General features: G+C 67.9%; 56 protein-coding genes and 1 pseudogene (2 of these 57 only partly in view). 18 read left to right on the plus strand and 39 right to left on the minus strand.

The genetic code is table 11. From position 1 onward, the window contains the following. Both C5E41_RS01715 and C5E41_RS01720 read left to right on the plus strand, forming a co-directional pair. A protein-coding gene (locus C5E41_RS01715; RefSeq protein WP_104374041.1) for a Rieske 2Fe-2S domain-containing protein crosses the window boundary here: on the plus strand, window positions 1–780 show its 3' portion. Its footprint begins 441 nt before the window's first position; 780 of the gene's 1221 nt are visible here — the last part of the coding sequence; its start codon lies off the left edge, out of view; the stop codon is at window positions 778–780. Continuing rightward, the gene (locus C5E41_RS01720; protein ID WP_104374042.1) at window positions 780–1097 is read left to right on the plus strand and encodes a hypothetical protein; all 318 of its coding nucleotides are present in this window, start codon (window positions 780–782) and stop codon (window positions 1095–1097) included. Before C5E41_RS01715 ends, C5E41_RS01720 begins: the two co-directional genes overlap by 1 nt. Window positions 1098–1237: 140 nt before the next feature. Here C5E41_RS01720 and C5E41_RS01725 read toward each other — a convergent pair whose 3' ends face one another. The 6 genes from C5E41_RS01725 to C5E41_RS01750 all read right to left on the minus strand — a co-directional run bounded on the left by C5E41_RS01725 (window position 1238) and on the right by C5E41_RS01750 (window position 6333). Beyond that, window positions 1238–1645, minus strand: a complete 408-nt coding sequence (locus C5E41_RS01725) for a cupin domain-containing protein (RefSeq protein WP_104374201.1) — start codon at window positions 1643–1645, stop codon at window positions 1238–1240. Between the two features lie 146 nt (window positions 1646–1791). Then, a complete protein-coding gene (locus tag C5E41_RS01730) occupies window positions 1792–2394 on the minus strand; it encodes a TetR/AcrR family transcriptional regulator (RefSeq protein ID WP_104374202.1) in 603 nt (200 codons plus the stop codon). Window positions 2395–2788: 394 nt separating this feature from the next. Further along, window positions 2789–3274 carry a hypothetical protein gene (locus C5E41_RS01735; RefSeq protein WP_104379620.1) on the minus strand — a complete coding sequence of 162 codons (486 nt, stop codon included), beginning with the start codon at window positions 3272–3274 and terminating at the stop codon, window positions 2789–2791. Between the two features lie 273 nt (window positions 3275–3547). After that, a complete protein-coding gene (gene dmpG / locus C5E41_RS01740) occupies window positions 3548–4597 on the minus strand; it encodes a 4-hydroxy-2-oxovalerate aldolase (RefSeq protein ID WP_104374044.1) in 1050 nt (349 codons plus the stop codon). Between the two features lie 13 nt (window positions 4598–4610). Further along, window positions 4611–5537 carry an acetaldehyde dehydrogenase (acetylating) gene (locus C5E41_RS01745; RefSeq protein ID WP_104374045.1) on the minus strand — a complete coding sequence of 309 codons (927 nt, stop codon included), beginning with the start codon at window positions 5535–5537 and terminating at the stop codon, window positions 4611–4613. 10 nt (window positions 5538–5547) lie between these two features. Beyond that, window positions 5548–6333 (minus strand): 2-keto-4-pentenoate hydratase, encoded by a 786-nt coding sequence (locus tag C5E41_RS01750; RefSeq protein ID WP_104374046.1) that lies wholly within the window; start codon window positions 6331–6333, stop codon window positions 5548–5550. A 152-nt stretch (window positions 6334–6485) separates the two neighbouring features. On the opposite strand from C5E41_RS01750, the gene kstD reads away from it, so the two are divergent. Together kstD and C5E41_RS01760 are read left to right on the plus strand one after the other, a co-directional pair. After that, window positions 6486–8189, plus strand: a complete 1704-nt coding sequence (kstD, locus tag C5E41_RS01755; RefSeq protein WP_104374203.1) for a 3-oxosteroid 1-dehydrogenase — start codon at window positions 6486–6488, stop codon at window positions 8187–8189. Window positions 8190–8318: 129 nt separating this feature from the next. After that, complete coding sequence (locus tag C5E41_RS01760) at window positions 8319–9182, plus strand: MaoC/PaaZ C-terminal domain-containing protein (RefSeq protein ID WP_104374047.1); 864 nt, start codon at window positions 8319–8321, stop codon at window positions 9180–9182. Between the two features lie 271 nt (window positions 9183–9453). Here the strand turns inward: C5E41_RS01760 and C5E41_RS01765 are convergent, their stop codons facing one another. From C5E41_RS01765 to C5E41_RS01820, 11 genes are all read right to left on the minus strand, one after another. After that, window positions 9454–9903, minus strand: a complete 450-nt coding sequence (locus tag C5E41_RS01765; protein ID WP_104374048.1) for a hypothetical protein — start codon at window positions 9901–9903, stop codon at window positions 9454–9456. Next, entirely contained in the window at window positions 9900–11174 is a 1275-nt protein-coding gene (locus tag C5E41_RS01770; protein ID WP_104374049.1) for a DUF58 domain-containing protein, read from the minus strand. Before C5E41_RS01770 ends, C5E41_RS01765 begins: the two co-directional genes overlap by 4 nt. Further along, on the minus strand, window positions 11171–12133 hold the full coding sequence (locus tag C5E41_RS01775; protein WP_104374050.1) for an AAA family ATPase: 963 nt from the start codon (window positions 12131–12133) through the stop codon (window positions 11171–11173). The genes C5E41_RS01770 and C5E41_RS01775 overlap by 4 nt, the downstream gene beginning before the upstream one ends. Before the next feature lie 49 nt (window positions 12134–12182). Then, window positions 12183–12677, minus strand: a complete 495-nt coding sequence (locus tag C5E41_RS01780; RefSeq protein WP_104374204.1) for a hypothetical protein — start codon at window positions 12675–12677, stop codon at window positions 12183–12185. A gap of 5 nt (window positions 12678–12682) precedes the next feature. Further along, entirely contained in the window at window positions 12683–13621 is a 939-nt protein-coding gene (locus C5E41_RS01785; RefSeq protein WP_258080660.1) for a DUF4129 domain-containing protein, read from the minus strand. Between the two features lie 474 nt (window positions 13622–14095). Next, on the minus strand, window positions 14096–15271 hold the full coding sequence (locus tag C5E41_RS01795) for a lipid-transfer protein (protein ID WP_104374051.1): 1176 nt from the start codon (window positions 15269–15271) through the stop codon (window positions 14096–14098). After that, window positions 15268–15687, minus strand: a complete 420-nt coding sequence (locus C5E41_RS01800; protein ID WP_104374052.1) for a MaoC family dehydratase — start codon at window positions 15685–15687, stop codon at window positions 15268–15270. Before C5E41_RS01800 ends, C5E41_RS01795 begins: the two co-directional genes overlap by 4 nt. Then, window positions 15684–16643 carry a bifunctional MaoC family dehydratase N-terminal/OB-fold nucleic acid binding domain-containing protein gene (locus C5E41_RS01805; protein WP_439956334.1) on the minus strand — a complete coding sequence of 320 codons (960 nt, stop codon included), beginning with the start codon at window positions 16641–16643 and terminating at the stop codon, window positions 15684–15686. The genes C5E41_RS01800 and C5E41_RS01805 overlap by 4 nt, the downstream gene beginning before the upstream one ends. Before the next feature lie 10 nt (window positions 16644–16653). Then, a complete protein-coding gene (locus tag C5E41_RS01810) occupies window positions 16654–17823 on the minus strand; it encodes an acyl-CoA dehydrogenase family protein (RefSeq protein ID WP_104374053.1) in 1170 nt (389 codons plus the stop codon). Next, window positions 17808–18887 (minus strand): acyl-CoA dehydrogenase family protein, encoded by a 1080-nt coding sequence (locus tag C5E41_RS01815; protein WP_104374054.1) that lies wholly within the window; start codon window positions 18885–18887, stop codon window positions 17808–17810. The genes C5E41_RS01810 and C5E41_RS01815 overlap by 16 nt, the downstream gene beginning before the upstream one ends. Before the next feature lie 53 nt (window positions 18888–18940). Further along, window positions 18941–21133: an acyl-CoA dehydrogenase gene (locus tag C5E41_RS01820; protein ID WP_104374055.1), complete on the minus strand. Its 2193-nt coding sequence runs from the start codon at window positions 21131–21133 to the stop codon at window positions 18941–18943. Window positions 21134–21283: 150 nt separating this feature from the next. Here C5E41_RS01820 and kstR point away from each other — a divergent pair, with 150 nt between their 5' ends. The 5 genes from kstR (at window position 21284) to C5E41_RS01845 (ending at window position 27650) form a co-directional block, all read left to right on the plus strand. Then, on the plus strand, window positions 21284–21940 hold the full coding sequence (gene kstR, locus C5E41_RS01825; protein ID WP_104374056.1) for a cholesterol catabolism transcriptional regulator KstR: 657 nt from the start codon (window positions 21284–21286) through the stop codon (window positions 21938–21940). A 168-nt stretch (window positions 21941–22108) separates the two neighbouring features. After that, on the plus strand, window positions 22109–24682 hold the full coding sequence (gene otsB, locus C5E41_RS01830; protein ID WP_104374057.1) for a trehalose-phosphatase: 2574 nt from the start codon (window positions 22109–22111) through the stop codon (window positions 24680–24682). Between the two features lie 136 nt (window positions 24683–24818). Then, window positions 24819–25748, plus strand: a complete 930-nt coding sequence (locus C5E41_RS01835; RefSeq protein WP_104374058.1) for a metal ABC transporter solute-binding protein, Zn/Mn family — start codon at window positions 24819–24821, stop codon at window positions 25746–25748. 43 nt (window positions 25749–25791) lie between these two features. Further along, window positions 25792–26664 (plus strand): metal ABC transporter ATP-binding protein, encoded by an 873-nt coding sequence (locus tag C5E41_RS01840; protein WP_104374207.1) that lies wholly within the window; start codon window positions 25792–25794, stop codon window positions 26662–26664. Beyond that, window positions 26661–27650, plus strand: a complete 990-nt coding sequence (locus tag C5E41_RS01845) for a metal ABC transporter permease (RefSeq protein WP_104374059.1) — start codon at window positions 26661–26663, stop codon at window positions 27648–27650. Before C5E41_RS01840 ends, C5E41_RS01845 begins: the two co-directional genes overlap by 4 nt. A 94-nt stretch (window positions 27651–27744) precedes the next feature. Here the strand turns inward: C5E41_RS01845 and C5E41_RS01850 are convergent, their stop codons facing one another. Next, on the minus strand, window positions 27745–28665 hold the full coding sequence (locus tag C5E41_RS01850; protein WP_439956529.1) for an A/G-specific adenine glycosylase: 921 nt from the start codon (window positions 28663–28665) through the stop codon (window positions 27745–27747). A 98-nt stretch (window positions 28666–28763) separates the two neighbouring features. On the opposite strand from C5E41_RS01850, the gene C5E41_RS01855 reads away from it, so the two are divergent. Continuing rightward, window positions 28764–29387 (plus strand): carbonic anhydrase, encoded by a 624-nt coding sequence (locus C5E41_RS01855; protein ID WP_104374209.1) that lies wholly within the window; start codon window positions 28764–28766, stop codon window positions 29385–29387. A gap of 148 nt (window positions 29388–29535) precedes the next feature. After that, window positions 29536–30189, plus strand: coding sequence for a DUF4232 domain-containing protein (locus C5E41_RS01860; RefSeq protein WP_104374060.1), 654 nt, complete (start codon window positions 29536–29538; stop codon window positions 30187–30189). 84 nt (window positions 30190–30273) lie between these two features. Here C5E41_RS01860 and disA read toward each other — a convergent pair whose 3' ends face one another. The 3 genes from disA to C5E41_RS01875 are packed head-to-tail and all read right to left on the minus strand — an operon-like array spanning window position 30274 to window position 33654. After that, window positions 30274–31473, minus strand: a complete 1200-nt coding sequence (gene disA / locus C5E41_RS01865; RefSeq protein ID WP_104374061.1) for a DNA integrity scanning diadenylate cyclase DisA — start codon at window positions 31471–31473, stop codon at window positions 30274–30276. After that, a complete protein-coding gene (gene radA / locus C5E41_RS01870; RefSeq protein ID WP_104374062.1) occupies window positions 31470–32873 on the minus strand; it encodes a DNA repair protein RadA in 1404 nt (467 codons plus the stop codon). Before radA ends, disA begins: the two co-directional genes overlap by 4 nt. A 52-nt stretch (window positions 32874–32925) precedes the next feature. Then, window positions 32926–33654 (minus strand): hypothetical protein, encoded by a 729-nt coding sequence (locus C5E41_RS01875; RefSeq protein WP_258080662.1) that lies wholly within the window; start codon window positions 33652–33654, stop codon window positions 32926–32928. Window positions 33655–33925: 271 nt separating this feature from the next. Between C5E41_RS01875 and carD the strand changes: the two genes are divergently transcribed. The 6 genes from carD (at window position 33926) to C5E41_RS01905 (ending at window position 38737) form a co-directional block, all read left to right on the plus strand. After that, entirely contained in the window at window positions 33926–34414 is a 489-nt protein-coding gene (gene carD / locus C5E41_RS01880; RefSeq protein WP_019931623.1) for an RNA polymerase-binding transcription factor CarD, read from the plus strand. Window positions 34415–34424: 10 nt separating this feature from the next. Next, on the plus strand, window positions 34425–35216 hold the full coding sequence (ispD, locus tag C5E41_RS01885; protein WP_104374063.1) for a 2-C-methyl-D-erythritol 4-phosphate cytidylyltransferase: 792 nt from the start codon (window positions 34425–34427) through the stop codon (window positions 35214–35216). A 14-nt stretch (window positions 35217–35230) separates the two neighbouring features. Beyond that, window positions 35231–35713, plus strand: a complete 483-nt coding sequence (gene ispF, locus C5E41_RS01890) for a 2-C-methyl-D-erythritol 2,4-cyclodiphosphate synthase (RefSeq protein WP_104374211.1) — start codon at window positions 35231–35233, stop codon at window positions 35711–35713. A gap of 236 nt (window positions 35714–35949) precedes the next feature. Beyond that, complete coding sequence (cysS, locus tag C5E41_RS01895) at window positions 35950–37335, plus strand: cysteine--tRNA ligase (RefSeq protein WP_104374064.1); 1386 nt, start codon at window positions 35950–35952, stop codon at window positions 37333–37335. Between the two features lie 61 nt (window positions 37336–37396). Continuing rightward, complete coding sequence (gene rlmB / locus C5E41_RS01900) at window positions 37397–38365, plus strand: 23S rRNA (guanosine(2251)-2'-O)-methyltransferase RlmB (protein WP_104374065.1); 969 nt, start codon at window positions 37397–37399, stop codon at window positions 38363–38365. Between the two features lie 75 nt (window positions 38366–38440). Then, window positions 38441–38737 carry a DUF4190 domain-containing protein gene (locus C5E41_RS01905; RefSeq protein ID WP_104374066.1) on the plus strand — a complete coding sequence of 99 codons (297 nt, stop codon included), beginning with the start codon at window positions 38441–38443 and terminating at the stop codon, window positions 38735–38737. 76 nt (window positions 38738–38813) lie between these two features. Here C5E41_RS01905 and C5E41_RS01910 read toward each other — a convergent pair whose 3' ends face one another. The 3 genes from C5E41_RS01910 to C5E41_RS01920 all read right to left on the minus strand — a co-directional run bounded on the left by C5E41_RS01910 (window position 38814) and on the right by C5E41_RS01920 (window position 41778). Further along, entirely contained in the window at window positions 38814–39644 is an 831-nt protein-coding gene (locus tag C5E41_RS01910; RefSeq protein ID WP_104374067.1) for an enoyl-CoA hydratase/isomerase family protein, read from the minus strand. 81 nt (window positions 39645–39725) lie between these two features. Next, a complete protein-coding gene (locus tag C5E41_RS01915; RefSeq protein WP_104374068.1) occupies window positions 39726–40898 on the minus strand; it encodes an acyl-CoA dehydrogenase family protein in 1173 nt (390 codons plus the stop codon). A 136-nt stretch (window positions 40899–41034) separates the two neighbouring features. After that, the gene (locus tag C5E41_RS01920; RefSeq protein WP_104374069.1) at window positions 41035–41778 is read right to left on the minus strand and encodes an alpha/beta fold hydrolase; all 744 of its coding nucleotides are present in this window, start codon (window positions 41776–41778) and stop codon (window positions 41035–41037) included. A gap of 44 nt (window positions 41779–41822) precedes the next feature. On the opposite strand from C5E41_RS01920, the gene mhuD reads away from it, so the two are divergent. Beyond that, a complete protein-coding gene (gene mhuD, locus C5E41_RS01925; protein WP_104374070.1) occupies window positions 41823–42137 on the plus strand; it encodes a mycobilin-forming heme oxygenase MhuD in 315 nt (104 codons plus the stop codon). Between the two features lie 65 nt (window positions 42138–42202). Here mhuD and C5E41_RS01930 read toward each other — a convergent pair whose 3' ends face one another. From C5E41_RS01930 to C5E41_RS02000, 15 genes and pseudogenes are all read right to left on the minus strand, one after another. Then, the gene (locus C5E41_RS01930; protein WP_104374071.1) at window positions 42203–42646 is read right to left on the minus strand and encodes an OsmC family peroxiredoxin; all 444 of its coding nucleotides are present in this window, start codon (window positions 42644–42646) and stop codon (window positions 42203–42205) included. Window positions 42647–42967: 321 nt separating this feature from the next. Further along, window positions 42968–43750, minus strand: a complete 783-nt coding sequence (locus C5E41_RS01935) for a phytanoyl-CoA dioxygenase family protein (RefSeq protein WP_104374072.1) — start codon at window positions 43748–43750, stop codon at window positions 42968–42970. 141 nt (window positions 43751–43891) lie between these two features. Next, window positions 43892–46441 (minus strand): ATP-dependent Clp protease ATP-binding subunit, encoded by a 2550-nt coding sequence (locus C5E41_RS01940; RefSeq protein ID WP_104374073.1) that lies wholly within the window; start codon window positions 46439–46441, stop codon window positions 43892–43894. Window positions 46442–46769: 328 nt separating this feature from the next. After that, window positions 46770–47035 (minus strand): annotated as a pseudogene (locus tag C5E41_RS34715) (lipase); the annotation flags it as partial. Between the two features lie 306 nt (window positions 47036–47341). Further along, a complete protein-coding gene (locus C5E41_RS01950) occupies window positions 47342–47965 on the minus strand; it encodes an FHA domain-containing protein (protein ID WP_104374074.1) in 624 nt (207 codons plus the stop codon). Between the two features lie 276 nt (window positions 47966–48241). Next, complete coding sequence (locus tag C5E41_RS01955; RefSeq protein ID WP_104374075.1) at window positions 48242–48607, minus strand: histone-like nucleoid-structuring protein Lsr2; 366 nt, start codon at window positions 48605–48607, stop codon at window positions 48242–48244. 114 nt (window positions 48608–48721) lie between these two features. Further along, window positions 48722–50188 (minus strand): lysine--tRNA ligase, encoded by a 1467-nt coding sequence (gene lysS / locus C5E41_RS01960; protein ID WP_104374076.1) that lies wholly within the window; start codon window positions 50186–50188, stop codon window positions 48722–48724. Window positions 50189–50353: 165 nt separating this feature from the next. After that, complete coding sequence (locus C5E41_RS01965) at window positions 50354–50791, minus strand: rhodanese-like domain-containing protein (protein ID WP_104374077.1); 438 nt, start codon at window positions 50789–50791, stop codon at window positions 50354–50356. Further along, the gene (locus C5E41_RS01970) at window positions 50788–51447 is read right to left on the minus strand and encodes a cysteine dioxygenase (protein WP_104374078.1); all 660 of its coding nucleotides are present in this window, start codon (window positions 51445–51447) and stop codon (window positions 50788–50790) included. The genes C5E41_RS01965 and C5E41_RS01970 overlap by 4 nt, the downstream gene beginning before the upstream one ends. 175 nt (window positions 51448–51622) lie before the next feature. Then, entirely contained in the window at window positions 51623–52417 is a 795-nt protein-coding gene (locus tag C5E41_RS01975; protein ID WP_104374079.1) for a type III pantothenate kinase, read from the minus strand. Window positions 52418–52438: 21 nt separating this feature from the next. Beyond that, complete coding sequence (gene panD, locus C5E41_RS01980; protein ID WP_104374080.1) at window positions 52439–52858, minus strand: aspartate 1-decarboxylase; 420 nt, start codon at window positions 52856–52858, stop codon at window positions 52439–52441. A gap of 14 nt (window positions 52859–52872) precedes the next feature. After that, the gene (panC, locus tag C5E41_RS01985) at window positions 52873–53826 is read right to left on the minus strand and encodes a pantoate--beta-alanine ligase (RefSeq protein WP_104374081.1); all 954 of its coding nucleotides are present in this window, start codon (window positions 53824–53826) and stop codon (window positions 52873–52875) included. Next, complete coding sequence (locus C5E41_RS01990) at window positions 53826–54809, minus strand: DUF2520 domain-containing protein (protein WP_181063048.1); 984 nt, start codon at window positions 54807–54809, stop codon at window positions 53826–53828. The genes panC and C5E41_RS01990 overlap by 1 nt, the downstream gene beginning before the upstream one ends. 188 nt (window positions 54810–54997) lie before the next feature. Next, a complete protein-coding gene (locus C5E41_RS01995; RefSeq protein ID WP_104379613.1) occupies window positions 54998–56164 on the minus strand; it encodes a DUF6779 domain-containing protein in 1167 nt (388 codons plus the stop codon). Between the two features lie 70 nt (window positions 56165–56234). Further along, window positions 56235–56438 carry the 3' end of a DUF3180 domain-containing protein gene (locus tag C5E41_RS02000; RefSeq protein WP_104374213.1) on the minus strand. Its footprint extends 267 nt past the window's final position, so the window shows 204 of its 471 coding nt (coding positions 268–471); its start codon lies off the right edge, out of view — the gene reads right to left on this strand; the stop codon is at window positions 56235–56237.

Genomic DNA, 56438 nt, shown 5'->3' on the forward strand with positions numbered 1-56438 from the left:
GAGGGGCCCTACACCGATGCCGACGGCAACCCGGTCGAGGAGCGCAACAGCGACTGGACTCCGTTCACCTGGAACACGATGCTGATCGAGGGCGCCAACTGCCGCGAGATCGTGGACAACGTGGTGGACATGGCCCACTTCTTCTACATCCACTTCGCCTTCCCGACGTACTTCAAGAATGTCTTCGAAGGCCACGTGGCCACGCAGTTCCTCGAGACGAAGGGCCGTCCGGACATCGGCATGGCCGCCAAATACGGCGGGGAGACGCTGCTGAAGTCGGAGGCGTCGTACTTCGGCCCGTCCTACATGATCAATCCGCTGACCAACATCTACGGCGGCTACCAGATCAAGGTGCAGCTGATCAACTGCCACTACCCGGTCACGCAGGATTCGTTCGTGCTGCAGTACGGCCTCTCGGTCGAGAAGCCCAAGGGCATCGACGAGGAGACCGCCGAGAAGCTGGCCAAGTCCATGACCGACTTCTTCGGTGATGGCTTCCTGCAGGACGTGGAGATCTGGAAGCACAAGTCCAAGATCGACAACCCGCTGCTCTGCGAGGAGGACGGCCCGGTCTACCAGCTGCGCCGCTGGTATGAGCAGTTCTACGTCGACGTCGCGGATATCGATCCGAAGATGGTGCAGCGCTTCGAATTCGAGGTCGACACCACCAAGGCCAACGAGCACTGGGAGGCCGAGGTCGCCGAGAATCTGCGGCGTAAGAAGGAAGAAGAAGAGACGGCTCAGCAGGATCCGGCCGTCAAGCAGGAGGCGGGTGCCTGATGGTCTCCTGGGCAAAAGCACCCGATTTCGCGGACCGCCCGGATCGCCGGGAGCAGGTGCGTGCCCAGACGGTCGTCGACAGGCAGCGCTATCTCGAAGACGGCCTGACGCCGGTGGCCTGCCGGGCATGCGGAGTGGAAGTCCTGGTCCGCAAGTCCTCGTCGCATCAGCGCTCGGTGCAGTGGACGGTCAGCCCGGCCGAACACTGCCCGATCTTCGCGAAGCTGGCCGGGCCGGGGCGGCCGGATCCGTGCCCGGACCTGGAGAAGTCGATCCAGTATGCGATCGATGAGGGCATCCTGGCGATCGACGAGTAGGCGCGCGCTGCTCGGGCCCCGCACACCGTATTCGACGGGGATTCGGGGGGGCGGGCCCGAACTATTCGTGCAAAGCTGCGCGCGAAAGTCGGAAATCACGCCGAATCGCGGAGGTTCGCACGAAGAGTTCGTCCGGCTGGTCAGTCCAGGCGGAAGTCCGCGAAATCGAACCCGGGCGCGACCACGCAGCTCACCAGCACGTATTCGTCACCGGCCGGGCGTGCGGCCTGGCTGACGCCGCCGGGCACCACGGCCTGAAGGAGCTGGCCTCGCTCGACGGCCGGGCCGAGGATCACTTCGTCGCCGCCGATGTTGAGCAGCAATGGACCACCGCGCTGCCACAACCAGATCTCGTCCGAGCGCACCGTATGCGGTGCGGAACGTTCGTGCGGCAGCAGCAGGAAATGGATGGCGGTGGCGGATGCGCGTGGGCCGTCGTAGCCGTCCGGCTCGAATTCGACCGGGCTGCGGTAGGTTTCGCGGAACCAGCCGCCTTCGGGATGCGGTTGCAGATCCAGCGCCTCGGCAAGTTCGGGTCGTTCGGACATCGTCGCCTCCTGCACAGTCGTCGTCCCCCGGATTCTGCGCGGCTACGGCCGACGCCGCGAACTCGGCGGCGTGGTCCCAGCTCGCTCCCGCGGGTCGGCGGCCGAGATATCCGTGCTCGGAAACATGTCGATGGCCCGGCGGGTCATCACGCGTCCCGCGCGACGCTGTAGGCCATCGCGACGTGGGTGAACAGGGTGGTGCGCTGTTCCCGGGCCGCGGGGTCGTCCGGTTCGAGCAGGCACTGCTGCGAGGTGCCGTCGTGGACCGCGACCACCGCGCGCCCCAGCCCGTCGCGGTCGGTGACGGCGCGCCCGGCGCGGTTCAGCAGCCCCTCCAGGACCGGTAGCAGGGCCGCCACGATCGCGTTCTCCCGCGCGACCATCACCCGCCGCAGCGGCGGGTTGCGCAGGGCGTGGGCGGTGAATTCGGCGGTGATGCGAAACCACTTGTCGTCCAGCGGAACCGCCCGCAGCAGCTGTTCCACGCCGGCGCGCAGATCGTGCACGTCGGCGCCGGTCCCCGACTCCAGCACTGCCGTCAACTCGCGCAGCATCTCGGCCGATCGCAACTCCCACATCGCCAGGAACAGTTCTTCCAGCGAGCTGAAGTTCGAGTAGAACGCGCCCCGAGTGAATCCGGCGCGCTCACAGATCTGCTCGACCGTGCAGCGCCCGAAGCCCTCGTCGGCGAAGGCGTCGAAGGCGGCGTCCAGCAATCGCTGCCGAGTCTCGGCCCGCCGCTTGGTCATTCGCGGCTCGCGCGGGGCGGTGCCGCTCGGAGCAACGAGATCGCCCACGGGTGCGGGCTCGCCCCGCACCGGCGTCCCTGATTCGGCCGTCGAGCCGGCGCGACGTTGGGGTGTCCGGTCGCGCCCGGCGTCGGACGAACTCCGGGCACCGAGGGACGTCACGAACACTTCCTCTCCATGGACACTTGAATACACGAGTGTATCAACCGGCATTTCCGCATCGTGATCGAAAGAACCGCACCGGGCGACCCTACGGCCACGGGCCTCGGCCGAGTGCAGCTTGTTCGCGACGCGGAGTGCGCACCTACGCGCTCGGCGTCGGTGCGCGCCAAGATAGGAGCGGGCCGCGAACGTGCGAGCGTTCTCGGCCCGCTGCGCCCAATCGGAGCTGCCGTCAGCTTAGATTGGTTCCCGACCAGCCGAAGTTGAAGGTGTGTCCCTTCGAGCTGCACTGCAACCCACCGCGTCCACCGGCGGTACAGGTGGCGCCGCCGTAGTTGATGACGCCGCCGTAGTCGTAGCCGTCGGACGCGGGCCCGGAGTCGATGGAACGGCTGCCCGCCCGACCGAGCGGGCCGGTCAGCCCGAAAGTCGGATGCGCCGGCAGGAACGGCAGATCGATGGCCACGTTGTTGATGGGAATCCCGAACAGAGTGGCGATTCCGGGGCTGATGTCACAGCCCACGTCACCGTTGGGGTGCATCGAGCAATTGGCGTACGCGGTACTGAAATACACCGTGTCGCCCACCAGATAATCCGCCGGATTCTGCACGGTGGGCCCGTTCGCGGCGACGAACGGCTCCGCACCTGCCACCGCTCCACCGGCCATCGAAATCGCGACGGCGGCAACGGATCCACCGATCAACGCCCGCATGTTCACAGCAACTCCTCTATATGTCCGAACGATTACCCGAGAACAGAATTGCTTGCCGCGCAATGGTACAGCGCGTCCCAGACCCATAATTCGGATCGGCTCGGCACTCACGCGCGTTACCGCACACCCATTTCTCCGAGTAACCGAGCGGCCTATCGGCATCGCGCCCGAAAACAGCGGAGACCATCACAGCCGTAGTCGTTCGGCTGGGCGGGCACACCGGAACACGACAACGGGCCGCGAACGATTCACGTTCGCGGCCCGTCGATCTCGATACGCTCAGGCGGAAGCGGTCTGTTCGCGCTGCAGCTCCAGCGCGATGTCGATCAGCTGGTCCTCCTGGCCGCCGACCAGCTTGCGCTTACCGGCGCGCACCAGCATTTCGGCCGCCGAGACGCCGTAACGCTCGGCCTGGCGCTCGGCGTGCTTGAGGAAGCTCGAGTACACCCCGGCGTAGCCCATCATCAGGGCCTGGCGGTCCAGCAGGCATTCCTGCGGCATGGCCGGGCGTACGACATCCTCGGCGGCGTCGGCGATGGCGAAGAAGTCGATGCCGGTCTTGATGCCGATCTTGTCGGCGACGCCGACGAACGCCTCGACCGGGGTGTTGCCCGCACCGGCGCCGAAACGCCGTGCGCTGCCGTCGATCTGCTTGGCGCCTGCCTTGACCGCGTAGATCGAGTTGGCGACGGCGAGGTCGAGGTTCTCGTGACCGTGAAAGCCGACCTGGGCGTCGTCGCCGAGTTCGGCGGCGACCGCGGCGATGCGATCGGACACCTGATCCAGCACCAGCGCACCGGCGGAGTCCACGACGTAGACGCACTGGCATCCCGCGTCGGCCATGATGCGCGCCTGCTCGGCCAGCACCTCCGGCGGCTGCGAATGCGACATCATCAGGAAACCGACGGTCTCCATGCCGAGGTCGCGGGCGTAGCCGAAGTGCTGGATCGAGACGTCGGCCTCGGTACAGTGGGTGGCGATGCGGACGATGGACGCGCCGTTGTCCTGGGAGATCTTGATGTCCTCCTTGACCCCCACCCCGGGCAGCATGAGGACCGCGATCTTGGCCTGCTTCGCGGTCTGCGCCGCGATCGTAATCAGTTCCTGCTCAGGGGTTTTGGAGAACCCGTAGTTGAACGAGGAACCGCCCAGGCCGTCACCGTGGGTCACCTCGATGACCGGCACGCCGGCGGCGTCGACGGCCGCGACGATATCGCGCACCTCGGTGGCGGTGAACTGGTGACGCTTGTGATGGGAACCGTCGCGCAGCGAGGTGTCGGTGACGCGGACGTCGAGTTCCTGGGAGAACGGCTGCAATACGTAGTTCATGATCTGGTCCCTCCTAGACCCGAGCCGTGAGGATCTGTTCGGCCATGACCTCGCCCACCCGGGTGGCGGCGGCGGTCATGATGTCGAGGTTGCCGGCGTAGGGCGGCAGGAAGTCGCCCGCGCCCTCGACCTCCACGAACACCGAAACCTTCGCCATCCCACCGGAAACCACGCTCGGCTCGTCGAACTGCGGCTCGTTGAGCAGGCGGTAGCCGGGCACGTACTGCTGGATGTCGGCGACCATCTTGTGAATGGAGCCGGTGATCGCGGCGGTGTCGGCGCCCTCGGGAATCGCGCAGAAGATGGTGTCGCGCATGATCATCGGCGGTTCGGCCGGGTTCAAGATGATGATCGCCTTGCCGCGCTTCGCCCCGCCGATGGTCTCCACACCCTTGCTGGTGGTCTTGGTGAACTCGTCGATGTTCGCGCGAGTACCGGGTCCGGCGGACACCGACGACACCGAGGCGACGATTTCGGCGTAGGGCACCTCGACCACGCGCGAGACGGCCGCGACGATCGGAATCGTCGCCTGCCCACCGCAGGTGATCATATTGACGTTCGGGGTGTCGATATTCGCGCCCAGGTTCACCGGCGGCACCACCGCCGGGCCGACCGCCGCGGGGGTCAGATCCACCGCGCGGATACCGGCCGCCTCGTACTTCGGCGCGTATTCGCGGTGCACGTAGGCCGAGGTCGCCTCGAACAGCATGTCCGGCTTCTGCGGCAGCGCGAGCAGCCAGTCGGCGCCCTCGTGCGAGGTCTCCAGACCCAGCCCGCGAGCACGCTTGAGGCCCTCGCTGTCGGGATCGATACCGATCATCCAGCGCGGCTCGATCCGCTCCGACCGCAGCAGCTTGTACAGCAGATCGGTGCTGATGTTGCCGGAGCCGACGATCGCGGCTGTAACTTTTTCACCTGCGACCTTGCCGTAATCAGTCACTTGATCTCCCTCAGCCGAATGTCAAACGGACGGAACCGAGTCCAGCGAACTCGGCATGGAAGTCGTCGCCCGGACGGGCGTCGATGGCGCGGGTGCACGAACCCGGCAACACGACGTCGCCGGCCTTCAACCGCACCCCGAACGAGGCGACCTTGCGAGCCAGCCAGGCCACCGCGATGGTCGGATCGTCGAGCACCGCGTCGCTGCGGCCCTGGGCGACGACCTCGCCGTTGCGGGTCAGAGTCGCGTCGATCGCCTTGACGTCCAGCGCATCCGGGGCCACCCGCTCCGGCCCGAGCACCCAGCCGGCCGAGGACGCGTTGTCGGCGATGGTGTCGCACAGCGCGATGTTCCAGTTCTTGATGCGGGTGTCGATGAGCTCGATGGCCGGGGCGTAGGCCACCGTCGCGGCCAGCACGTCGGCCTCGGTGCACTCCTCGCCGGGTAGATCCGCGCCCAGCACGAAGCCGACCTCGACCTCCACGCGCGGGAACAGGTACTTCGAGGTGTCGACCGGAACGTCTTCGAACACCTGCATATCGGCGAGCAGATGGCCGTAGTCGGGTTCGTCGACGCCCATCATCTCCTGCATGGCCTTCGAGGAGAGCCCGACCTTGTGCCCGGCCACCTTCGCGCCGTCGGCCAGCCGCTGCCGGATGTTGATGAGCTGAATCTCGTAGGCGTCGACCACATCGATCGCCGCATACCGCGTGACCAGCGGATCGATCGGCACCCGGTCTCGTTCGGCGACCGCGAGCTCCGCGGCCAGTTCATTCCGTACCGCGTCGGACAGCACGCTTGTTCCTTCCATTGGGGCGCTCGGTCTGGTGACCAGCCGGTGAGCGGGATACAAACTGAAACGAGTTTTCCTGCATTTTCTCGTGTCAGCGGTCCCATCTGCCAGACCAATATAGACCGAACCTGGTCCGATTCTATAACGTGTTCTACATGACTGATCGGGAATACGACGTCGTGGTGGTCGGCAGCGGCGCCGCCGGGATGACCGCCGCCCTCGCCGCCGCGCACCACGGCCTGCGTGCGGTGCTCATCGAGAAGGCCGCACACTACGGCGGTTCGACCGCGCGTAGTGGTGGCGGTGTGTGGATCCCGGGCAACAAGGCGCTCAGGGCGTCCGGCCGGCCCGATGACCGGGAGGAGGCCCGCCGCTACCTGCACAGCATCATCGGTGACGTGGTGCCGAAGGAGAAGATCGACACCTACATCGATCGCGGCGCGGAGGCCTTCGACTTCGTTCTCGACCACAGCCCGCTCGAGATGACCTGGGTCCCCGGCTACTCCGACTACCACCCCGAGGCCCCGGGTGGCCTGGGCTCGGGCCGCTCCTGCGAGCCGAAGCCGTTCGACCTGAAGGTGCTCGGCGCAGAGGCGGCCACCCTGGAACCGCCGTATGCGAAGGCCCCGCTGAACGTCGTGGTCATGCAGACCGACTTCGTGCGGTTGAACCTGATCCGGCGCCACCCGAAGGGCATGATGCGGGCCATGCGCGTCGGCGCCCGCACCTACCTGGCGAAATTCACCGGCAAGCACATCGTCGGCATGGGCCAGGCGATCATCGCCGCTATGCGCAAGGGCCTCATGGACGCGAATGTCCCGGTGCTGCTCGACACTCCGCTGACCAAGCTGATCACCGACGGCGACCGGGTCGTCGGCGTCGAGGCGACCGTCGACGGCGAGCCGACGATCTTCACGGCCCGCTACGGTGTGGTGCTGGGCACCGGCGGCTTCGAGCACAACGCCGAGATGCGCGAGCGGTACCAGCGCAAGCCCATCACCACCGAGTGGACCACCGGCGCGGCGGCCAACACCGGTGACGGCATCCGGGCCGGTATGGAGGTCGGCGGCGACGTCGGGTTCATGGCGGACGCGTGGTGGGGGCCGACCATCTTCAAGGGCGGCAAGCCGTGGTTCGCGCTGGCCGAGCGCAATCTGCCCGGCGCGATCATGGTGAACGCCGACGGAAAGCGATTCGGTAATGAGTCCGCTCCTTACGTCGAGGCCGTGCACACCATGTACGGCGGTAAATGGGGTCAGGGTGACGGTCCGGGCGAGAACATCCCGGCCTGGCTGGTGTTCGACCAGCGCTACCGCAACCGCTACATCTTCGCCGGGCTGCAGCCGGGCCAGCGCTTTCCGTCCCGCTGGATGGAAAACGACAACATCGTCACGGCCGACACCCTCGAGGAGCTGGCCCAGCGTCTCGGCGTGCCTTCCGACAATCTCGCCGCCACCGTCGCCCGGTTCAACGCCTTCGCGGAAAAGGGCGTGGACGAGGACTTCGGCCGCGGCAGGAGTCACTACGACCGCTACTACGGCGACCCGACGGTGAAGCCGAACCCGTGCCTGGCGGCCCTCGTGCAGGGCCCGTTCTACGCCGCCAAGATCGTGCCCGGTGACCTGGGCACCAAGGGCGGCCTGGTCACCGACACCGCGGCGCGGGTGCTGCGGGCGGACGGCAGCGTGATCGAGGGCCTCTACGCCGCCGGCAACTCCTCGACCCCGGTCATGGGCCACACCTACGCCGGTCCCGGCGCGACCATCGGGCCCGCGCTGACCTTCGGTTATCTGGCGGTCATGGATATCGTCGAGAAGGCGCGCGAGGAGAAGGCCCCCACCGGCGCGGCGAGCACGTAGAACCGAACCGTTCAGTGGGACAGCCCCTACCGTGCGCCCGGCCGGACCGAGACGAATGGAGCCGGGCGCACCGAGGACGCCCTCGGTCGCCGCGGGTGCGATCGCGACGTGGCGGAATAAGGAAACATCATGCCGATTGACTTGAAAACCGCTCTGGGAGCGAAACTTCCGGCTCAGGAGTTCTCCTGGACGCCGTCGGATGTGCAGCTGTACCATCTCGGCCTGAGCGCCGGTACCCGCTGGACCGATCCAGGTGAACTGCGATACCTGGACGATCGGGAGCCGCAGGTGCTGCCGACCTTCGCGACCGTCGCACCGACGATGCGGGTCACCGAACCACCGAAGGTGAGCTATCCCGGTGTGGAGATCGACCTGGCCAAGGTCGTGCACGGCAGCCAGGAAATCGTTGTGCACCGGCCGATTCCGGCCGAGGGCAAGGCGAGCAGCACCGGGCGGATCACCGAGGTATGGGACAAGGGTTCGGCCGCGGTGATCGCGCACGAGACCGTGATCACCGGATCCGACGGGCAGCCGCTGTGGACGGCACGTTCCTCGATCTTCGCCAGGGGCGAGGGCGGTTTCGGTGGCGAGCGCGGCCCGAGCACCAAGGCCGAACTGCCCGATCGGGCCCCGGATTTCGAGGTCCTCACCCCGACGCTCCCGCAGCAGGCGCTGCTGTACCGCATGTGCGGTGACCGCAACCCGCTGCATTCGGATCCCGAATTCGCCCGCGCCGCGGGCTTTCCCAACCCGATCCTGCACGGCCTGTGCACCTACGGCCTGGTGTGCAAGACCGCGACCGACACCGTGCTGGACTCGGACGCGGGCCGGGTCACCGGTTTCCGGGCGCGTTTCGCGGGAGTGCTGTACCCGGGTGAGACGATCCGGTCGCGGATCTGGTGCGAGGGTGACGAACTCGTCATCGGCGCCACCGTGGCCGAACGCGAGGACGCCTCGGTGCTGAGCGATGTGCGGTTGAGTTTTACCGCCTGATCCGGGCTGCCCGCCACCGAACGAGAAACCGCCCGACGGGCAGGTGCCGGTCGGGCGGTTTCGTCTATCCCGGTTCGCTGATGTTCCGGGCGGTGCCTGTCGGCGTCAGTCCGGGAAGCCGGTGGCGAACAGGCCGGCGATCGCGACGGAACAGATGACGGCGATGATCGGGATAATCCACATGCCATCAGACTACAAGGTGTAGTAGGAAACCACGACATCGCGTAGTAGGGCAAACACCCTGGTTGTGGGGTATATCACGCGCGACCGACTACGTCGGTTCCGCCGTATCCGAGGCGTCCTCGCGCACGATCAGGCCCTGCACGATCGCCGCGTACAACACGATGACCAGCACCGGGGCCAGGAGCGGCAGCCAGGCCAGTCGACCTGGAATCAGCGTCGCCAGCACCGCCGCCGCCGCGAATCCGAGCGCCCCGATCACCGACGGCAATGTGGTGGGAACCACACCGGCGGGCGCATGCAGCGTGGCGGTGTTGAGCAGATAGGTCGTCGCCACCAGACCGGTGCCGGCGGCCGCCAGCGCACCGCTGTCGGCCCACGCCAAGGCGCCGAGGGCGATCAGCACCGCCACCACCGCGACTACGCGGAACCGCCAGCCGACGACCACGGCGACGAATACCGGAATCGCGGCCCAGGGCAGCACGATGCCCACCGCGGTGGTCAGCAGCAGTCCGGACAGCACGGCCAGAAATCTCGTCATCGTCGCACCCGCGCCATTCGCCGATGTTCGGGCAGCAGGCGCATCGCCTGGTCGAGGCGAGCACCGTCGGGCCAGGGCACGATATCCACACCGACTGTGCCCATGTCGCGGTACATCGCGGTGCGCTCCAACTGCCACATCCTGGCCAGCGTCGGATCCAGGCCGTCCTTGAACGGCGTACCGCGCAGCACGTCGACGACCACCACGGGATGTCCGCGTTTGCGCAGATCGATCAGGGCCAAGGCGAATTCGGTGTCGAGCAGGGTCGAGAACGCGACCACGATCGCTCCGATCGGCACGGCCGAATGCGGCGCCAGCGTGCCCACATTGGGAATGTGCTCGTCGCCCACGCCGAGCACTGTGTCGACGATGCGATAGAACTGGCGGCGCCCGATATCGGGTCGCAGCCAGCGTGGCGCTCGGCCCAGGCACACCACGGCGGTGCGGTCGCCCGCCTGCAGTGCGGTCTGCGCGACCTGCGCCGCGCCACGCACCGTCAGCTCCATCGAATCCGAGGCCGGGCCCGGCGCCTGCAACGAGGTATCCACCAGCACAACGACATCCGCGGCGCGATTGGTGAGCCGCTGGGTGACGTACAATCGGCCGCGACGCGCGCTCACCGGCCAGTTGACGATGCGCAATTCGTCACCGGGAGCGTAAGCGCGAATATCGGCGTATTCCACGCCCGGACCGTGCCGGCGGGTCAGATGGGTACCAATCCGTTCCGGAAGTTCGGTGCGCGGCAGGCGCATTCGCTGTGGGTCCGCGATCGGATACACGTAGACCTCGCCGGCCGCGACACTCGCCGCGGCCTGGGCCAGACCGGCCGGGCTCAATGCCGTCAGCCGCACCGTCACCGGATAGCGGCCCCAGCGCTGCGTGGACAGCGCCAACCGCAGGCCCGCCGGAGCCGGTCCGGAATCGGACGACTCCTCCACGCGCACCTCGAGTCCGTTCGCCTCCTCGGGGCGGCAGCGCAGCAGCGCATGTCCCTGTTCGACGAAGGCGGCGACGGCGAGTTCGACCTCCTCGGATTCGAAGCAGCGCAGCACTCCCCCGCCGTCGACCTGAATCCTGGTGCGCGACAACTGAATCGGCGCGGTCGCCAATACACCCAGCATCGGCGCCGCGAAAACCGCCAGCTGCCATCGCTCCAGCATGATCGCCGGCACCAGCGCGACCGCGGCGGCGACCGCCAGCATGTACACCAGTGGTGCGGGCCGCCAGCGCAGATCGACCTCGCTCGCCGAGGTGGTGTCGCGATGTCTCATGTCACCGTCGCGCGCGGTACGGGCAGGCGGCGCAGCAATTCGGAGATGACGTCCTCACCGCGGATCCGGCGCACCCACATCTCCGGGCGCAGTGTGATCCGGTGCGCCATCGCCGGAACCGCGAGCGCCTTCACATCCTCGGGAATCACGTAGTCGCGACCCAGCAGCAGCGCTCGGGCCCGCGCCATCTGCACCAAGTCCAGTTCGGCGCGGGGGCTCGCGCCGACCTCGACCTGCGGATGACCGCGGGTGGCGGCGGCCAGGGCGACCACATACGTCACCACATCGGGGTGGACGGTGACGAATTCGACCGCCTGGCGCATCTCGACCAGACCGTGCGCGTCCACCACCTGCCCCACCTGCGGGGTGACCGCGCCGCGTTCGAGCCGGCGGCGGATCATCTGGGTCTCGTCCTTCTCCGACAGATATCCCAGCCGTAACTGCATGGCGAATCGGTCCAGCTGGGCTTCCGGTAACGGATACGTGCCCTCGTACTCGATCGGATTGTCGGTGGCCAGCACGATGAAAGGCTGTGGCAGCGGGAAGGTTTCGCCGTCGATGCTGACCTGCCCCTCGGCCATCGCCTCGAGCAGCGCGGCCTGTGTCTTGGGCGGCGTGCGGTTGATCTCGTCGGCGAGCAGCATATTCGTGAATACGGGCCCGCGCCGGAAATTGAATCGGCCCGAGGCCATGTCGTAGATCGTCGAGCCGATCAGATCCGCGGGCAGCAGGTCCGGGGTGAACTGCACGCGCGTGAAGTCCAAACCCAGTGCGGCCGCGAAGGATCGGGCGATGAGCGTCTTGCCCAGGCCCGGTAGATCCTCGATCAGGATGTGGCCGCCCGACAGCACCGCGACCATGATCAGCTGCAGCTCATCGCGCTTGCCGACCACGACGCGGGCGATCTCCCGCAGCACCGCATCGGTGCGTTCGATGGTCACATCCAAAGGTGTCGTCATATCCGATCTCGCACTAGTTCCAACCCATTTCACATGTTCCGCAAGTGGCTCACATGCTCTGCAAGCGACGTAGAATCTCGTCCAGCGCGGCCCGGCCCGGCGCGCGCGAGGTCTGATCACGCGGCGACGAATTGGCCGGATCCACCCAGCGCCACAGTTCCGGACCGAACCGCAGCCGTCCGGCGGCCTCGGTGGCCTTGCGGTTCTTCGCGATCCGATGCCCGCTGGACAGTTCGAACTCCTTGGCCAGCAGCGGGCGCAGATAGCGATCCCAATCGGCCCGCGTGCCGTCGGCACGGGTCGCGAGCATCTGCGCACGCGCGTGCCAGCGGGTCAGCATTTCGGCCGGGCCGTTCTCGAAGTCGTGGTCGTCGAGGTCCGCGCGATCTTGCGCACGCGAACGCTCGACCAGTGACCACAGCAGTAGCGCCAGGGCGCCGAGCACCGGCACCCCGGCCAGGATCGGCAACATCTCGCGCTGGTTGCTCAGGCCGACCAGCTCGATCAGCGCGATCATGACCACCGCGCCGACCACGATCGTCATGCGGGTCACAGCCGCGCCCCCTGCAGATCCGCCAGCACGATGCGCAGCAGTTGTTCGGCGCGCATGCGCTGCCATTCCAGAATCGAATGCGGACTGAACCGGGCCTCCTCGAACAGCGTCACGAGTTCGCGGGCCGAGGCGTCGTGCAGGACACCGCGATCGAAGGCGCGGGCCAGCACCTCCGAGGGGGTATCGGAAATCAGTGGCGCCACCTCACGGGCCTGCGCCAGACCGCTTTCCATCGCGACGTAGCAGGCGATGATCGCGGCGCGCGCGTCCTTACCCGACGCCATCATCGCGGCCAGGCCCATCTCGGCGACTTGCGCCAGCGAAACCTGCGCCTCGGCGGCTACGGGTGGGGGCAACACCGCCGGCACGCCCCGGCGATCCCGGGCGCCGAAGGCGACGACGCCGAGACCGAGGATCGCGACCGCCACCAGCACCGCGGCGCATGCGCCCACGAACAGCAGGGCGTGACCGCTCAACTCCGGGGTGCCGGAGAACGGCTGGGTGGTCGGCGGCGCGGTGGTTTCGGGCCGCTGTGCGGTGGGGGGCGGATTCGATCGCGGCGCGGTGGCTTCCTCGCGCCCGCCGGCGAGCAAATACACCGCCCAGACGGTCACGGTGAGCACGGCCGCGATCGCGGTGCCGATGAGGACCACCATCCCGAACCGGCTCAACCGGAACGGCTGCCGCTTGCGATCACGGTCGACCTCGGCCATCGCCAGCGGCAGGTGGTGCTGGCTGGTCAGTACCCCGGCCAGCAGGATCACCACCGACACCAGCGACAGCACCGGCATGAGCGCCACCGTCACCGCCGAGGGCGGGGACGGTGCATGCGGACCGCCGGTGCCCGGCAGGTATCCGCGCAGCGCGAAGACGACGCACGCCATCAATGCGATCAGCCCGATCGCACGTGGTATCGCCGTTCTCACCCCGGCCACGGGCCTCTCCCAGAAAACATCCGAACTGCACAAACAGGCACATCGTTACATGCCGAACGGTCCGTGAGGAGGGAAATCGTGACACCGGACGGTGACCGATCCGGTCCACGCCCCTAGCCGCCAGTTGACAGCCGAGGAAACTGTGACCGGGCACAGCATTCGGGGCCTGTGGTGGCATGGGCGTCCACATGCAACCGCGTCACGTCGCTGCGGATTCACCACGGCTCGGTCGGTGGGTGTCTTGGTCTTCGACCGATTCGCCGGTGCGCGAACGGCATCGGCCGCCGGAACTCGGGAGAGCGCCGAACAGTTGGCCCGGCCGTTACGTGCACAACTGCGCGCCGCGATCGAATAGGGGACGGCACGCCCCCTCGGCGCTGCCGACCCCGATACCAGCAGCGGGCGCGGGGCGAATAACCACGAAGAGCCCCGCCGAGGTTTGCCCGAGCAGTTCGTGCCCGACCGCTGCCTGGGTCAGGCCGCGGTCAGCACCAACCCGGAGGTCGGCACGCCGGTGCCGGCGGTGACGACGATGTTCTCCAGACCCTCGACCTGATTCACCGAGGTGCCACGAATCTGGCGCACTCCCTCGGCTATGCCGTTCATGCCGTGGATGTAGGCCTCGCCCAGCTGGCCGCCGTGAGTGTTGAGCGGGAGCCGGCCGCCGATTTCGATCGCGCCGCCGGCCACGAAATCCTTCGCCTCGCCGCGACCGCAGAACCCCAGCTCCTCGAGCTGCATCAGCACGAACGGGGTGAAGTGGTCGTAGAGAATGGCGGCCTGCATATCGTCGGGACGCAATTCGCTCTGCGCCCACAGTTGGTCGCCCACCAGTCCCATTTCCGGCAGGCCGGTCAGAGCATCGCGGTAGTAGCTGGTCATCACGTACTGGTCCGCACCGGAACCCTGGGCCGCACCGGCGATCAGCGCGGGCCTGTTCGGCAGGTCCCGGGCGCGCTCGGCACTGGTGACCACGATGGCCACACCGCCGTCGGTCTCCTGACAGCAATCCAGCAGATGCAACGGTTCGGCGATCCAGCGCGAGGCCTGGTGGTCGTCCAGCGTGATCGGCTTGCCGTAGAAATGGGCCGCCGGATTCACCGCCGCGTGCTTGCGGTCGGCGACCGCCACCCGGCCGAAATCCGCACTGCTCGCGCCGTATACGTGCATATAGCGCCGGGCCACCATGGCGACCTGCGCGGCCGGAGTACCCAGGCCGTGCGGGTAGGAGAACGCGTTGTCCACACCCGACGAGCTGGGATTGCCGGTCGCCAAATGAGTCGCGAACTGCCCGAACCGATTTCCGGACCGCTCGTTGAACGCGCGGTAGGCCACCACGACATCCGCGACTCCCGTGGCGACCGCCATGGCGGCCTGCTGCACGGTCGCCGCCGCCGCGCCGCCGCCGAACGGGATGTTGCTGAAGAACTTCAGGCTCGGGATACCCGTGGCCCGCGCGACGGCGGCCTGGGTGTTGGTATCCATGGTGAAGGTCGTCAAACCGTCCACATCGGCGGGCGTCAGCCCGGCGTCGGCGAGCGCGGCGGTGACGGCCTCGGCCGCCAGGCGCAGCTCGCTGCGCCCGGAGTCCTTGGAAAAATCGGTGGCGCCGATGCCGACGATGGCGGCGCGGCGGCTCAGACCCGTCACTGGCGTGCCTCCTGCAGGGAGATAACGGCTTTCGCCGTGATGTGGTCGCCGAGGCTGTCCTTGCCGACCACGTCGATGGTGATGTCCGCGCCGTCCACGGCCGCCACGGTTCCGCTGAGCGTCAGGGTGTCGCCCGCGTACAACGGCACCCCCAGGCGCAGGGCGATGGATTTCACCACGGCCCCCGGCCCCGCCCAATCGGTGACGAAGCGCTGCACCAGACCGGTATCGGTCAGGATGTTGACGAAGATGTCCTTGGACCCGCGCTGGACCGCCTTGTCGCGGTCGTGGTGCACATCCTGGAAATCGCGGGTGGCGAGAGCGGTCGAGATCACGAACGTCGGGTCGGCGTGAATCACCAACTCGGGCAAGGGTGTTCCGACCTGTACGGCGGCCGGCTGAATCGTGGAGGTCATCGCACGGCCTTCCAGTAGGGCACGGTGTTGTCGTCGTCGAGCTGCTGGAAGCCCACTTCGACGGGCAGGCCCACCTCGACCTGGGCGGGGTCGACGCCGCGCAGCTCACCGAGCATGCGCACGCCCTCCTCGAGTTCGACCAGGGCGACGACATACGGCACCTGACGGCCGGGCACCTTCGGCGCGTGGTGCACCACGAAGCTGAATACGGTGCCTCGTCCGGAAGCCACCACATAGTCGGACTGCTCCGTGTGGTCCTTCCACAGCGCCGGAACCGGCGGATGCCGCAGCGACCCGTCCGGCCGCCGCTGAATCCGCAGCTCGCCGAGTTTCGTTCCGGCCCAGAAGAATTCGGTGTCCTTCGACACCGTGGGCCGGACGCGTTTCGCCAGATCCTCCGCCGACACCTCCCCGGGTTCGGCGGCGGGCGTGGCGGTGCCGGGTGCGAACTTGAGCATCCGGAACACCATCTCGGTGACGGGTTCGTCGTCGACGTACCAGGTCAACAGGTAGGTCGCGAACCAGCCCTCCCCGAGGCCGGTCCGCTTGGGCCCCACCAGTTCTCGCAGCCTGGTCCGCGCCACCGGACGCTCGCCGGGTCGCAGGTAGCGGTGGTAGGTCTGCTCGCAGTTGGTCGCCACCACCGAGGTGTAACCGGCGGCGTCGAGCAGATCGTTGACCGCGTTCATCGGATCGTCGGCGGGCCGCGAGCCGTGCAGGCCGGGCATGGTCCACACCTGCGCCATGGCCGGCGGTGCGACGATGCCGGGATGTCCGGCGGCACGGGCGGCCTCGTCGTCGACGTAGATCGGGTTGGCGTCGCCCAGCGCCTCGACCCAGTTGTTGATCATCGGCTGGTTCACCGGGTCGCGACCGAGGCGCGGGGCGGACTCGCCCAACTGCTGGATCTTTTCGCCGGCGGCGAGGATCTCTTCCGCCGTCATGGTTTCCGGCATGCGAAAACTCCTATCTCGGTACGCGGGGCAGGCGCAGGCCCATCTGCGCGATCAATTCGCGCATGACCTCGTTGACGCCGCCACCGAAGGTCACGACCAGGTTCTGCTTGGTGCGTTTGTCCAGCCAGGTCAGCAGTTCCGCGGTGGCCGGATCGGCCGGATCGCCGAAGCGCCCCACGATCTCCTCCGCCAGCCGGCCCGCCTCCTGCAGTGCTTCGGTCGAGAACACCTTGGTCGCCGAGGCGTCGGCGATCACATCGCGCTGATCGGCGTCGGGGCGCTCCATATTCGAGGCCACCTGCCAGTTCAGCAGCTCGTTGACCCGCACCATGGCATGCAGGCGCCCCAGTGCGCGCCGCACTTCGGCCTCCTCCAGCACGCCGTGGCGCCGCGACCAGTCCCGCACCCGCTCGTAGAGCTGCTCGATCTTGCCGGACGGGCCCAGGCTGACCCGCTCGTGATTGAGCTGGGTGGTGATGAGCTTCCAGCCGCCGTTCTCCTCCCCGACCAGCATCTGCGCCGGAACGCGGACATTGTCGAAGTAGGTGGCGTTGGTGTGATGCGCGCCGTCGGCGGTGATGATCGGCGTCCACGAGTAGCCGGGGTCGGCGGTGTCCATGATCAGGATCGAGATACCCCTGTGCCGGGACTCGACCGAACCCGTGCGCACCGCGAGCCAGATGAAATCCGCCTCGTGCGCGCCGGTGGTGAACACCTTCTGCCCGTTGACGATCCAATCGCCGTTGGCGTCGCGCACCGCCGAGGTCCGCAGTGCGGCCAGGTCGGTACCGGCGTCCGGCTCGGAATATCCGATGGCGAAATGGATGTCGCCGGTGAGGATTCCGGGCAGGAACTGGCGCTTCTGCTCGTCGGTGCCGAACGACTGCAGCGCCGGGCCGACGGTCAGCAGCGTCACCAGCGGCACCGGCACGTCGGCACGGACCGCCTCGTTGTAGAAGATCTGCTGTTCCAGCGGGCCGAAGCCCTGGCCGCCGTACTCCTTCGGCCAGCCTACGCCCAGCCAGCCGTCGCGGCCCATCCGTTTGACCACCGCGCGGTAGGCGTCGCCGTGGCGGTTGACCGCCATCGCGGCCTCCTCCTCGGGAGTGACGAGATCGGCGAAGTAGGCACGCAATTCGTCGCGCAGCTTGTGCTGTTCAGCGGTCAGATCGATGTACATCTGGCTCCCAACCGGTCCAGCCGGAACGACGCACCGCCGAGCCAGCGGGCGATGTCCTTGGCTTGTGAGTAGTAGCGGTGCAGCGGGTGAGTCACATCGACGCCGATGCCGCCGTGCAGGTGATGGCACCGCTGCATGGCGGCCGGCAGCTCGGAGGCCACACAGAACGCCAGCACGTCGAGATCGTCGTCGACTCTTTCCAGGTGCTTGTCACCGCTGTAGTTCTCGCCGCCGAAGGTTTGCGCCAGCGACCAGTTCGCGGATGTCGCGGCCACCTGGAGGGTGCGCGAGACCACGTAGATGTCGGCGATTTCCTGTGCGACGGCCTGGAATTCGGCCAGCGGGCGGCCGAACTGCTGCCGGGTGCGCAGATGTTCCGAGGTCAGCGCCAGCACACCTTTGAGCAGACCGTCGGCCACGGCGCCCAGAGTGGCCAGCGCGATGCGATGCAGATCCTCGAGCGGGATGTCCAGCAGCTGCGCGGGCGCAATCACCGTGCCGTCGAAGTGCACCGAAAACTCCGGCGCACCGGTGGAACTCGGGCTCTCGGTGCGGGTGATGCGCTCGGCGCCGCCGTCGACGACCGCGATACCGCGATCGGTCGGCACCAGAATCCACTGCGCCTGTTCGGCGTACGGCACCGCGACCTTGCGGCCGGTGATCCGCACGGAATCACCGTCGGCCACCGCCGTCGTCCGCGGCTCGGCGACGAACGGGGCGCCCGGTTCGTGCAGTGCCGCGGTCAGGATCGCTCCCCGGGCGACGGCCGGAAAGATCTTGGCCGCCAAGTCGTCTCCGATGTGGCCGACCAGCGGCAATACGCCGAACCCGAGGGTCGACAGCGCCGGCACCGCCACCGCGTCGGTCGCGAGTTCGGTCAGCAGGGTCGAGACCTCGAGCAGTCCCATCCCGTCGCCGCCGTGCTGTTCCGGCAGCGGCAGCGCCAGCAGTCCGCTGCCGACCAGCGCCGGCCACAACGCGAGATCACGCGCGCTGTCGTGTTCGAGCAGGCTCACGACGACTTCAGCGACCGCGTCCTGACTCTCGTCTCTGGTGAAGTCCAATTCTTTTGCTCCCTGTCGGATGTGGGCTGCTCTGTGGCCCCGGCCCTGCGGTATCAGCCCTTCGATTCGCGCGGCAGCCCGAGAATCCGCTCACCGGCGACGGTCAGCAGGATCTGTTCGGTCCCGCCGGCGATCGACAGACAGCGAGTGAGCAGGAATTCCTTCACCACGTGGGTATCCAGCGCACCGGCCGTGCCGGACAGTTCGACCGCGAATTCGGCCACCGCCTGCCGGTGCCGGACGCCGACCAGTTTGCGGACGCTGCTCTCCGCCGCAGGATCCCCGCCGGACAGCAATTTCGCCGCCGCACGCGCCTCCAGCAACGTGCCGGCCACCGAATCGGCGATCAGGGCGCCGAGGCGATCGGCGACCACCTCCGCACCCGGGCCTGCGGTGGGAGCTGCGGCGATCAGGGCCTCGAGCTCCTCGCCGATTCCCTTGCCGCCCATGGCCACTCGCTCCGCCGAGAGCGTGGAACGGGCGATCCGCCAGCCGTTGCCGAGCTCTCCCACCAGGCAGTCGTCGGGGACGAACACGTCGTCGAGGAAGACCTCGTTGAAGCGCGCCTCCCCGGTGATCTCGACCAGCGGCCGGATCTCGAGCCCCGGACTCTTCATGTCGACCAGGAAATAGCTGATGCCCTTGTGCTTCGGTGCGGCGGAATCGGTGCGCGCCAGGCAAATTCCCCACGTGGCACGGTCGGCGAGCGAGGTCCAGACCTTCTGGCCGCGCAGCTTCCAGCCGCCCTCGATCCGCTCGGCGACGGTGCGCAGCGCCGCGAGATCGGAGCCGGCGCCCGGCTCCGAGAACAGCTGGCACCAGATGACGTCACCGGTCAGCGTGGGCAGCGCGTAGCGCTCGATCTGCTCGGGCGTACCCCACTGCAGCAGGGTCGGAATCGCCCAGTTGGCGATCGCCAGATCCGGCAGCTCGATTCCGGCCTTGCGGATCTGATCCTCGATGAGACCGCGCTGAATCGGGTCGGCGTCGCGACCGTAGGGAGCCGGCCAGTGGCAGGCCAGGAGTCCGGCCTCGGCCAACGCGGTGCGCTGCCCACCGGCAGGCAGCGCGGCGATACGGGCCAGGTCGGCGGCCAGCACGGTCCCGTCGGCGGGTTCCAGACCCGCTGCCTCCCACGCCGATCCGCCTTCGGCGTCACCGAGGTCGACCGACACGTTGCGCCGCACTCCGGCATGCGTCAGTTTCGCCACCTCCGCCCGCCACTGTGCCGAACCGCCCAGCAACGCCCGCAGCGCGGTCGCGCGCCGCAGGTACAGGTGCGCGTCGTGCTCCCAGGTAAAGCCGATACCGCCCAGCACCTGGATGCAGTCCTTGGCGTTCTCCACGGCGGCATCCAGCGCGATCGCCATCGCGACGGCGGCGGCCAGTCGCAGTTCGCGACCACCCGAATCGCCCGCATCAGCCGCTGCCGCGGCGGTCGCCAGATCAGCCGCTGCCGCGGCGTCCGCCGCCACGGCGCGGGTCTGTTCGGTGCGGCACAGCATCCAGGCGCAGATGTGTTTGATCGCCTGGAATTCGCCGATCTTGCGGCCGAACTGCTCCCGGACCTTGGCGTAGTCGACCGCCGTCTCCAGACACCAGCCCGCGATCCCCGCGGCCTCGGCCGCGATCAGCGCGGCCACGAGATCGCTCACCCCATAGCGCGGTTCGAAGATGTGGCCGGCGGGCACCGCAACACCCGCGCAAGCCACGCGGGCCAGCGGAGTGCTGGGGTCCAGGGGCTCGAGCACTTCGACCGTCACGCCCGGCGTGCCCGCCGGCAGCAGGCACCACAGCTCGCGGTCGCCGGAGCGTACCGGCAGCAACAGCGCGGTCTGCTCGTCGGCGCCGAGCACGGTCTCCCAGGTGCCGGTCACTTCCAGGGCGTCGGTCGCGTTGTGCGACAGCACAACCGGCTCGCTCAGGGCGATACCGCAGGGCGTATCCTCGTCGAGGGTGTCGCCGGCAACGAGGCCGGCCAGCGCGGTAGCCGTCACCGGTCCGCCCACGAGATCATGCGCCGCCTGCTCGATCAGCACGGCCAGATCGCTCACGCAGCCGCCAGCGCCGCCGGCCTCCTCGGGAACCGCGACGCGGAAGACGCCGAGGCCCACCAGGCCTGGCCAGAATTCACGCCAGTACCCGGGCGCTCCACTGCGCATTGTTGCAATCGGGTGCACCGCTGCGGCCCATCCGCGCATCGACTCCTGGACGGCTTTATGCTCGTCAGTGGTGGCGATGGTCACACTCCATACCGCCTTTCCGGCGTGACTCCCACACCTAGAACATGTTCTAATGTGACGGTCGGGCGTAAGTCAAGGGGCGTCCGTCGCCGCCGCTGAACTACGCTCGTCGACCATCGGAACCGACGTGCGTGCAGGAAAGGACTTTCACGAATGGCCAGTCCCTCCCGAGAGCAGGCAGCCGACTCGGGTGCGCGCAACGGTGCCCGCAACCGCGCGACGGTCAGCACCCTCAGCGAGGACGAGCTGAGCTCGGCGGCCCAGCGCGAACGACGCAAGCGGATCCTCGACGCCACCCTCGCGCTCGCCTCCAAGGGCGGTTACGACGCGGTGCAGATGCGCGCGGTCGCCGAACGCGCCGATGTCGCGGTCGGCACGCTGTATCGGTACTTCCCCTCGAAGGTGCATCTGCTGGTCTCGGCCCTGGCGCGGGAATTCGAGCAGTTCGACAGCAAACGCAAGCCGCTGGCCGGGCAGACCCCGCAGGAGCGCATGCACGTGTTGCTGACCCAGGTCACCCGCGCCATGCAGCGCGATCCGCTGCTCACCGAGGCCATGACGCGAGCGTTCATGTTCGCCGACGCCTCCGCGGCCGCCGAGGTCGACCGGGTCGGCAAGGTGATGGACCGCTTTTTCGCGCGTGCCGTCAACGAGAGCGAACCCACCGAGCGCGATCTGGCCATCGCCCGCGTGATCAGCGACGTGTGGTTGTCGAATCTGGTGGCGTGGCTTACCCGGCGCGCCTCGGCGACCGATGTGGCTGAGCGCCTCGACCTGACCGTCGACCTGTTGCTGGGCGAAAAGTCCTGAGCGCGCGGCAGGGAGCGGATTGCCGGACAATGTAGGTCCGGACGTTCGAAACCTGCCTGGCGAGCTCGTGTAAACAGCACGCATCACTGCGCCAACACGCGAGCAAACCCGACCCAGTAAAGTTTCTCGCGCCCGTGAAAAATCTCCTCCGATCACTAGGTTGGATGCGTGAGCGCACAGGATCTGCCACACGAACTTCGCCGTGCCTTGTCGGCCGTAGCCCGCGTGCCGCGGCTACTGGTCGCTTCGGACTACGACGGGACAATCGCGCCCATAGTCTCCGATCCGGCAAAGGCCTATCCCCATCGGGAATCGGTCAGCGCATTGCGTGCGCTCGCCGGCCTGACGACCACTACCGCGGCCGTCATCTCCGGCCGCGCGCTGCGAGATCTCGCGGCGCTTTCCCGGCTTCCCGTCGAGGTGCAGTTGATCGGAAGCCACGGCTCGGAATTCGATGTCGGCTTCGTGCACGCCATCGACAACGACGCCAAACAGTTGCTGACCGAGGTGCGCCATGCCCTGGCCGCCATCGCCGACGACAACCCCGGCGTGACCGTCGAAGCCAAGCCCGCCAGCATCGCGCTGCATGTGCGCAACGCCACCCCCGAGGTGGGCCGGCGCGCGTTGCAGCAGGCCCGGCAGGGCCCGGCGAGCTGGGTCGGCATCCAGGTCACCGAGGGCAAGGCGGTCATCGAACTGGCCGTCATCCAGACCGACAAGGGCGCGGCGCTCGACATCATCCGCCATCAGGAGGGCGCCTCGGCCGCGGTCTTCTTCGGTGACGACGTCACCGACGAGAAGGCCTTCGCCCGGCTGTCGGGTCCGGATATCGGCATCAAGGTGGGCGACGGCGAAAGCCTCGCCGAGTACCGGGTGCCCAGTACCGAGGAGGTCGCCAAGGCCTTGGCGTTCCTGCTCGAGGAGCGCCGCACCTGGCTGGCGGGTGCGTCGGCGCCGCGCATCGAGCGGCTGACCATGCTGGCCTCGCCACGCTCCAAGGCGCTGCTCACCCCTGATGGGACCGTCAGCTGGTTCTGCCATCCCGAACCGGATTCGGCGGCGGTCTTCGCCCATCTGCTGGGTGGCCCGGCGGCCGGGCATTTCACCATCGCCCCCGAGCGCCAGAGCCTGCCGCTGTCCCAGCGCTACGTCGACGGCACCATGACCGTGGAAACCCGTTGGTCCAGTCTGAAGATCGTCGACTACCTGCCGCACGACGTCGCGCTGGAACGCACCGATCTGACCCGCGTGATCACCGGTGACGCGCGTGCGGTGGTCACGTTCGCGCCTCGCCCGGAGTTCGGGCAGGTACCGGTGACGCTGGTCCGCGAACCCGCCGGCCTGCGCGTGCACGGCACCAACGATCCGATCGTGCTGCGCTCCCCCGGCGTGCAGTGGGAGATCTTCGAAGAGGGCATCCACCACGTCGCCCGCGCGGTGGTCGACCCCTCGCAGGGCCCGATCGTGCTCGAAATGCGCTGCGGCACCGCCGATCTCGCCCCGGCGATGGTCAGCGAGGCCGACCGGCGCAACGAAGCCGAGCGGTATTGGCGCGACTGGGCCGCCGATCTGAACCTGCCGCCGCTGAAGCCCGATCTGATGAAGCGTTCGGCGCTCACCCTGCGCGGGCTGGTGCACGCACCGTCGGGGTCGATTCTGGCCGCGGCCACCACCTCGCTGCCCGAGGACATCGGCGGCGTCCGCAACTGGGACTACCGCTACTGCTGGCTGCGCGACGCCTCGCTCACCGCGCACGCCCTGGTCACCCTGGGCTCGCTGGCGGAGGCCGAGGATTTCCTGGCCTGGACGCACCGCGTGCTCGAGACCCTGGCCGGCCCGGAACGCCTGCACCCGCTGTACACGCTCTACGGCGAGACGCTGCCCCCGGAGGCCGTGCTGGACCAGCTGCCCGGCTATGCGGGCTCGCGGCCGGTGCGCGTGGGCAACGCGGCGAATATGCAGGTCCAACTGGATGTGTTCGGCCCGATCGTGGATCTGATCGCGGCGCTGGCCGAGGCGCGTGAGGGCAAGGGCATTCTCGATCCGGCCAAGGCACTGCCCGACCGCGACTGGGAACTGGTCGAGGCCATGGTCCAGGCCGTTCAGCGACGCTGGCGCGAACCGGACCACGGCATCTGGGAGATCCGTGGCAACCCGCGTCACCACGTGTATTCGAAGGTGATGGGCTGGCTGACGGTCGACCGGGCGCTGAAGCTGGCCGAGCGGTTCGACCGTGCCATCGACCCGGTGTGGGTCGAACTGCGCGAGACCATCGCCGACGAGGTCAAGGCCAAGGGCTGGAACGAGCAGGTGCAGTCCTACACGGCGGCCTACGACGGCACCGATCTGGACGCCGCGACCCTGCACATCGGTCTCAGCGGTCTGATCGAGCCCTCGGATCCGCGCTTCGCGGCCACGGTCGTCGCCACCGAGGCCGAATTGCGCAGCGGATCGACGGTGTACCGCTATCACCACGATGATGGCCTGCCCGGCGGCGAGGGTGGCTTCCACCTGTGTGCCGCCTGGCTGGTGGAGGCGTATCTGCTGATCGGCAAGCGCGAGGACGCCGAGGCGTTGTTCGCGCAGCTGGTGGATGTCGCCGGCCCGACCGGACTGCTCAGCGAGGAGTACGACCCGGTCGCCGAACGCTCCCTGGGCAACCACCCGCAGGCCTACAGCCATCTGGGTCTGCTGCGCTGCGCCCAGCTGCTGAGCCAGCCGGTAGCGGCCATGGTGCAGTAGCCACCGGTCGCCGGATTTCCGTTCCAGGGCCCGCGGTCGCTCGGATCGAGCGGTCGCGGGCCTTGTTCGTGGTGCGGTTCACATCCCGGTCGGTCCGATCGATGGGGTCCGAGCCCGCCACATACGCTACATTTAAATGGAAATCGTTTCCGTTAAGAGCTCGTGTGCAGGAGTCCCCCGCGTGATCAGAAGTTTCGCCGCTCGAATCGCTGTCGTCACGCTGGGGATCACCACCGCGGTCACACTGGCCGCCTGCTCGGGCTCGTCCTCGGATTCCGGGAAGCCGAAAATCGTCGCCTCCACCGATGTCTGGGGCAGCGTCGCGGCGGCGGTCGGGGGTCCCGACGTCGAGGTGAAGTCGATCATCGACAGCCCGGCCGTGGACCCGCATTCCTACGAAACCAGCCCGACCGACGCCGCCGCGATCCGCGATGCCGCGCTGGTGCTCTACAACGGCGGCCACTACGACGAGTTCGCCGAGAAGGCGGCCGCGGGGCGCGGCAAGCCCAGCATCGCCGCCTTCGACCTGCGCTCGACGCCGAACGACGAGAACGAGCACGTCTGGTACGACATGAAGACCGTCGACGCCGTGGCCGCGCGGATCGCCGACGAACTCGGCCGCATCGACCCCGAGCACAAGCAGGCCTTCACCGATCGCGCCGCCGGATTCCGCGCCCAGCTGGCGAACATCTCCGCGATCACCGCGAAAGCCGCCGCCGCCCACCCGAAGACGCCCGTGCTGCAGACCGAACCGCTAGCGCACTATCTGCTGCTGGCCGCCGACACCGACGACCGCACCCCGCACGCCTTCGAGGAGGCGATCGAACAGGGCACCGATCCGTCGCCGGCGGATCTGGCGACCGTGCGAGACCTGGTGACCGGCAAGCACGTTCGTGCACTGGTCTACAACATCCAGACCGAGGACAAGACCACGAAGGATGTCGCCACGACGGCGAAATCCGCGGGTGTGCCGATCGTCGAGGTCACCGAGACCCTGCCGGCGAACACCGATTTCGTGAAGTGGCAGACCGACAACGCGACGGCGCTGGCCGCCGCGCTCGGCTGAGGAGGCAGTGGTGGCGGGACGCACCCGAACCGAAGCGCCGGAATTGCCCGACAGCGGAGCCGACACTCCGAGGGTTCCCGCGACCACATCAGCGGCGGGCACGGCGACACCCGCCGTATCCCTGCGCGGCGCGAGCCTGGCGTTCGGACCGCGCACGCTCTGGCGGGGCCTCGATCTCGACGTCGCGCCCGGCGAATTCGTCGCGGTGCTGGGACCCAACGGATCCGGTAAGACCTCGCTGCTGCGGATGCTGCTGGGGCAGCTCGCGCCGAGCGCGGGGACGGTCGAGGTGAGCGGGGCGCCCGCGCGGCTGGGTAATCCGCGGATCGGCTATGTGCCACAACAGAAGACGATCGATGCCGGTGTGCAACTGCGCGGGACCGATCTGGTCGGACTGGGCGTGGACGGGCATCGCTGGGGCCTGGGCTGGCGCGGGCGGGGCGAGCGCCGGCGCCGGGTCACCGACGCGATCGCACAGGTCGGTGCGGAGCATTTCGCGAACGCACCGCTGGAATCGCTGTCGGGCGGGGAACAGCAGCGGCTGCGGGTGGCGCAGGCGCTCGCCGGTGATCCGCGCGTGCTGCTGTGCGACGAACCGCTACTGAGCCTGGATCTGGCCAATCAGCGGCTGGTGTCCGAACTCATCGATCGCCGCCGCCGTACCCACGACACCGCGGTCCTGTTTGTGACACACGAGATCAATCCGATTCTGCCGCTGGTGGACCGGGTGCTGTATCTCGTGGAGGGCAGATTCCGGATCGGCGCACCCGACGAGGTGATGACCTCGAAGGTGCTCTCGGAGCTCTACGGCACCGAGGTCGACGTGCTGCGCGTCCGCGGCCGGCTGGTGGTCGTCGGCACCGGTGACGAGATCGATGCACTGGGCACCCACCACACGGAGGGAGCCGGCGAATGAACGAGAAACTCTCCGACGTCCTCACCAAGATGCTGGATCTGCACACCACCGCCGACCTGCTGTCCTACGACTTCGTGCAGCAGGCGGTGCTCGCGGCCGCCCTGCTGGGACTGCTCGCCGGGGTGATCGGCCCGCTCATCGTGAACCGGCAGATGTCGTTCGCCGTGCACGGCACCAGCGAACTCTCGCTGACCGGTGCGGCGGCGGCGCTGCTGATCGGTATCGGCGTGGGAGCCGGAGCGATCGCCGGTTCGGTGATCGCGGCCGTCATGTTCGGACTGCTGGGTTCCAAGGCGCGCGAACGTGATTCGGTGATCGCGGTGGTGATGTCGTTCGGGCTCGGCCTGTCGGTGCTGTTCCTCTGGCTGGGGCCGAGTCGCGCCGGATCGAAGTTCTCCCTGCTCACCGGACAGGTGGTCAGCGTCGGCGGCACCGGTCTCACCTCGCTCGCGCTCTGCACGGTCGGCGTGCTGGCGGTGCTCGCGTTCATCTATCGCCCGTTGCTGTTCGCCAGCACCGACCCGGAAGTCGCGGTGGCGCGCGGAGTTCCGGTGCGCGCGCTGTCGGTGGTGTTCGCGGTGCTGCTCGGTGTGACGGCCGCCTTCGGCGTGCAGATCGTCGGCGCGCTGCTGGTGCTGTCACTGCTGATCACCCCGGCCGCGGCCGCCGCCCAGCTCACCGCGAGCCCGCTGCGGGCGACGCTGCTGTCGGTACTGTTCGCGGAGATCGCCGCCGTGGGCGGGATTCTGTTGTCCCTGGCGCCCGGCGTCCCGGTCTCGACCTTCATCACGACCATTTCGTTCGTGATCTACCTGGCCTGCCGGTTCATCGGCCGCCCGATCCTGCGAGCCCGCCGTCGGACGGCACTGCGTACCCCGGCGACCGCCGCGACAGGGGTGCCGGATCCGGTTCGGCACATCGACGCCTCGAACGACCCGGATTCGCCACGGAACCGAGCGGAGGAACAGCTGCCGGTCCGCGGGTGAGGTCCACAGTCGTCGGGCGCCGGCCTCGGTCAATTCGGCCAGCAAGACTGACCGGCCCGGTGCTGGGAACGCTCGGGCCGATCCGCCCGCGAACTCAGTTCGCGCCGCTCTCGCCGGCCAGCGCGAACAGCCCGTCGGCGGTCTGCTCGATCAAACCGTCGACGAGCAGCGAATCCAGTGCCCGGTCGCGCTGGCCCGGATCGCGGGTCCAGGCCAGGTCGAGAGCCACGCGTTCGACCGGTCCGGTGGCCGCGCGCAGCACATCGAGGAGGCGGCCGCGTGCCTGCCTATCCGTGCCGTCGTATTTCTGGGTACGGCGCACCACATCGGATGCCGGACGACCGGATGTGACCCACGTGCAGCGCGGCAGCGGGCAGTGCTCGCAGTCGGGATTGCGAGCGGTGCAGACAGTGGCTCCCAATTCCATCAACGCCGCGGAGAAGACCGCCGCCCGGTCGATCCGCAGCGGCAGCAGAGCCTCGGTGTCGGCCAGATCGCGGGTGCGTGGATTACCGGCCTCGGCCCGGCCGTGCACCGCGCGGGCAACCACGCGGCGAACGTTGGTGTCCACCACCGGAACTCGCTGCCCATAGGCGAAACAGGCCACCGCCCGCGCGGTGTAGGCCCCGATGCCGGGCAGGGTGAGCAGCACCTCGACATCGTCGGGCACCACGTCGCCGTGTTCGGCGGCGAGCACCCGCGCGCATTCGTGCAATCGCAGTGCCCGGCGCGGATATCCGAGCTTGCCCCACGCGCGCAGCACCTCGCCGGGTGCGGCCTCGGCCATGGCCGAGGGCACCGGCCAGCGCCGCACCCACTCCCGCCAGATCGGCTCCACCCGGGCGACGGGAGTCTGCTGCAGCATGATCTCGCTCATCAGAATCTGCCAGGCGCTCACTCCGGGCCGCCGCCAGGGCAGGTCCCGGGCGGACTGCTCGTACCAGTCGATCAGAACGTCGCTGTCCACACCCGCGACCGGGTCGCGCGTGATCTCCCTCGCCGCCTTCGAGCTCACGCCATCACCGCCGTGCCCGCCCGGCGGTGATCCGAAATTTGCCCACGTGTAGCCAATCGGACTCGCCGGTAGCCCGCAAGCTGTGGAAAATGGGACGCATGCCTCATACCAACCCGATCAGTGCCTGGAAGTCTCTCCGCGAGGGTAACGACAGGTTCGTCAACGGCACACTGCAGCACCCCAGCCAGGGCGCCGCCGACCGCGCGAAACTCGTCGGCGGCCAGCATCCCCGGGCCATCCTGTTCGGGTGCGGCGACTCCCGGGTGGCCGCGGAGATCATCTTCGACCAGGGCCTCGGCGATATGTTCGTGGTCCGCACCGCCGGCCACGTCGTCGACGAGTCGGTGCTGGGCTCGATCGAATACGGCGTCGCAATCCTCAACGTGCCGCTGATCGTGGTCCTCGGGCACGACAGTTGCGGCGCGGTCCGCGCGACCATCGACGCACTCGACGACGGCAACGTGCCCGGCGGATTCATCCGCAGCGTGGTCGAGCGCGTATCGCCGTCCATCCTCACGGGTCGCCGCGACGGACTCACCGAAGTCGACGAACTCGAGTCCCGCCACGTGCAGGAGACCGCGCGTCTGCTCACCGATCGCTCGAAGATCGTCTCCGAGCGGGTCGAAAGCGGACAGTGCGCCATCGCCTGTGTGAACTACAAGCTTGCCGACGGCCGCGCGCTGCTGCACAAGGTGATCGGCGATATCGGCGAAACGGTCTGAACCACAACGGTTCCCACTCGGTGATCGCCGGGTGCCGGCACCGCCACGGAAGGCGGCGCGAAAATGTACCCGGCGTCACCGCCATTTCGGCGCCGACACGCCGCGTACCTGAGCGGAACGGCACGATCGTGCCCTTACCGTTGTTGCCGTGCTGGAACCGAATGGACCGTTGCCGCCGGAGATCTACTGGCGTCGCCGCCTGCTCGCCATCGGCGCGCTGATCGTCGCGCTCGCTCTGGTCATCTGGCTGGCGCTGATGTTGCTGCGCGGCGGCGGAGACGACAAGGGCCCCAAGGCCGCGGCGGCGACCTCCACCTCCGCCAAGGCGGCCGGATCCACCACCGCCGATCCCAGCGGTTCGAAGGTTCCGGCCTCGGGCACCGTCAATTCCACGGCCGGCGGCGTCCCCGCACCCTGTCCGGATCAGTCGCTGGCGGTCAAGGTGACCGTCGGCCAGCCGACCTACAAGGCCGGAGATCAGCCGGTGTTCACCATCGTGCTCACCAACATCTCCACCGCGGCCTGTACTCGGGATATGGGTTCGGGCCTGCAGCAGGTGTGGGTGCAGTCACTGGACGGCCAGCGCAAGCTCTGGTCGAACACCGACTGCGATCAGGGCGGTCCGGCCGATGTGCGCACCCTCAACGGCGGCCAGCAGGCGGCCTTCACTCTCACCTGGTCGGGCACCACGTCGCAGCCGGGTTGTGCGGGCGATCGCGTTCCGGTGCCGGCCGGCGGATACGCGGTGGTGGCGCAGTTCGGTTCCGTGCGCAGCGCGCCGGAAACCTTCAACATCGCCTAACTTCGACATCGCCTGACTTCGACATCGCCTGACTTCGACATCGCCCGCCTCGCCGGGCTCGAAACCGGTAGCGCCCGAACCGGTTCAGACCGTGTCGGATTCCGACAGCCGGGACAGGCCCTCGCGGATCTGCCGGGCCAGATGCGCATCGATACCGTCGACACCCTCGATATCCGAGGCGCTCGCCGATACCAGGCCCGACAGCGAGCCGAATGCGGCGATCACGGGTTCGACGCGACGCAGCGGCACCCGTGGAATCTCGGCCAGCACCCGGTATCCGCGCGGGCCCACGGCGGTGTCGAGGGCCTCGAACGTCGCCGGAAAACCCAGGGGTGGAGCGAGATTGGTGAGTTCGAGCAGATCCACCTCGAGTAGCCCGTCGAGCGCTGCCAGCGTGCGATCGACCATCGCGTCGTCGACCGGTTCGGTGCGGATGTAATCGCGGACCAGCAGGCGGCGCAGGGCCTCGGTGTTGCCCACCAGTTCGGCCAGTTGCAGCGCCAGCTGCCGGCCGTCGACGCCGAGTTCGGCCACGTCGGAACTGATTTCGCGCGCGACGCGGCGTACCAGCTCCAGGCAGTGCACCACCGCCAGCACATCGCGCACCGTGGCGCAGTCGTTCAGCTCCACCAGCGACAGCTGCCGGGTCGTTTCGTCCAGGCGCGAACGGTAACGCTCCAGCGTCGCCATCGCCTGATTGGCTCGCGACAGGATGGTCTCCGAGGTCTGGATCGGATGCCGGTGCCCGTTGAGATAGACCGTGACGATGCCCGTCGAGCGGCTCACCGACACCACCGGATAGCCGGTCTGGGCGGCGGTGCGCTCGGCCGCCTTGTGCCGGGTGCCGGACTCGGTGGTCGGCAGGCCGGGGTCGGGAACCAGGTGGACGTTGGCGCGGCGGATGCGTGCGCCGTCAGTCGAAAGCACCACGGCGCCATCCATTTTCGACAGTTCACGCAGCCGGGTGGGCGAGAATTCGACGTCGAGTTCGAATCCGCCGTCGCAGATTCGCTCCAGTTCCTCGTCGTAGCCGAGCACGATCAGCCCGCCGGTGCGGGCACGCAGGATCCGGTCGATACCGTCGCGCAGTTCGGTGCCCGGCACCAGCCGGGCGATGGTGGTACTCAGACCGGGCGCACCGTCGGCCTCGACCGCTTCAGCCACGGGCACCCCGTCGGCCGGAGCCACCGCATCCACCGCGGCCGGCACGTCCGCTGGGGTCTCGAACCTGCGGCGCGGCGCGGGACGGCCGAGCAGGTGGGTCACCCAACGGCCCGGGATCATTCCACAGCCTCCACACGCTCGCGTCGTCGCTTCGACAAACCACTCGAGGCGAGTGCCGCACGAACACTCGCGACCTCGTGCACCTTCATTCCGATGCCGGACAGGTCGGTTCCGGGCGGTACCAACGCCTCCGTGAAACCTAGCCGCTCGGCCTCGCGCAACCTGCGCCCGACCCCCGTGACACGCCGGACCTCACCGGCGAGGCCGACCTCGCCCAGCACCACCATGCCCGCGCGCAGCGCGATATCGCGTTCGGCGCCGGTGATCGCGACCGCGACGGCCAGATCGGCGGCGGGCTCGGTCAATCGCATTCCGCCCACCGTGGCGGCGTAGACGTCGTGCTTGCCCAGATACACACCGCAGCGGCTCTGCAGTACCGCGAGCACCATCGAGACGCGGTTGTAGTCCAGACCGCTCACCGCGCGCCGCGGCGCGGGTATCTGGGTGGATACGGTCAACCCCTGCACCTCGCCGAGCAGCGGCCGCTTACCGTCCATCGCGACCGTGATCGCGGTCCCGGGAACCTGATCCGCACGGTGATGCAGGAACAGTCCGGACGGATCGCTCACCCCGGCGATGCCGTCGTCGTGCAGTTCGAAACAGCCGACCTCGTCGGCACTGCCGAAGCGGTTCTTGATGCCGCGCACCATGCGCAGTGTGGAGTGTTTGTCGCCCTCGAACTGCAACACCACATCCACCAGGTGTTCGAGGGTGCGCGGCCCGGCGACGTTGCCGTCCTTGGTGACGTGGCCGACCAGCAGCACCGCGATACCGCTCGCCTTGGCCAGGGAGGTCAGGGCCGCGGTCACCGCGCGTACCTGGGTCACACCGCCGATCACCCCGTCCGCGTCGGCGGCCAGCATGGTCTGCACCGAATCGACCACCAACAGCGTCGGCCGGACCTGATCGACATGGCCGAGAATCGTGGCGAGATCGGATTCGGCTGCGAGATAAACCCTTTCGTGCACCGCCCCGGTCCGGTCGGCGCGCAGCCGGACCTGCCCGGCGGACTCCTCGGCGGTGACATAGAGGGCGCGCTCCTCGCGCTCCCGGGCCCAGCGGTGGGCGACCTCGAGCAGCAGCGTCGACTTGCCCACGCCCGGCTCACCCGAGAGCAGCACCACCGATCCTGGCACCACCCCGCCGCCGAGGACGCGATCCAATTCCGCGACACCGGTGGGCCGGGCGCGGGTGACCTTGGAATCGATGGTCGAGATGGGCGCCGCGGCCGTCGAGGGCAGCAGTGCCCGGCGCCCGGCGGCATGCGCTCCCGCCGCGGCGCCGGTCGACACCACCTCGTCGACGGTTCCCCATTCGTTGCACCCCGGGCAGCGCCCCACCCATTTGGCAACCTCGTTCCCGCATGCCGAGCAGCGGTACAGCGATTTCACCTTGGCCACGTGCGCAGCCTAGATAAGGGGGCCGACATGGGCCGGTGCGCAGGGGCGAGTCTCAGTGGCCGCCGTGCTCGGCGATCGTCGCGCCCTCGTGCCGCGGGGTGTCCGGGCCGGCGTCGACGGGCACCTGCACTTGCACGGTGCCCGCGTTCTTGAAGTTGAAGGTGACGCCGTAGGTCAGGCCGGGCACGACGTCCTTGGTCAGTCCGGTGATCTCCACCAGGATCGGATGCGCGTTCGGGTCGGCCGGCTGATCGGGCGTACCGGCGCCCTCCTGGCGCGGCGACGCGCTGTGCTCCGGCGTGGGCGTTGCGGGCGAGCTGGTGGGCTGCGCGGCGCCGGTGGTCGGCGCGGACTTCTCGGCGCCCGCCTGGCCGGCCTTGGCGGCTTCCGGGCTCGCGGCGACGACCGTCTGCCCCGGGACCAGTTCCGGCGTGGCCGGAGTGATCTTCACCTGGCCGAGGTCGGTGGTGATGCTGACCAGCTGGTCGGTCTTGGACGAGCCCTCGTTGATCGCGCTGAAAGCGACGACCGACTTGCCGCCCTTGGCGTTGGTGTATTCCTCCGACTGCGGCAGCAGAATGCGCACGTCACGCAGCGCGACGTTGCCGATGGTGGCCGCGTTGCCGTTGACGGCGGGTACTTGGCTCGCGGTCTGCGAGATCTGGCCGGCACCGCATCCGGACAACGCCAGCGCCGCACCGGTGGCCAGCGCGGCAACAGCGATTGCGCGCCGCGACACCTTGGTCACATTCGACGCTGTGGTGGCTTTCAGGGCAGTCACGGGTTGTCCTCCATGTCGACCGGCTCACTCCACGATGGAGAGTAGTAGTAGGCAGCGTAGTAGTTCGCAGGGTGGTCGGTGTGGACCGGTCCGGTGTAATGTTCCGCGGCGACCCGCGAGCCGCGTATCCCGTTCTGCCGCAACAAGATGCACACGCGTTACGATCTGTCAAGCCCCAAGGTCGGCCTGTTGTGGCCCTGACCTGCGCCGTTGATCGCGGCGTTATCGAGTCGCATGTTAAACTGTGAACATCGAAAGGGGCACGGGACACATGATTTTTAAGGTCGGAGACACCGTCGTTTACCCCCACCACGGAGCGGCGTTGATCGAAGCAATCGAGACTCGCACCATCAAGGGTGTTCAGAAAGAGTATCTGGTCCTGAAGGTCGCCCAAGGCGATCTCACCGTTCGGGTTCCCGCAGAGAACGCGGAGTACGTCGGCGTCCGCGACGTCGTCGGCCAGGAAGGTCTCGACCGAGTCTTCCAGGTGCTACGCGCTCCGCACACGGAGGAGCCGACGAACTGGTCTCGGCGGTACAAGGCCAACCTCGAGAAGCTCGCCTCCGGCGATGTGAACAAGGTGGCCGAGGTCGTCCGTGACCTGTGGCGTCGGGAGCAGGACCGCGGCCTGTCCGCCGGCGAGAAGCGGATGCTGGCCAAGGCCCGGCAGATCCTGGTCGGTGAGCTCGCACTCGCCGAGGGCACCGACGACGTCAAGGCCGAGACCCTGCTCGACGAGGTTCTCGCCGCGGCCTCCTGACCGCATCGCCTTGACGCTCAACTCCCGCCGCGTTGTGGCATTGGTTCCTGCCGCCGGTCGGGGCGTTCGCCTGGGTGAATCGACACCCAAGGCATTCGTCCCGGTCGGCGGCAGTCCCATGCTTCTACACGCAGTAGACGGTCTGATCGCGTCCGGGGTCGTCGACCGCATCGTGATCATGGCGCCCATCGAGATGATCGATGCGGCCCGGGAACTGCTCGCCGCCCGTGCCCACGCGGCCAGCTCGATACCGGTCGACGTGGTGGCCGGCGGCGTAGAACGCACCGACTCGGTCCGCGCCGGCCTGGCCGCCGCCCCGGAAGCCACCCACATCCTCGTGCACGACGCGGCCCGCGCCCTGACGCCGCCGTCGCTGATCGCACGGGTCGTGGACGCGCTGGACGCAGGCCACCGCGCGGTCGTCCCCGGTATCCCGGTGGCCGACACCATCAAGGCCGTCGACCCGGCCGGTGATGTCACCGGCACGCCGGACCGCTCCGGACTGCGGGCGATTCAAACGCCCCAGGGCTTCGACGCGGCGCTGCTGCGCGAGGCCTATGCGGTCCACTTGCCGGCCACCGACGATGCGGGCCTGGTGGAGGCGATCGGGGCGACCGTATCGGTGGTCCCGGGCGACCCACTGGCCTTCAAGATCACCGGCCCACTCGATCTGCGACTCGCGAACGCACTGGTAGTGGACGCGTCGTCGGCGTCCGACTCCACTTCTGCGGGCACGCCTTCCGGCGCGGCGAACGCCGAGACCGCGATCACCACGACGACCGAGGCGGCGGTGACCGGATGACCGACCCCACCGCGCTGCGCACCGGAATCGGCAGCGACGTGCATCCCATCGAACCCGGCCGGCCCTGCTGGATGGCCGGACTGTTGTTCGAGGGCGACGACGGCTGCTCCGGACATTCCGACGGCGATGTGGCCGCCCACGCGCTGTGCGATGCGCTGCTGTCGGCCGCCTGCCTGGGCGATGTCGGCGCGGTCTTCGGCACCGGACGTCCCGAGTGGGAGGGCGTCTCGGGCGCCGCGATGCTGACCGAGGTTCGGCGCCTGCTCGACGAATCCGGATATCGGATCGTCAACGCGGCGGTGCAGATCATCGGTAATCGGCCCAAGATCGGGCCGCGACGCGCCGAAGCGCAAAAAATACTCGGCGAATTACTCGACGCACCGGTTTCGGTATCCGGTACGACGTCCGACGGTCTGGGACTCACCGGACGTGGGGAGGGAATCGCCGCGGTCGCGACCGCATTACTCGTGCACGACGGGCGATGTAGTACCGCGTAACAGCAGTCGGCGATTCGGCGTGGATTTATAACTCGCGCCGATCGACCGCGGCGAATCGGCGACGGTCGCCGTATTCGCATCCGTGCCCGGCGGCCGCATCCCGGCCCCGCACTCGCTCCGGAAACGTGCCCCGCCGAATCCGTTCCGGACCCGCGGTGTCATCGCATTCGATGGACCGTGGACCATAGGAGGGGCACACCCATACCGTTGTTCAACAAGCCTTAGGATGGCTGGTCGTGACTCTGCGCCTGTTCGACACCGCGACGCGGACCCTGCGGGATTTCACCCCGCTGGTCCCTGGACGTGCGTCGGTGTACCTGTGTGGCGCCACCGTGCAGGGCGAACCACATATCGGGCACGTCCGCAGCGGCGTCGCCTTCGACGTCCTGCGCCGCTGGCTCACCGCGAACGGCTACGACGTGGCCTTCGTGCGAAATGTCACCGATATCGACGACAAGATCCTCGCCAAGGCCGCCGCGGCGGGCCGCCCGTGGTGGGAATGGGCCGCGACGCATGAGCGCGCCTTCGATCGCGCCTATGAGGCGCTCGGGGTGCTGCCGCCGTCGGTGGAACCACGGGCCACCGGGCACATCACCCAGATGGTCGAGATGATGCAGCGACTCATCGACCGCGGGCACGCCTACGCGTCGAGCGGCAACGTGTATTTCGACGTGCGCAGTTATCCGGAGTACGGTGCGCTCTCCGGGCACAAACTCGAGGATGTGCAGCAGGGCGAGAGTGCCGGCGAGGGTAAACGCGATCCGCGCGATTTCACGCTGTGGAAGGCCGCCAAACCGGGCGAGCCGACCTGGCCGTCGCCGTGGGGTCCCGGGCGTCCGGGCTGGCATCTGGAATGCTCGGCGATGGCCGAGTTCTACCTCGGGCCCGAATTCGATATCCATTGCGGTGGTATGGATCTGGTTTTCCCGCACCACGAGAACGAAATCGCCCAATCCCGCGCCGCCGGAGACGGATTCGCGCAGTACTGGCTGCACAACGGTTGGGTGACACTCGGCGGCGAGAAGATGTCGAAATCGCTCGGCAACACCCTCTCGGTGCCGAATATTCTCAGCCAGGTGCGGGCCGTGGAATTGCGGTTCTATTTGGGCAGTGCGCATTACGCGTCGATGCTCGAATATTCCGAGCAGGCGCTGCGGGATGCCGCGCAGACCTATCAGCGACTCGAGGCATTCGTGCAGCGCACCGTCGAGCGGGTGGGTGAGGTCGCGGTCGGGAAATGGACCGACGCCTTCGCCGAAGCGCTGGACGACAATCTCGCGATCCCGAAGGCCCTGGCCGAGATTCATCGCGTGGTGCACGAGGGCAATCGGGCGCTGGAAGCGGGCGCGGGCGAGTCGGCGCGCGAGGCCGCCGGACAGGTGCGGGCGATGCTCGGGATTCTGGGCGTCGATCCGCTGGATGCGCACTGGGCCGGCCCGAAGGACACCTCGGCGGCCGAATCCGCGCTCGACGTCCTGGTGCGGGCCGAACTCGAGCGCCGTCAGCAGGCCCGCAGCGAAAAGGATTGGGCCACCGCCGACGCCGTGCGCGACCGGCTCGGCGCGGCCGGAATCGAAGTCGTCGACACTCCGGGCGGCTCGGATTGGTCGCTGGCCAAATGATTCACCCAGCGAAGCCTGCTGATCGGGTGCGGGTGTCGCGACCCACACGAAAGGCATACTGATGGCAGGAAATTCGCAGCGACGAGGCGCGATCCGTAAAGGCGGCACCAAGAAGGGCGCCGTCGTCGGCAGCGGCGGTAAGCGCCGTCGCGGACTCGAGGGCCGCGGCGCTACCCCGCCCGCCACCATGCGCAAGAACCACCCCGCCGCGAAACGCGCTGCGGCGGCGGCGAAAGCGGCCAAGGCGACGCAGGGGCAGAACCGCGCCCGGCCCGGCACACGCAAGGGCGACGACGGGCCGGAGTTGGTGCTGGGCCGCAACCCGGTGGTGGAGTGTCTGCGCGCGGAGGTTCCGGCCACCGCGCTGTACGTCGCGCTGGGGACCGAGAACGACGACCGCCTGACCGAGTCCGTGCAGCGCGCCGCCGATGCCGGAATCTCCATCCTGGAGGTGTCGCGCACCGATCTGGATCGGATGAGCGCCAACGGTTTACATCAGGGCATGGCCCTGCAGGTGCCGCCGTACCGCTACGCCCATCCGGAGGATCTGCTGGACAGCGCCCGCGCTTCCGGGAGCGCGCCTCTGCTGGTGGCGCTGGACAACATCTCCGATCCCCGCAACCTGGGCGCGGTGATCCGTTCGGTCGCCGCGTTCGGTGGGCACGGGGTGGTGATTCCGCAACGCCGCAGCGCCAGCGTCACCGCGGTCGCCTGGCGCACCAGCGCCGGCGCCGCGGCCCGGCTGCCGGTGGCGCGCGCGACCAATCTGACTCGTACACTCAAGGATTGGGCCAAGGCCGGTCTGCAGGTGGTCGGCCTCGACGCCGGCGGCGACACCGTCCTCGACGATTTCGACGGCACCACACCGACCGTGGTGGTCGTCGGCTCGGAGGGTAAGGGGTTGTCACGCCTGGTCCGCGAAACCTGCGACACCATCATCAGTATCCCGATGGCCGGACCGGTGGAGTCGCTCAACGCCTCGGTGGCAGCGGGAGTCGTGCTGGCCGACATCGCCCGCCAACGCCGCTGAGCGGGGCCGGAGACTCCCAAGATGCCCGTCTGCCAAGCTTTTAGGGTGGGCACACTTTAGACTCGCACGGTGGCCATGAATCAACCCGACTACTGGGGATCGCTGCCTGAGCCGCCGACCGGTAACCCGGTCGAGCACCCGCATGCGACGACGGTGCTGATCCTGGGTGTGCTGAGCCTATTGTGTTGTGGCGCATTGGGTCCGGTGGCGTGGGTGATGGGCAAGCGGGCGCTCGACCAGATCGAGATGTCCGGCGGCACCATCGGCGGCCGATCGCAGGTGGTGGTCGGCTATGTGGTCGGCATCGTCGGCACCGTACTGATGGTGTTGTACGCGTCCATCTTTCTGTTGATGCTCATCGGCGGGCGCTGACCGGGCCGCACGGCGGGAACGCGCCGACGATGTCTCCGGAACCGGTCCGATTTCGAAGGACCGGGCTTTCGCGGGGCTAGGCCGGTTCCTCGGCGGTGCCGTCGAGGCCCGGACGCTCGCCCGGCGAGGACAACTCGCCCGCGGGCCATTCGGCACTGATACTGCCCTTCCACTGCGGATGGCGGCGGTCGCGAAACGCCGCCATCCCCTCGGCCGCGTCCACACTCTCGCCGACGAAGCCGTGCAGTTCGGATTCCAGCCGGCCGACCGCCTCGGGGCTCATCCCGAGGCCCTCCCAGAGCAGCCGCTTGGTCAGGGCGGTCGGCAGCGGCGCGGAACCGGCCGCCAGGTCGTGCGCCACGGCCAAAGCGGTCGGCAGCACCTCGCCCGCCGGCAGGCTGCTGTTGGCCACGCCCATCCGGCACGCTTCCTCACCGTCGAACGTGCGGCCGGTCAGCATGATGTCGGCCGCATTGGCCATCCCCGCCAGCCGCGGCAGAGTCCAGTGCGCGTAGCCGTCGGCCATCGCGCCGCGACGCACCTGATTCAGCCCGTATACGGCATCGGTGGCCATGTATCGCAGATCGCACTGCAAGGCCAGCGACAGCCCGATCCCTACGGCATGCCCGTTCACGGCCGCGATCACCGGTTTGCGGATCTGCCACGGCGGCGGATCGATCGTGCCGCGCACGTCACCGACGCGGGCGGACAGATCGGCGCCCGCGCAGAACGCGGGCGGCGTCCCGGTGATCACCACCGCGCGAATCGCGTCCTCGGTATCGCAGCGCCGCAGCGCTGTTCCGAGCTCCGCCGCCATCGTGGGCGTCATGGCGTTCTGCTGCGCGGGACGGTTGAGCGTGAGTACGGCGACACCGGCGGACACATCGACCTGCAGTTCCGAACTCATGCGACGATCCTAGGTTTGGGTGACCTTTCCCGACCACCTTACTGGTGGACGGTGCGGCGAGGAGCGCAGGCGCCGGGACTGCTATCCGCGCAACACCTGGAGGCCGATCGCGTACTTGTGGACCTCGGTGGGGCCGTCGTAGAGGCGGAAGGCGCGCATATCGCGGAAGATCATCTCGACCACGGTTTCGTCGCTGATGCCGATGCCGCCGAGGACCTGGACGCAGCGGTCGGCGACCTTGAACAACTCCTCGGACACATACGATTTCGCCATCGAGCTCTCGTGGCGAGCCTTGTGGCCCTGGTCCATCAGCCAGCAGGTGTGCCAGATGGTCAAGCGGCACTGGTGCAGGGCGACCTCGTTGTCGGCCAGCATGAACGACACGCCCTCGTGCTCACCGATCGGCTTACCGAAAGCCGTGCGGGTCTTGGCGTATTCGACGGCGATGCTCTGGGCCCGTTCGGCGGCGCCGAGCCAGCGCATGCAGTGGGTGAGGCGGGCGGGGGCCAACCGCATCTGGGCGTAACGCAGCGCCTGGCCACTCTCCCCCAGCAGCGACTCCTTGGGGAGGATCAGATTCTCGAAGCGCACGACGCCGTGGCCGCCGACGTAGTTGCGGTCCATCGTGTTCATGGTTCGCTCGATGACGATGCCGGGCGCGTCCCCCTCGGTGAGGAACAGGGTCGGGCCCGCGGGGAGGTGGTCGTTTTCCTCGAGTTTGGCCATGATGATCCACGTCTTGGCCCCGTCGGCCCCGGTGATCAGCCATTTGCGGCCGTTGATGGTGAAGGTGTCGCCGTCGAAGGTGGCGGTGGTGGCGAGCTGGCCGGGATCGGATCCGGCGCCGCCCGGCTCGGTCATCGCGAAGACCGAGCGCTGACGGCCGTCGATCACCGGCATCAGGTAGCGGTCGACCTGTTCGGGGTTCGCGACTTTGGACAGCAAGAACATGTTGCCCTCGTCGGGTGCGGCGCAGTTCATCGCGACCGGTCCCAGCGTGGACCACCCGGCCGCCTCGTACAGCACGGCCTGTTCGACGTGGGTGAGCCCCCGGCCGCCGAGTTCCTCGGGCGCCTGGATGGTGAGCAGCTTCTCGGCCCGCGCCAACTCGACCAGTTCCTGACGCAGATCGTCGTTGGGCCCGTGCGCGGTCAGGCGGGGGTCGCGCTCGAACGGAACGATCTTGTCCGTGACGAACCGGCGGATGCGGTCACGTTCGGCGGCGAGGTCGGCGGGTATCGAGAAGTTAATCATTGATTCACCTTATGGTCGGGGCCTCAGTGGAGCATACGTCGCCTCTCGCCCGAGGCTGAAGGCGGCTGAAGGCGATTGCCCGCAACCGCCGGACCTCGGGTCGCCCTTCGCCCGGACCCGCCTGCACACGACCCGATCAACCCACGTTTTCGTGCAGAAACCGTTCCACTTCGGCGCGATAGACGGCGGGCTGGTCGTCGTGGACGAGATGTCCGGCGGCGCCGACGACCACATGACGCACACCCGGCCGAGCCGCCGCCATCTCCCGCATCTGCCCCGGCGGCGTGATCGTGTATTCGCCCTCGATCAGCAGAGTCGGCACCCGCACTGCGGCCCATTCGGCCCAGAAATCGCGGGTGCCCCACTCCTCGGAGATGTCACGGAAGGTCGCGACCGAACCGTGCAACCGGTAGCCGTCCCGACCGCGCGTGAACGAGTTGAGGAAGTAACGTCCGGCGACCGGGCCGAAATAATCCAGTACCGCGTCGGCATCGGGAAACGGTTGCGGCCAGGCCTCGATCATCTCCGCCCAGTGCCGCGCGGTGCGACCGCGGAAATCGGGCGCCATATCCTCGACCACCAGCGCCCGGACCCGCCCGGGATGCGCGGCCGCGAACATCCACCCGTGCAGTCCGCCCATCGAATGGCCGATCACCACCATCGGTTCCGATATCGAGGCGGTCGCGGCGGCCAAGTCGGCGACGAACGCCTCGGTGGTGAGCTCCGGCGGGGCCGGTCGGCCGTGCCCGGCGGCGTCGAAGGAGTGGACGTGGCCGAATTCGCGCAGCCACGGCACCTGGCCCGCCCAGGTCCGCGCGCTGCCCATCAATCCGTGCAGCAGCAGAATCGGCACCCCGGTGCCGCCCTCGTCGTACAACATCGGCACCGACGATACGTGCCGCGCCGTGGGATTAGCCTGTGCTTATGGCTGTTGTGAAGATCAATGCGATCGAGGTTCCCGAGGGAGCCGGACCCGAACTCGAGAAGCGCTTCGCCCATCGTGCGCACGCGGTGGAGAATTCCCCCGGCTTCCTGGGCTTCCAGTTGCTGCGCCCGGTCGCCGGGGACAACCGGTATTTCGTTGTGACACAGTGGGATTCGGAAGAGTCGTTCGCCGCGTGGCGGGACGGCCCGGCCAAGGAGGCGCACGCCGGACAGGCCCGTCAGCCGGTCGCCACGGGCGCCTCGCTGCTGGAATTCGAGGTCGTCCTCGACGTCGCGGCGAAATCCGATCGGTAGTTTTCCCGCACCCGGTGGTCGGTCCGACCACCGGGTGCGGTGCGACTGCTTCGGCCCGCGCCGGCTCAGCTTTCGAGGGCGGCGTCGAGTTCGATCGTCTCGACGCCGGCCAGAGCCTTGCTGACCGGGCAACCGGACTTGGCGGTCTGGGCGGCCTGCTCGAAGCCGCCGGCGTCGATACCCGAGACCCGGCCGCGCACGGTCAGCTTGATCGTCGAGATGCGGAAGCCGCCCGCGGGATCCGGGCCGAGCGTCACGTCGGCCTTCACGTCCAGGCTTTCGATGGTGCCGCCGGCGGCGCCGATCTGACCGGACAGCGCCATCGCGTAGCACGACGAATGCGCGGCCGCGATCAGTTCCTCGGGGCTGGTGGTGCCCTCGGCGGTATCGGCGGTCCGCTTCGGGAACGAGACGTCGAATTTGCCGACACCGGAACTGGCCAGGTCGACCTGTCCGGAACCGTCCTGCAAGCCGCCGGTCCATGCGGTACGCGCGCTGCGTATAGGCATCGCTGTCCTTTCGTCGAGTGAGAATGAGCCGTCGCGATCGAACCTACTCGCCGCACCCGCGCGACTCACCGCTGTCCGGCCCGGCACGATTCCGGCGCGACGCCGCAGCGCTGCTCACGCCATATCACGGCGCACCATCAATGCCACTGTGCCGCAGGCGAATACCGTGATGTACACCGCCAGCACGACGAACGACGCCGGTCGGACAGGATGTGCAGGACACCAGCGGCAACGTGCGCCGCTCACCGTCGCCGCCGATGGGGACGGGCGGATGCGAGCGATGCTCGCCCGCCCGCGGATTCCGCACTACCTGCGGAGCGTTCAGCGGGCGCCGAGCCCGAGACCCCGTCGAATCGCCTGCTCCACCGGCGAATACGCACCGTCGGGCCGGTCCAGCACGCACGGTTCGCGCAGTAGCAGCGGTGGCTGAGCCATGAATTTCGGGTTCCGGCCCCGATGCGCCTGGGCGGCATGCACCAGGAACGGGTGGCACAGATACACATCTCCGGCCCGTCCGGTCGCCGCCACTTCCGGAAGGTCCGCGGTGGCGGCGAAGTCCTCGACCAGATCCGACATCGCGACTCCGGCCGCACCGTACGGTTCCAGCACCTTCGCCATGCGCAGGTGCGAGCCCACCCGGATCCGTGTCGGCGCATCGTCGGTGCCGACGTCGGAGAACAGAAACAGCATCAGCAGGCCCCGCCCCTGCGACCGCACGTTGATACGCCACCGCAGATAGTCCTCCGGATCCTCGCCCGGGAAACTCGCATCGATATGCCATCCGTCGTCACCCGGCGGCTGCTCGCTGGGAAAGCGAATCGGGAAGGTACCCAGTCCCTGAGCGGCTACCCATCGGTCGGCGCCGACCAGCCGATCGCACGCCTGCGCCAGCAGTGGGCTGCGCGCGGCCCTGGCGAACGGCGGGTCCGCGAATCCGGGCAGCCGCACGACCGGCCGCGTCCACGTTCCGGAATCCGCCGGATCGCATCCGGTTGCGCGCCACAGTATTTCCCGCGCCTCGGCCGCGGTGGACGCGGAGAACGCACCCTCCACCCGGACGAAACCCTCGGCGATGAAGCCTTCCACCTCGGCATCGGTCAGCACACAGCCCTCATTCCATGCTCGCGAACATCGCCAGCATGGAACAGGTGCCCGCGCGGCCGCCACTCATTTTGCTGCGCGAACGACGATGCCGGTCACCCCGCGATGCGGGATGACCGGCATGCACCGATCCGTACGGACTACTTACTCGCCCGAGGCCTCCGGAGTGGTCTCACCCGCGCCAGCCAGCGCTGCCACCGGTTCGGCCTCCGCCTTCGCGGGCTTGGCCTTACCGGAGAAGGTGAACTTGGCGTCCTCGCCGGCACCTTCGCCGTCCCAGTTCTCGACGTCGACCTCGACGATCTGGCCGGGGCCGATCTCGCCGAACAGGATCTTCTCCGAGAGCTGATCCTCGATCTCGCGCTGGATGGTCCGGCGCAGCGGGCGAGCGCCGAGCACCGGGTCGAAGCCGCGCTTGGCGAGCAGGCTCTTGGCCTTCTCGGTGAGCTCGATCTCCATATCCTTGTTCCGCAGCTGCGTCGCGACGCGGTTGATCATCAGATCCACCATCTCCACGATCTGCTCGGTGGTGAGCTGGTGGAAGACGATGACGTCGTCGATACGGTTGAGGAACTCCGGGCGGAAGTGCTTCTTCAGCTCGTCGTTGACCTTGAGCTTCATCCGCTCGTAGTTCGACCCCTCGGCGTTGGACTGCGAGAAGCCCAGACCCACGGCCTTCGAGATATCCGAGGTGCCGAGGTTCGAGGTGAAGATCAGCACCGTGTTCTTGAAGTCCACGGTCCGGCCCTGGCCATCGGTGAGGCGGCCGTCCTCGAGAACCTGCAACAGGGTGTTGTAGATCTCCTGGTGGGCCTTCTCGATCTCGTCGAACAGCACGACCGAGAACGGCTTGCGGCGCACCTTCTCGGTGAGCTGGCCGCCCTCCTCGTAGCCGACGTAGCCCGGAGGGGCACCGAACAGCCGCGAGGCGGTGAAGCGGTCGTGGAACTCACCCATGTCGATCTGGATGAGCGCGTCGTCGTCGCCGAACAGGAAGTTCGCCAGCGCCTTGGACAGCTCGGTCTTACCGACACCGGACGGACCGGCGAAGATGAACGAACCGGAGGGACGCTTCGGATCCTTCAGGCCGGCACGAGTCCGGCGGATGGCCTTCGACACGGCCTTGACCGCGTCCTCCTGGCCGATGATCCGCTTGTGCAGCTCGTCCTCCATGCGGAGCAGACGGGTGGTCTCCTCCTCGGTGAGCTTGAACACCGGAATACCGGTCCAGTTGGCCAGCACCTCCGCAATCTGCTCGTCGTCGACCTCGGCCACGACGTCCAGGTCACCGGAACGCCACTGCTTCTCCCGCTCGGCGCGCTTGGCGACGAGCTGCTTCTCCTTGTCGCGCAGCCGCGCGGCCTTCTCGAAGTCCTGCGCGTCGATGGCGCTTTCCTTCTCCCGGCGGGCATCGGCGATCTTGTCGTCGAACTCGCGCAGGTCCGGCGGAGCGGTCATCCGGCGGATGCGCATCCGCGCGCCCGCCTCGTCGATGAGGTCGATCGCCTTGTCCGGCAGGAACCGGTCGTTGATGTACCGGTCGGCCAGCGTGGCCGCGGCCACCAGCGCACCGTCGGTGATGGACACCCGGTGGTGCGCCTCGTAGCGGTCGCGCAGGCCCTTGAGGATGTTGATGGTGTGCTCGACCGTCGGCTCGCCCACCTGGACCGGCTGGAATCGGCGCTCCAGGGCGGCGTCCTTCTCGATGTACTTGCGGTACTCGTCGAGGGTGGTGGCACCGATGGTCTGCAGCTCCCCGCGGGCCAGCTTCGGCTTCAGGATCGAGGCCGCGTCGATCGCGCCCTCGGCGGCACCCGCACCCACGAGCGTGTGCAGCTCGTCGATGAACAGAATGATGTCGCCGCGGGTGTTGATCTCCTTGAGCACCTTCTTCAGGCGCTCCTCGAAATCACCGCGGTAGCGGCTGCCCGCGACCAGGGAACCCAGGTCGAGGGTGTAGAGCTGCTTGTCCTTCAGCGTCTCCGGCACCTCGCCGTTGACGATGGCCTGAGCGAGGCCCTCGACGACGGCGGTCTTACCCACGCCGGGCTCACCGATCAGGACCGGGTTGTTCTTGGTACGGCGGCTCAGCACCTGCATGACGCGCTCGATCTCCTTCGAGCGGCCGATGACCGGGTCGAGCTTGCCTTCGAGTGCGGCTTGGGTCAGGTTGCGGCCGAACTGGTCGAGGACCAGCGAGGTGGACGGAGTCCCGGACTCGCCACGAGCACCGGACTCCACCGCCTCCTTACCGCCCTGGTAGCCGGACAGCAGCTGGATGACCTGCTGCCGCACCCGGTTGAGGTCGGCGCCCAGCTTCACCAGCACCTGGGCCGCGACGCCTTCGCCCTCACGAATCAGGCCGAGCAGAATGTGCTCGGTGCCGATGTAGTTGTGGCCGAGCTGCAGCGCTTCGCGCAGACTCAGCTCCAGCACCTTCTTGGCCCGGGGGGTGAACGGGATGTGACCGGACGGCGCCTGCTGGCCCTGCCCGATGATCTCCTCCACCTGGCTGCGCACACCCTCGAGCGAAATCCCCAGCGACTCCAGGGACTTCGCCGCGACACCCTCACCCTCGTGGATCAGGCCCAGCAGGATGTGCTCGGTGCCGATGTAGTTGTGGTTGAGCATCCGAGCCTCTTCTTGGGCCAGGACAACGACCCGCCGCGCGCGGTCGGTGAACCTCTCGAACATCGCTCCCTCACTTCCTGCTCCGCTATCTACGGCATCCGGCGCTGCTGTGCTTCGTGCTTCACACCTGTGGCGCCAGCCTGCCATGAAGCCCTGGGGTTGCCTCCCCGCCTCTACTGTAGTTGGCGGGGGTCACGGCCGTCGTCCGTCCACCCTATTGCGAACGGGCGACAACGCGAGTCATACCGTTCTAACGCGGCTCCGACCCGGAACGTTTCCCCAGCAACTACGCCCACAGCTGAATTTTCGGGCCCTGCTTCCCGACGGCGGGGTTCGCGGCCCCGGAAGCTCGGTCGCGAACCCGAGCGGGTGTACTCCCTCCCAGACGGAACTATCCTACGATCGGCGGGATGAAGTGGCAGGGTACGGGGTGCGGATCGCCGGATCCAGGGCGTTGAGCGCGAACGCGGCCGCCCGGCCACTGCCCGCGATGCCCGCGTGCTCCGAATATTCCGCCGCCTAATCCGCCGCGCAGCCGTCCTGGACCACGACGTTCGTCGTGTTCGGTCCGGACACCAGGGCGACGGTGTACGGCACCACCAGTTCGTCGTAGCAAGTCTCGATATCCGTGTAGGTGACGGTCGGGTCGTAGACGCCGCAGGTCAGCGAGTAGACGCAATAACCCTCGTTGGCCAGCACCCCGCAACCCTCGTTGGCCAGCACCCCGCAACCCTCGTTGGCCAGCACCCCGCCGCGGTGCCGTGCACCAGCACGACGGGTTCGGGATGCGCGGCACTGGGACGGCAGGACCTGCGAAACTTTCGATCCGCACCCGAAAACATCCCCACCGCGCGAACCCACGGCATGAACTCTCCCGAACTAGAACGCGTTTCAATACGCTAGCTGGAACAGGTTCTATCCTGGGTCATTACCGGCCGGTAACCGAGACCGCCGGTCCTGATCTCAGAGGTCGCGGTGCGAGATGATGCCGTTCTGGATGGCCAGCGCCGCCAGCCGCACCCGCTTCTGATTCTGCGGCAGATCCTCCACGCCGAACTTCGAAAACAGCGCGCGCAGATGGGTTTTGATCGCATCCACGCTCAGATACAACTCGTCGGCGATCTGCTGATTGGAGGCGGGCGTGGCGAATTCGGTATTGCCGCGGTACGGGCGGCACAGCGCGACCAGGACCGCGCGCTGCGTATCGGTGAGCGAACGCGGACTCGGCACCGAGCCGACGGAAGTCCGGGTCGCATCGTCGACCGTGCCGGTGTAATCGTGAAACGACAGCATCGAAGTCCCGACCCGGATGCGGTCGCCGGCCTCCAGCCGCCGGCGGCCGGCCAGCCGCTCGCCGTTGACGAAGGTGCCGTTGCGCGACAGTCCGTCGTCGACGATCGTCCAGTGCGCGCCGAGGTATTCCACTGCCGCATGCAGTCGCGACACCTCGGCGTCCCAGCCCAGGGACAGATCGGCCTGCGGCGAACGCCCGATGGTGATGCGCTGATGATCCGGGGTCAGCGTCAGTTCGTGCCGGCGGCCGCTGTCGTCGGTGAACCGAAGAAACGATTCGTGAATATCCGTCACCGCGTTGCTACCCCCACCCTCGTACCGCCAGTGACGTGGTCTGCATAAGCCCCATGGTGCCGCGCCGACGCGGCGGCGAGCAAGATCACCACGCCGAGGCCGTGCGGGTACGGCCGCACCGAAATACCGCGACCACACGGAAATCCCGCCGCCCCAGCGAAGTGCCGCTGCCCCCGCGAAATGCGGCTGCCCCAGCGAAATGCCGCTGCCGCCCGGACGTCGCACGATTCCTCCGGGCGGCAGCGGCACAGACGCAGCCGGGTCTTTTCGACCGCACTAGTTGTTGCGGCCGACTTCCTTGTGGTAGCTCTCCACGACATCGGCGGAGATGCGACCGCGCGCGGAAACCTTGTGGCCCTTGCGCCGCGCCCACTCCCGAATAGCCGCACTCTGTTCGCGATCCATGGAAACTCGGCCCTTCGGCGCAGCGGTGGTCGCACCGACCGGCTTGCTGCGCCGGCGGCCGCTCACCCGACGCGCATTGGCGACCCACACATCCAGCCCGTCCCGCAGCTTCGCCGCATTCGCAGCCGACAGGTCGATCTCGTACGAAACACCGTCGATCGCGAACTCGATGGTCTCGTCCGCAATGGACTCACCATCGACATCGTCGATCAGGCTAACGGTGACCTTCTTTGCCATGGGATGAACGTCCTCTCGAAATCGTGCGACCCGGATACCAGGCCGATGCCCGAGTCGAGAATACCTCTAGATACGAAATTTCCAAGACGGGGAATCGGCATTCAAACCCGGTACTCAGCGACCGGACGGACGCACAATTGGGAACAGTATGGTTTCCCGGATTCCGAGCCCGGTCAGTGCCATCAGCAACCGATCGATTCCCATACCGGTACCCGTTGTCGGCGGCATGCCGTGTTCCATGGCGGCGAGGAAGTCCTCGTCCAGCCGCATGGCCTCGTCGTCACCGGCGGCGGCGAGTCTGGCCTGGTCGACAAAACGTTCCCGCTGCACGACCGGATCCACGAGTTCCGAATAGCCCGTGGCCAACTCGAATCCACGGACATACAGATCCCACTTCTCCGTGACGCCCGGCTTACTGCGATGCTGGCGCGTCAAGGGTGAGGTCTCCACCGGGAAGTCGCGCACGAAAGTGGGCGCATAGAGCTTGTCGCCATAGCTGTGTTCCCACAGTTCCTCGACAAGTTTGCCGTGGCCGTAACCCTTGTCCGGGGGAATTTCCAGGCCGACCCGATCGGCTAGTGTGAGCAATTCCGGAACAGTAGTTTCCGGCGTTACCTCGATACCCAGTGAATCGGACAGCGAGGGATACATCTCGATGGTGTTCCACTCACCGCTCAGGTCGTATTCCGTGCCGTCGGCGAGCGTGACGACCTGAGTGCCGAAGACCTCTTGCGCGACTTCCTGGATCAATTCCCGCATCATCCGCGCGGAATCGTCGTAGGTGCCGTAGGCCTCATAAGTTTCCAACATCGCGAACTCGGGCGAATGCGTGGAGTCGGCGCCCTCGTTACGGAAGTTGCGGTTGATCTCGAAGACCTTCTCGATCCCGCCCACCACACAGCGCTTCAGGAACAACTCCGGCGCGATGCGCAGATACAGATCCATGTCCAGTGCATTGGAATGGGTGACGAACGGACGCGCCGCCGCACCCCCGTGCAGGGTTTGCAGCATCGGGGTCTCGACCTCGAGGAAACCCCTGCGCTCCAACGCGTTTCGCAGTGCGCGCACGGCCGCGACCCGGGTGCGGGCCATCTCCCGCGCCTCCGGCCGCACGATGAGGTCGACATAGCGCTGCCGGACCCGCGACTCCTCGCTCATCTCCTTGTGCGCCACCGGCAGCGGACGCAGCGATTTGGCCGCCATCGACCACGAATCGGCCATCACGCTCAATTCGCCGGTGCGGGAGGAAATCACTTCGCCGTGTACGAAGACGAAATCACCCAGATCGACATCGGCCTTCCACGCCGCGAGCGCATCGGCGCCGACACCGTTCAGGCTGATCATCGCCTGCAGCTTGGTGCCTTCCCCCTCCTGCAGCGTGGCGAAGCAGAGCTTGCCGGTATTGCGCATGAAGATGACCCGGCCGGCCACACCGGCCTGCACGCCGGTGCTGGTGTCGGGCTCGAGGTCGGGATAGGCGGCGCGGATCTCGGCGAGGGTGTGGGTCCGCGGCACCACCACCGGATACGGCTCGACGCCCGCGTCGAGCAACCGCTCACGCTTCTCCCGGCGGATCCGCATCTGCTCGGGAACGTCGACTTCCGCTGCGGCAGGATGCGATTGCCCCGCAGGAACCCGGCCCGCGGAGCCACCGGACGAAGGGCTGTTCGGGGTGCTCACAGCGAACCACCCTATCGTGCGCCGGAAATCGTTTTGCGCGCGCCCGACCCCCGCTCACCCGGGCTATTACAGGGAGACGAGTGCGTTGATCTCACCGGCCAGATGCGGTGCTCCGGCGGCCACCGACAGCAGCCCCGCGGCCTTTACCGCCTGATAGCCACCGACCAGATCGGTGGCTCGGTGCAGACCGAGCTGTTGCAGTGTGGCGGCCGCCAAACTGGAGGTGTAACCCTCCGAGCAGACGATCACCCATTCGCGATCGTGATCGGTGGCCAGGGCGAGCCGCGCGGGGCTGGTGGGATCCAGCCGCCACTCCAGCAGATTGCGCTCGATCACCAGGGCCCCCGGCAGGGTGCCCTCCTTGACCCGCTGGGCTTGCGGGCGGATATCGACCAGCAGAGCGCCGCGCGCGATCGCCTCCGGCAATTCGAACGCGTACATGCGCGTCAATCGCGCACGCGCCGCCTCCAGCATGTCGTTGATGGTGAGATGCGGGTACGTCATTTCACATCGCCTTCGGGCTGGTCGGTGAGCACGGTGCGGGTGCGCCGCAGCGTCCCGTGGCCGGTCACCTCGTAATACGACATAGCGGATAGGGGTGGTGAATACGCGTGCACCGAGAGCGTCGGATTCGACGGCTCGGGCACACCCGCGAACTGATCCGGGGCACGCACCACGTCGTGCACCCAGCCGAGCGGGAACGAGGCCTGATCACCGGCGGTGAGAGTGCGCTGGCGCAATTCCTTGCCGTTCCAGCGGAATTCCGAGAGCGCACCACTCAGCACGGTGAGCGCGCCGAGCGAGCCGGCGTGGTCGTGCAATTCCGTCGACCGGTCCGGCACCCAGCTGATCAGCCACACATCGACCTCGTCGTCGGCGAGAAGCCTGACGGCCCAACGGTTTTCGGTCGGCCACACGCCACTGGACGGCAGCAGGTGGTCGAAGCGGCCCGCCAGTACGTCCTCGGCGCCCTCGTCGGTCAGCCGCAGCAGATCCGCCGGGCGCAGCCGGGTCGGCAATGCGGGCGACACCGAGCGATCGGTGATCTCAGCGGTGAGCCGGTTGGCCGGACGAGCGGGCGGTAACTGCCCCGTCCGACGACGCGCGGCGTCACCGCTCGCGGCGGAGGAAACAGCAGAGGTGAGGATAGAGGAACGCATGAGCGAGGCTCCAGGAGTAGTGGATGGCCGAGGGCGGATACGCAGCCTCGACAATCAGCCGAGGCGAATCAGCCTCGACAACACTCCTGGGTGCTCACGCGGAAAGTCACGAGCCGAAGTCTAGCAGGGTGACCAGCGCGTGCAAGGCGGTGTGTTTCACCCCACAGCGCGCCGCTCACGGGCGGCGGCGCTGCTGGTTGCGCTCGTACACCAGACGCAGGCCGTCCAGGGTCAGGTGCGGCTCGTGGTGATCGATGGTCTCGGATTCGGGGACGATCAGCGGCGCCGTCGGGCCCGTCGCCACCACCGACACCTCGTCACCGGCGAAGGCGTCGAGTTCGTCGCGAATCCGGTCGATCAAACCGTCCACCAGGCCGGCGAAGCCGAACACCGCACCGGACTGCATGCACTCCATGCTGTTTTTCCCCACCACCGAACGCGGGCGGGTCAGTTCCGCGCGCCGCAGGGCGCTACGGGCCACCAGCGCCTCGGTGGAGATCTCCACCCCGGGGGCGATCGTCCCGCCGAGGAACTCTCCCTTCGCCGACACCAGGTCGACACAGATGGCGGTGCCGAAATCGACCACGATCGCCGGTGAATCGAAACGATGGTATGCCGCAAGGCAATTCACGATCCGGTCCGCGCCGACCTCTTTCGGATTGTCGACCAGCAGCGGAATTCCGGTGCGCACACCGGGTTCCACCAGCACGTGCGGCACGTGCGACCAGTAGCGGCCCAACATGGTGCGCAACTCCCGCAGCACCGGCGGCACCGTCGACAAGGCCGACACCCCGACCACCCGGTCCAGCCGCTCGCCCACCAAACCCCGTACCTGAATAGCGAATTCGTCGGCGGTCAGCAGCGGATTGGTGTGCACGCGCCAGGTGTGCACCAGCTCCGCATGCGCACCACTGCCCGAGAACAGGCCGATCTCGATACTGGTGTTGCGGACGTCGATCGTCAGCAGCATCCTCGCCCCGCTGCCCGCGGCTCAGGCGAAGGTCAGCGAGCGCGGCGAGGTCAACCCCGAACCCTCCGGGGCGTGCGCCGGGTCCGAACCCAGCTCCACCGGACGGTTGCGGTCGTCGACGAACACCACCCGCGGCTGGTACTCGCGCAGTTCGGCCTCGTCCATCATGCCGTAGGCGATCAGGATGACGAGATCACCCGGCTTCACCAGATGCGCTGCGGCGCCGTTGATTCCGATCACGCCCGAACCGCGCTCACCGGCGATCACATAGGTTTCCAGCCGGGCGCCGTTGTCGATATCGACGATGCAGACCTGCTCGCCCTCGAGCAGATCGGCGGCGTCCATCAGATCCGGGTCCACGGTCACCGAACCCACATAGTGCAGATCGGCGTGGGTCACCGTGGCACGGTGGATCTTCGACTTCATCATGGTGCGCAACATCGTGGTCGCCTTTCCTATGCGTCGGCCTGGGCAGGCTGGAAATCGGGGACAGCGTTGTGGCCGCCCACAGGGGGGACGGTGACGGGCACGTTGTCGATCAGGCGGGTGGCGCCGATGCGGGCGGCCACCAGCAGACGAGCGTTCCCGCTGCTCGGAATGGGGCCCAGATCCGAACCACGCAGCTCCAGGTAGTCGACGTCGACACCGGTCGCGCCGTCGAGCACCGAACGGGCCGCGGCCACCACCGCGTCGGGCCCTCGCCCCGCCGCATGCCGGCCCGCGGCCAGCGCGGCGGACAGCGTGATCGCCAATTCTCGCTGCTGTCCGTCCAGGTAGCGGTTGCGCGAGGACAGTGCCAGGCCATCGGACTCGCGCACCGTGGGCACCGCGACGATATCGACGTCGAAGTTCAGATCCCGGACCATCTGCCGGATCAACGTCAGCTGCTGATAGTCCTTCTCGCCGAAGAACGCCTCGTGCGGACGGACGATCTGCAACAGTTTCGCCACCACCGTCAACATCCCGGCGAAATGGGTCGGACGGCTGGTGCCCTCCAATTCGGCGCCGAGCGATCCCGGATGGACCGAGGTGCGCGGGCCGTCCGGATACATCTGGGCGACGCTCGGCGCGAACACCAGCGCCACACCCTCCTCGCGCAGCAGCGCCACATCGCTGTCGAGCGTGCGCGGGTACTTGTCGAAGTCCTCGTTCTCACCGAATTGCAGCGGGTTGACGAAGATCGACACCACCACAACTTGGTTCGTACGCTTGGCGCGGCGCACCAACTCCAGATGGCCCTCGTGCAGAGCACCCATCGTCGGCACCAGTGCGACCGTGCGACCGACCCCGCGCAGTGCGGAGGTCACCGCCGAAAGACCGGCCGGCTCGTGCACGACCGTCAGCTCGTCCGGGCGATACAGCTTGCGCAACTGCTCCGGGGTCAGCTTCTTCGCTCCCGAATTCGACATCAGTGTCCCTCCAGCAGACCGATCAGATCCGGATTCGTGCGGGCCAGCTGCGCCGTACGCAGCGACATCGCGCGATAGCCCTCCGCCCACGAGGGATCGGCCGCGGCCAGTGCGTCCAGGTGCGCGGAGACCGCGAGGGCATCTCCCCGCGCCACCGGACCGGTCAGCGCCGGCAGACCGCGCCGCAGCGCGTTGTCCAGAGCCGCCGACGCCAGCGGTGCCAGCATCCGCTCCGCCAATCCGTTGGGCTGCTCGTCGACCATCTGCTGCCCCAGCAGGCCCGGCCCCTCCAGCGCCGCCCGCAACGCCGCGACCGCATCGACGATCAGGGTGACCAGATGATTACTGCCGTGCGCGAGAGCCGCGTGATACAGCGCGCGATTCTCCTCCGGTACCCGCACCGGCTCGCCGCCCATCTCGATCACCAGCGACTGCGCGATGGCATAGCCGATCTCGTCGGCCGCGGTGATGCCGAAACAGGCATTCGCCAGGCGGGCGGTGTCCTCGTCGTGGCCGGTGAAGGTCATCGCCGGATGGATCGCCAGCGGGCGGACATCGGCCAGCGGGGACAGTACGGCCACGCCGTTGGCCCCCGAGGTATGCGCGACGATCGTCCCCGGACGGATCACCCGCGCCGCCGCCAAACCGGCCACCAGACCGGGTAGTTCACTGTCCAGTACAGCCAGGATCAACAGTTCGCTGCGCGCCGCGATCTCCTCCACCGGCAAGATCTGCGACTCCGGCAACCGCGTCCGCGCCCGATGCCGTGACGCGTCGGAAATCGCCGACACCCCGAACACCACGTGCCCGGCCCGCTCCAGCGCGACACCCAGCGCCGACCCCACCCGTCCGGCCGACACGATGCCGACTGTCAGCCGGGCGGGCGCCGGATCACTGCCAGGTACAGCGGATGAGCCCGAGACCGCAGGCGCGGCGGGGCGCGACGAATCGGCCTCGTCGGGCCGCGAAAAATCGGAGGTCACCGTTGTCCTCTCGGAAGGCGTTCCAGTCCCGCATGGCGGGTACCGGACGTTACGAGTTGAGAATAGGTAGTGGCCGGGGGCGCTGCCAGAGTGGGGCCGCGTGATATTTCCCTCAGTGTTGGTGGCCTGCGAAAGTTACCGATACCGATCGGCACAGGCAATCCGCTTCACCGGCGTGATCGCGGCCATTACGAGCTGTTCTGCTCCGATCGCAGATTCGCCATGATCTCCGCGACGGTGAGTTTGCGACCCGGCCGATCCTCGTCGGAGTCGGCGTGGCGACGGCGGCGGGAACCGGCGGTACCCATGGTTGTCGCCGGTTGGACAGGAGCCAGCCGTGGCACCGAGGAACTCGGGCGCGGGTCGCCGGACTCGGCCGCAGTGGCGGACTCGGAGGTGCCGTTGGCCGATCCGGTACCGGATTTCGCCGAGCCGGCGGTCCGCGGGCTGCCGGGCGCGTGGGCCGATCCGGAATCGGGAGTCTCGGCCTCCGACGACGGAGACTGCGACGACTCCGGGTTCGACGACCCAGAGCTGGACGAGTCGGACTTCGAGGCATCCCGTGTCTGTACGTCCGGCTTCCGCACATCCGGGTCGGCCCCACCCAGCTCCGACGATGCGGATTTCGCGGCCGCACCCTCCCGGCCGCCGGTTCGTTCGTCGTCCGCCGGTCGGCTGGCCGGCCGCTCCTCCTCATCCGGCGCCTCCGCCGACACCACGGCGGTCTCGGCCGTCACCGGATCGTCGTACGGACTGGCGAAGGCCGGGGGCTCGGGATGATCGGGATCGAAGACCGGCGAGACCACACGCAGCGGCATAGCAGGCGCGCTCCACGCGTCCCAGGTGTCGGTTTCCTGCGAGCTACCGTTCGCCACGGTCGCGTGGGTGAGCTCCTGCACGCGCACAGCCTCGGCGCGCAACGCCGGTCGGTCGACCAGTAGGTCGCCATCGAACAGCCGCTGCAGACTTTCGCGCAACACGGTCAGCTCACTGCGCAGCGCGGCCAGTTCGGCGGCGTCCGCGCCGACCTCGCGGCGCACCCGCGATTCGACGCCGAGTTCGTATTCGCGCCGGGCGGTGATCTCGCGTTCGAGCTGCAACTCGTAGACCTTCTGCAGGTCACGAGCCTTGGCCTGATCGATCGCCGCATCCCGGCGATAGCGGGTCGCCGCGAGCGCGGCCACCGCGGCGGCCCACAGAGCCGCGACCAAACCGACCCGGACCAACTGCACATTGTTGCTGAAAATCAGAAACACACTGGCAATCAGACCGAGCAGAATTAATACACCGACGACGATTTTTCCCGCGTTGTCCCGCTGTCGCGGGGAAGCACTGCTACGGGAGGGTGAAACCATGTCCGCAAGGGTAGCTCGAATAGCGGATTTCGGCGCGCAGCCGGTCTGGAACTCCGCTATACGCCGTTAGCTATGAGGTAGCTGGTTCGTCTGGTGGCTCATGTGGCGCGCGGCAGCAATACTCCAGCCACAGCGCGGCGGCGACCAACACCACACCGGCGATCAAACCCACGATGACGCCGGGCGTGTCCGAGGCGGCCGCGCGCATCTCCGACCGCTGCGGCAGCAGCCAGATCAGAAAGCCCAGCCACACGCCGGCCGCCAGAGAACCCAC

The sequence above is a fragment of the Nocardia nova genome, from assembly GCF_002933465.1.
Classification (GTDB): domain Bacteria; phylum Actinomycetota; class Actinomycetes; order Mycobacteriales; family Mycobacteriaceae; genus Nocardia; species Nocardia nova_B.

Excerpts from the sequence above, each read along its gene's own strand:
- disA (WP_104374061.1), bottom strand. The coding sequence starts at position 31,473 with ATGATCCCGGGCCGTTGGGTGACCCACCTGCTCGGCCGTCCCGCGCCG.
- C5E41_RS01855 (WP_104374209.1), top strand. The coding sequence starts at position 28,764 with ATGCCTCATACCAACCCGATCAGTGCCTGGAAGTCTCTCCGCGAGGGT.
- C5E41_RS01845 (WP_104374059.1), top strand. The coding sequence starts at position 26,661 with ATGAACGAGAAACTCTCCGACGTCCTCACCAAGATGCTGGATCTGCAC.
- C5E41_RS01760 (WP_104374047.1), top strand. The coding sequence starts at position 8,319 with ATGCCGATTGACTTGAAAACCGCTCTGGGAGCGAAACTTCCGGCTCAG.
- C5E41_RS01765 (WP_104374048.1), bottom strand. The coding sequence starts at position 9,903 with ATGACGAGATTTCTGGCCGTGCTGTCCGGACTGCTGCTGACCACCGCG.
- mhuD (WP_104374070.1), top strand. The coding sequence starts at position 41,823 with ATGGCTGTTGTGAAGATCAATGCGATCGAGGTTCCCGAGGGAGCCGGA.
- C5E41_RS01800 (WP_104374052.1), bottom strand. The coding sequence starts at position 15,687 with ATGACCTCCACGATTCAGCCGGCCGCCGTACAGGTCGGAACACCCTTG.
- C5E41_RS01975 (WP_104374079.1), bottom strand. The coding sequence starts at position 52,417 with ATGCTGCTGACGATCGACGTCCGCAACACCAGTATCGAGATCGGCCTG.
- C5E41_RS01720 (WP_104374042.1), top strand. The coding sequence starts at position 780 with ATGGTCTCCTGGGCAAAAGCACCCGATTTCGCGGACCGCCCGGATCGC.
- C5E41_RS01915 (WP_104374068.1), bottom strand. The coding sequence starts at position 40,898 with ATGATTAACTTCTCGATACCCGCCGACCTCGCCGCCGAACGTGACCGC.
- C5E41_RS01940 (WP_104374073.1), bottom strand. The coding sequence starts at position 46,441 with ATGTTCGAGAGGTTCACCGACCGCGCGCGGCGGGTCGTTGTCCTGGCC.
- kstR (WP_104374056.1), top strand. The coding sequence starts at position 21,284 with ATGGCCAGTCCCTCCCGAGAGCAGGCAGCCGACTCGGGTGCGCGCAAC.
- C5E41_RS01920 (WP_104374069.1), bottom strand. The coding sequence starts at position 41,778 with ATGTTGTACGACGAGGGCGGCACCGGGGTGCCGATTCTGCTGCTGCAC.
- C5E41_RS01725 (WP_104374201.1), bottom strand. The coding sequence starts at position 1,645 with ATGTCCGAACGACCCGAACTTGCCGAGGCGCTGGATCTGCAACCGCAT.
- C5E41_RS01835 (WP_104374058.1), top strand. The coding sequence starts at position 24,819 with ATGGAAATCGTTTCCGTTAAGAGCTCGTGTGCAGGAGTCCCCCGCGTG.
- C5E41_RS01955 (WP_104374075.1), bottom strand. The coding sequence starts at position 48,607 with ATGGCAAAGAAGGTCACCGTTAGCCTGATCGACGATGTCGATGGTGAG.
- C5E41_RS01775 (WP_104374050.1), bottom strand. The coding sequence starts at position 12,133 with ATGACGACACCTTTGGATGTGACCATCGAACGCACCGATGCGGTGCTG.
- C5E41_RS01905 (WP_104374066.1), top strand. The coding sequence starts at position 38,441 with ATGAATCAACCCGACTACTGGGGATCGCTGCCTGAGCCGCCGACCGGT.
- dmpG (WP_104374044.1), bottom strand. The coding sequence starts at position 4,597 with ATGAACTACGTATTGCAGCCGTTCTCCCAGGAACTCGACGTCCGCGTC.
- C5E41_RS01730 (WP_104374202.1), bottom strand. The coding sequence starts at position 2,394 with ATGACCAAGCGGCGGGCCGAGACTCGGCAGCGATTGCTGGACGCCGCC.
- C5E41_RS01770 (WP_104374049.1), bottom strand. The coding sequence starts at position 11,174 with ATGAGACATCGCGACACCACCTCGGCGAGCGAGGTCGATCTGCGCTGG.
- C5E41_RS01995 (WP_104379613.1), bottom strand. The coding sequence starts at position 56,164 with ATGGTTTCACCCTCCCGTAGCAGTGCTTCCCCGCGACAGCGGGACAAC.
- C5E41_RS01805 (WP_439956334.1), bottom strand. The coding sequence starts at position 16,643 with ATGCCGGAAACCATGACGGCGGAAGAGATCCTCGCCGCCGGCGAAAAG.
- C5E41_RS01910 (WP_104374067.1), bottom strand. The coding sequence starts at position 39,644 with ATGAGTTCGGAACTGCAGGTCGATGTGTCCGCCGGTGTCGCCGTACTC.
- panD (WP_104374080.1), bottom strand. The coding sequence starts at position 52,858 with ATGTTGCGCACCATGATGAAGTCGAAGATCCACCGTGCCACGGTGACC.
- C5E41_RS01930 (WP_104374071.1), bottom strand. The coding sequence starts at position 42,646 with ATGCCTATACGCAGCGCGCGTACCGCATGGACCGGCGGCTTGCAGGAC.
- kstD (WP_104374203.1), top strand. The coding sequence starts at position 6,486 with ATGACTGATCGGGAATACGACGTCGTGGTGGTCGGCAGCGGCGCCGCC.
- carD (WP_019931623.1), top strand. The coding sequence starts at position 33,926 with ATGATTTTTAAGGTCGGAGACACCGTCGTTTACCCCCACCACGGAGCG.
- C5E41_RS01810 (WP_104374053.1), bottom strand. The coding sequence starts at position 17,823 with ATGTACATCGATCTGACCGCTGAACAGCACAAGCTGCGCGACGAATTG.
- C5E41_RS01965 (WP_104374077.1), bottom strand. The coding sequence starts at position 50,791 with ATGACGTACCCGCATCTCACCATCAACGACATGCTGGAGGCGGCGCGT.
- C5E41_RS01780 (WP_104374204.1), bottom strand. The coding sequence starts at position 12,677 with ATGACGATCGTGGTCGGCGCGGTGGTCATGATCGCGCTGATCGAGCTG.
- lysS (WP_104374076.1), bottom strand. The coding sequence starts at position 50,188 with ATGCGGATCCGCCGGGAGAAGCGTGAGCGGTTGCTCGACGCGGGCGTC.
- C5E41_RS01970 (WP_104374078.1), bottom strand. The coding sequence starts at position 51,447 with ATGCGTTCCTCTATCCTCACCTCTGCTGTTTCCTCCGCCGCGAGCGGT.
- panC (WP_104374081.1), bottom strand. The coding sequence starts at position 53,826 with ATGTCGAATTCGGGAGCGAAGAAGCTGACCCCGGAGCAGTTGCGCAAG.
- rlmB (WP_104374065.1), top strand. The coding sequence starts at position 37,397 with ATGGCAGGAAATTCGCAGCGACGAGGCGCGATCCGTAAAGGCGGCACC.